The sequence below is a fragment of the Pseudomonas sp. yb_2 genome (assembly GCF_043103905.1).
GTDB lineage: Bacteria > Pseudomonadota > Gammaproteobacteria > Pseudomonadales > Pseudomonadaceae > Aquipseudomonas > Aquipseudomonas alloputida.
In genome coordinates this window covers 1-56,173 of the sequence record NZ_JBICKH010000006.1, presented here as the reverse complement: position 1 = coordinate 56,173, position 56,173 = coordinate 1, and the positions used below count along the sequence as shown (strand labels likewise).

Here is a 56,173-nt window from a genome sequence, read left to right as displayed (position 1 = left end):
AAGCACGGCAGGAGATGCTTGCCAAACAGTCCTTGAAAGTAGTCAGTACGATTGCCGCTGCGGTTAAAAATGGAAAGTTAGCGGGGCCCGCAGGAGAACGTTTTGTCCAAGGTGTAAATGAAGATCCAGTATTTCTTGGGATCACCGGAGAAGAGCTGGGTGCAACGATGGAAGAGTATTTGCGCGAAAGAGTTTCCCAGGCGTCAATGCACTTCCTTCTGACACCACTTTCCATATGTGTCTACAACCCTAGTGATGAATCCCAGCGGCCGTGCGCTCGCTTAGTAAACGCTCAGGTAACGACCCCGCAGATTCATATCCGCCACAACTCAGTTGACCAAGTGCCTGTTCTTGATATGACTGATGGTCTCCCTGTTGTAGATAAATGCGTAGGTGCCCAGTGCGGCTCGTGTCTAATCACCCATTGTGAGTCGCAGAAGCTTGAGCAATCGCTGAAGTTTTATGAGGATTTAATTGCTGGGGCAATACAAGATGACTACTCTAACAATATCTATCTGATGCGTGATGCCCAAGAATTTGTGAGGCTTTATGCGCCGATATTGGAGCAGATCAAATGACGAATAAGCGGGATCTTTATGAATTGGCGTCCGATTGTTTCGAGGCGGCGAAAGAGGCGCATGCCCGATCAGGAGAACCAGTTACTATCTCAGCTATTGCAAAAAGGTTGGGGATAGACCGTAAATATTTTTATGGTCAAATAAAAATGTCAGATGCTACCGTGCGTAGCAAATGGCTCAAGCTAGGGGAAAAAATTAACGATTTCAAGGCGCAGGTCAAAGCAAAGAAAGCTTTCCATGATGCTGAGGCACTCAGTGATGCAGATAAATTAAGGAACGCTCTAATTGAAAACTATTCGCTTGTCGAAAGTGTTGAGAATCTGAAGGCGACGTCGGAGCAACTCCAGAAAAATTTTTTGCTGGCTCAGCATAGAATTGCCGAGCTTGAAGCACAGATCCTAGGCCTCCAACGTCAAAGACCATTGCAAGGTTCATCAACCTCGACTTCGAAAATTCGACACCTGCGCACAGTGATAAGTCCGGACTCTTTTCGTAACAATACTGATCCTCTATCCATGAAGAGAGCGTGGCTTACAGCCATGGCAAGTTTGCGCTCAATCATCGATACACCAGGCGACAAAGATCTTTATATCACCGTTGGCCCCCCCGGCAGTGGTAAGAGCTCTTGGTGCCGGAAGTCGGTAAATTTTTACAGGCCTTCTATACTATTTGATGCATGTAATCTTACTCGGGCAGATAGGTATGATTTTTTTGATATGCTTAGTGAGCGTTCCGGGGTGCGGATCATAGCGGTAGTTTTTTGTGTCTCGATTGATCTGCTACGGGAGCGGAATCAGAGCCGGGTTGTCGGAGAACGGCTTCCTTTCAAAAAAATCAAAGAAATGTATGAGCTAATCGAGTATCCAAGTCTTTTTGATGAGATTGAGATGTTTGACGAGATAATAATGGTGCGTTGAAATATGGCTGACTACGTTGAGTTTACAAGAAATGTGGATCATACGCCTATACCTCATGTAGGCGGACGGCTTCACTATCCGCTTGCAAATTTCTTCATCTACCTTCGCAAAACTTCCATGAAAAGAGGGGGTAGTCGTGAGCCAACAACAATATCTAACTTTTCCAAATACTTGAAGATATGGTTTGACTATTGTGCTGATGTTGGTGTTGGTTTCCAAGAGTCGAATTATGATGTGCATCTTTCCGTCTTAAGAACGACATTGTTAGCACGAGGTTTGCAGCCACAGTCCTATAACGCCTATTATCAGGCGTGGAGAGTGTTTTATGAATGGTGTGATACCGTAGGCATAGCGCACCTTATGAAGTTTCCGGTCAAAATAGAAATGGATCGACCTTCCCATCAGCTGAAAGACTTGGGTTTCAATAAGACTGATAGTTTATCTAGGGGGTTGAAAGATCCAGGGTGTCTTCCAGTAACGAACATGCTGGATTTTAAGGATTGTGTTCTTAATCCCACGGAGTATGCCATCCTAGTAGAGCAGCTTCGGTTGAATGATATTGTCTTCGAGATGATTGCTTTTAGTATGTGCACCACAGGCCTTCGAATAGGTGGAGTAATGCAAATGCCTCTGGGGGCTGATGCAATGAATCCCAGATGGCTGCGTTATCCTGAATTGAACCAGACTGGTGCTGAGTTTCAAAGATTGAATTATTTACCCAAGGGAAAGAAAAGAATTCTCACATGCATGGTGTTGACCGAGGCTCTAAAGGTTATTCATGAGCAGTACATCAAGAAGGATCGAGTTGCGCGAGCGCGTATATACAACTCTAAAGATATCAGAGCAGTCGCTCCGCTCTGGCTGACTTCAACGGGGAAGCAAGTTTTCAATTACGATGTTTGGAGCGCGTTTAGGTTGGCGAGTTCGGTCATGGGCAGAGACGTCAAACCTCACCATCTCCGACATACCTACGCGACTTATGTGGTCTATAACTACTTCAAGGCGCATGGGCTCAAGCCCAATTTGGCTTATGCGCACGATATTCACGAACAGCTGAAGCTTCAGCTGGGCCACAGCGATGTAGAAATTACTAAAAAATACATCCGGACGGTCATTCGGATTGAAACAGAGGCATGGCTTCCTGTACTTACCCCACATGTCAAAGCTCAGGTCGATACGTGCTTGCCCGCACATGTCCTTGCGGCGGTCACCAAGTTTTTTGAGCCCAAATCAATGTAGATCAGAGTCAGTAATTCATCTGTCTGATAAGAAGAGATTTGAAGATTTAAGCGGGGATGGGCATATTTAGAGTGAGGTAGGAAAAGGGAGAGGCAGGGGCTAGCCCCTACCTCGAAGGGCTAGATCAATCGTCGTCGCTACCCAGGTTTCCCAGGAGCTTGTCGATAGTGGGATGTGGGCCAGACCGGTCTTCATTTGGGTCTTCCAAAGGCCTGACAGGAGGGAAGCTGGCGAGATGGCTTGTCTGACCACTAGCGCTAAGGTGCGCCATATTTTCCTGGATAACATCACGCATACCTTGCTTCGCAAGATACCGAGCCACCTCGCGAGTTTTCTCGCGATTGCCTCCGACACTAGAGATGAGGTCGTAGGAAGCGTCATATGCGTCAATAGCCGCTTCGGCATAGGCCATCACGCCGTTTGCCATGTTCTGGTCAGCGGCCTTGGCGGGTTCGGAGCTTTGTTTTCCGGGTTGCTGATCTGGGTCGTGCCGCATGGAATTCACCTCTAGGTCAGTGAGGTCTGTGGGAGAATTCGGACGGTAGGCGAGGCTCATAGGCCAGGGCGATCATCCGGGTGGCTATTTGTTATAGACCAGGACTTGGTAAGCCGCAATGTCGGATCTATTTTTCTGCATGTTTCGAGTGCCAAATCTTATTCACAGTCGATGCGGCCATTTCCAACTTATTGGACGTCTCTTTTTGCGTAAGACCTTCTGCTTTGCATTGGAGTACGGCTCTAATTCTTTCTGCAGAAATCGGCCGCTTACCTGATGTCGCAGTCCTAAGCTTCCCGTCATCAAACTGTGCGGGGATGTTATTCAGAACTCCTAGATCGCGAATCTTCGATATTTCACCCCAGAGAAAGGCCATGTAGTCCTCGAGGCTCTCCCCACGCTCATGACAGGATGCTACAGCTAGCAGGGCGACAGGATCGACGTCCATGGCATGGCAGATTCCTTCCAGTGTCTCGAGGGTTGTGCTCGATTTAGCATGCTCAAGATTGTGAAGATGGACAGCTTCTACAGCCTTTCCTAAACGTTCTTGGGACAGCCCTCGAGCGGCACGAGTGGTGCGGAGGGCTGCCGCCAGGGTGTATCGCGATGGCATGAGGGCTTCCCGCAAAGGGAAGGATAAGGCCATAGCTCTAAATTCACATACATAAAATATAGTGTATGATTGTGAATTGATGGTATGGTTGCTCTACCCGTTCCAGTAGACGGCGCAAGGGAGCAGGGACAATCGCGGGCTTCCGCTTTGCTGTCAATTTATGGCTTTTGTTACTTAAGCTTGCTAGTCGGTTTTCTGAAAGTTTGATCTAGGAAGGAAGGAAAGTTTTGTTGTTTACAAATCGAGCGGAGCTCCAAGGCCAGTTTGCCGCTGTCGACGATGTCCGATTTTTGTGGAGTTCAGCGAGCTTGAATCCGGACAATTACTACTTTGTCGTGGAGGGCTGTGGGCTGGTTGATGGACGCTTTGGGCCATGGGTGCGCATCGTGTCGAACGTTGAAGAGGTTGACTCGCTTTGTAAAGGAGGTACTGCTGAAACGCTGAGTGTTAATAAGATTCAGCTGATAGCTCCGCCTTCTATGACCCGCCGATCAGAGCTTTCAATGCAGCTCCTCTCAGAGATCCGGATCAAACCAGGCAGCCAGACCCGCCCGGTCTATGAATTCGTCACCCACGATGGGCAGGTCTATTCGAATCAGCGATGACTTGGGAGCGACCAGGGGGCGCCTATGATTTTCGAGATCTTGCGTCACCGTAGGGGCTCCGTTGGGCCTTGGAAACCGCCTCTGTGTTATCGGGAGGCGGGTTAAGAGAGCAGTACTGACACCAGCACTGTTTAATCGTTATTCGCGTAGCTGATCCAGCTCATCGACGCACACTGCTTTCGAGGCGGTGGGGATGCTTGCGCGCTTTAAAAATTGCAGGAGCAGATTTTGTTCAAATTTGATTGCAGGCAGGTCACTGGAGTGATCGAAACCCTCCATGTCTCGAGCACAGAGCAGGGCACAGTAACAGCCTACATGGTCATCGATGGGCAGGTGCTTCCCAAGGTGCTGCTGCCAGGGAAGATCTATGAGGAGCTCGACAAGGGGCAGCGAGTGACCCTGTACGGCATCTTCACCAAGAAGAAGGACAAGATGGAGAACAAAGCCGTCATATACGCCATGAAGGGCGAGAACGGCACGCTGGTCGCAGCGCGTGAGTATCAGGTGAAGGTGCCGATCCTCATCTTGGTGTCTGCGATTCCTGTGATGATTTTGACCTTCATCATCGGCTGCTTCGCATCTCCGTATTTCATCTACCTGGTTACGGGTAGCGAGAACCCGGATTACCTCGTGCCGACCACCTTCGTCTGGGCATTCTGGGAAGGCATCATTTCGGGTCTAGTCATGGTTGGTTTTGCGATCAACTTCATCCGGAAGAGCAACGATCCTGAGGGCTGGGCGCCGATCGGTATTGCTGAGCTTTCTCAGCGCTTCAGCAAAGCCTTCAAGTAATTGCTGGTAGCCAGGCCTCCACTCCGTTGGAGGCACTGGATGAGCGATTAGCCTGCCGATACGGAGACCAGGCAATACGATGAGAATCACGGTCTACTCAGATCTCCATCTGGAGTTCGTCGACTTCCAACCACCTGCGACAGAGGCTGATTTGGTCATCCTGGCCGGCGACATCTCTGTGCGTGGCCGGGGAGTGGTGTGGGCGAACGACACTTTCGAGTGCCCGGTACTCTACGTCTGCGGGAACCATGAGTTCTATAAGGGGCACATCGACCGGACACTCACCAAAATGCGCGGCGCGGCTGCTGAGCACGTGCACATCTTGGATAACCAGATCCTCATCATCGGTAACACGCGCTTCCTGGTCGCAACAGCCTGGACGGATTACACCGCCACGGGCGACTACAAAGCTGCGATGAGGATCTGTGCCGAGTGGATGACCGACTTCAAGAGGATCCGGATCGGGGAGGGGTACAGCAAGCTTCGGCCCGCAGATCTCATCGCTCGGAACATTGCTACTCGAGAATTCCTGGCGACAGAGCTGGCGAAGGATTACGACGGCAACACCGTGGTGATCACCCACCATTGCCCCATCCAGGATGTCGCCGGCGATGGTCATGAAGGCCATCTTGGCGCGGCGTACTTCAACCAGTGGCATGACCTGGTCGCTCAGGCTGATTTCTGGGTTTTTGGTCACACGCATCATGCGGTCGACACGGTCATTTCTGGCTGCCGACTCGTATCGAACCCTCGAGGCTATCCGGGCGAGCGCACCGGCTTCTCGCCGGATTTCACCATCGAGATTTAATCTGCCGTGGGTGTTGCTCGAGCATCCAGCACCAGGGTCAGAAGTAGGAGCAGGAATAACCAATGTCTGACGAAGTCGTCATCGAATATCACGTCAAAGAATTCTCGGATTTCCAGCTCAAGCGGATCGGTCGTGCAATGGCTCAGCAATACCCGGTACCGATCACTGCCTACCTGAGCGATGTGTTCATCTCCTCAGAACGTGCGATTGGGATCGTCTTTGGTCACAACGATCCGGGGCCTTACGAGCAGCATGCGGACGGGCACATTTTGCAGACCGCGCCGATCTACGAATTGCGAAGGTTTGGCAGATTCTGGGTGGCGTCTACGAACAGCGGCAACTACGTGCTGGCGACGTTCAAGCGAGATTTGGGGAGGAGAAGCCTGAGAGGGCTTATTGCAGTTGCCGACAAAGCAAATTTGCCAGCTGCTTGATCACGGTAGCCAGGCGCCTCCGTGCGCTGGAGCATCGAATCGAGGTGCAGTTCAACTGGTTCTTAAGACCATGCGCCTCCGATGAACGCTGCTGAGGATTTTGAAATCACGCAGCCGTTCGGTAGTGAGATGCCCCGCGTCTACCAGACCCTGGATGTAGCCTTTGGCTTTGCCGCGGGCTTCACGCAGGTCAGCTTCCGTGCTGCTGAGGTGGATGTCATCAACGATGAGTTGCCAGCACTGGTTCTGACGAACACAGGGGCGTTGAGGAGAGTTTCGTAGTAGCCAGGAACAGGATTGCTCAAGTAGGCGCTCCGCAGATTGAACCTGTGTGAAGGCTATCATGCTCGCGCCCAATCGCCTGTTACTGGCTGGCCCATTGGTTGGTGTCTCGTGTGTAGTGCTCCGAGATTGCCATACATAGGAGAGAAAAATGGTTAAACGGCGAGCGCCGCTTTCCACGTCCAAGATCGTCGATGTCACGCCATCAGCCATGCCCAGTACGGTAGCCAAGGCAATGCAGATCGATTTCGATTTGGAGGTCACGGCGTACCTGTCATCGGTTGAGTACGGGCCGCATGAGCTGTTTCTAAGAGGTGTTGTCTTCGGTGACCGCGAGCGGCGTTTTGATGATGGCGATCCCATACGCACCTCCAACATCGTCACGTATGAAGAGATCCAAGGCTACGTGGTAGCGCGCACCCTCAACAGTACATACGTCGTCTGCGACTGGGCGGCAGATGGTGCGAGAGGGGGCTCGAAGGCTCAGCACTAGCACCGCCAGCTGTTTTACATGACCCGCCACCCATCGTGTATCGTATCGGATATGGCTAGATGCAATGCTGGCAGTTGCAAGAGGCAAAGGAAAAGCTCGTGCGTGACGCTGCGGCCTGAAGTTCTAACTGGCTGCAGCAGAAGCGCCCACAAGCGATTCTCTTGCCAAAACAGCGTTATTGAGAAGACCGTCTGTCGAAAATTCCATTCTGATCGCAGTGGCAAGCTTGATAGCACTACATATTGAGCTACGGTTAGTCATGTGTGCCTACATATGGTGTTTGCGCATGAATCAGACGTACATTGAGCAACAGGCTAACGATCTCTTGAACGCCATCTATCGGGACAGGAAGGTTCATTGGCCCGATAAGACAGTTTCTCCCATTGAAGTCCGCGACCCAAGGGTGGCGGCCTTGGTATTGGGCTATGACTACCATGTGTTGCCCAACCTAGGTGACCCCAAGTTCAACCGGAACGGTGCTCGTATCGCCGGCATGATCGACCGCCAGTCGAGCCGGATTGCTGTTTCCATGGAGTTTGGGCTGGCTGTCCAGCAGTTCACTGGTGCGCACGAGATAGGCCATCTCCTCTTGCATGAAGAAGCGGTAATGCACCGGGACAGGGCGCTCGATGGCAGACCCCTGGAAGGGAAGCGTCCACCGCAGGAGCGTGAAGCGGATTACTTTGCAGCGTGTTTTTTGGTGCCGCAGAAACTGCTTCTGGAACGGTTCCAGGCTGTCTTCTACTGCAAGGGCCAGTTCTTTTTCAACGATACCTCGGCTTACCACCTTGATCCGACAGGATCGGGCCGCCTGCTCTATGCGGAAAGAGACTCGTTAGAGCGAGAGCTGGCTTTGGCTAGATGCGAAAGATTTAACGGGCGGTATTTCGTATCGTTAGCTCAGCAATTTGGCGTGTCAGATTCAGCCATGGCTCTGCGGATTAAAGAACTTGATCTTGTTAGGTGGCCTTAGGGTGCGGATCTAAGTTTCAGTGTTGTCGTGCAGGGCCAAATGTTATGGGGTTGGGCTTGCACGGCATTTTCAATTAAGTCAGTTTTTCAACTGACAGGGTGGATTGCCTCAGGTAGGCAATTCGGGCTGCAGTTACCCACCCGGCCAGATTGCCTCGTATTCGGTGATTTCCAAGCCCAGCACCTGATGCTGGGCCAGGATAGAGAAGGCTTCGTGAAGGTCGAGCTAACTCAGCCCCTTCTGCATCAGCACCTGTAGCGTTTACATAGGACTCTGTTTTGTAGGGGTTTTCTGCCGGTTGTCTGAATCAGGGCAGTCACTTTCCTGGAGGGTTGAAACGTCATCATCCCGCGCTATGGTTGATGGACTATAAGACTAAAGTCGTAGGAGAGTGGCATGCGTATACGCGGTGAAGTTTTTTGGGCTTGGGCCGATCCTGTGCTTCATCACCGGAGCCATGACGAGGAGCTGGATGACGGCACCTCGATTGATGTCCAGGTGAGGCTTTCCAGGACTGGCCAGACACAGATGTTCATCGGCGTGTATGCGGGATGTGGCATGGCTCTTCACGAAGAGGCATTCGACTCTCGGCCAGGTGAGTCGATGACTCGGGCCTTGGCCTGGGGAGTGGGGCGTGCAAGACGACTCGCGACCGATCAGCGGCCTACAGTAAGGCAAGTGGCCTAGACATCAAGATCAGCACTACGGTGGTCGCTGTGCACATGCCAGCGATCACAGATTCTTGGGGCTTTTGCGATGAGGATCGTTGCGGGCAAAAGAAAGCCCGCTGCTAGGCGCACACGGTCTAAAAGCTAGCAGTAGCCAGTAGTTTTCTTCGCTACTTTCGCATTAAATCGCTTGAGATCTACCACCGCTCGGTGATGCAGCCCCTTTCCAATAACGCCCAATTCGTCATTGCATTCGACATCGAATATCAGAGCGTTACCGTTAATGGCGGTCAGCTCCACCCTCGCGCTTACGACCATGCCTACGGGTGTCGCTGCAGTATGGCTCATGCTCACTTGCGTACCCACGGTGCGCTGATCACTCGTGAGATAGGGCCGTAGACCTTGAATACAGGTCTGTTCCATGAATCCAACCATAATTGCGGTTGCCAGCACCTCCGGCATGTCGCTGAAGCCAGGCCATTCAGCCTCTACATTCGGAACCAGGTGTTTTGGTGAGACTTGGAAGCTCTCTGTGTGAATGAGACCGACCTTGAGTCCATTGAGCGATGAGCTGTTCATATCCTTCCAGTCCTCATGTTGATGGGCCAAGTCACCCTATGGCGCTGGGCTGAGTCTCCCCAAAGCTCAGCCATTTCAGTGGCGAAGGTTTCCAGAAGATCGATCCGACCTGATTGCTTGGCGCTTCGCACTGCCGACCACGTCGAGATGTAGCCTAGAAACTCTGGGAGTGACCACTCAAGCCGAATGGATAAGTCTGGTGTGGTCATCTCAGTGAATGGAAAGGCTATGGTGGCGTAGCCACTGTCTACCAGTTTGCGTTCAGCCGGCCAGTACGACCCGATCTCGCGCCAGTAGAAATCCTTGAAGCGTTCGTTCAGTTGCCCCTCCAGCTTCAGCACCCCGTAGCTGATCAGAGCCAGGATCGCACCAGGTTCAGAAATTCGGCGTACCTCGCTATAAAACCTTGGCAAGTCAAACCAATGCGCGGCCTGGGCTGCAGTGATCAAACTGGCACTACGGCTGAGAAGAGGTAGGTCTTCAGCTAGAGCGCACCCATAGTGGATGTTGCTCAGGGGAGAGGCGTTGGCAATCTGATCCGCGCTTGGATCGAATCCAGCTACGGTCTGGAAATGGTCAGCCAAGAGCCTTGTCAGTTGTCCTGTCCCGCACCCGACATCGACTGCGAGGAAGTGTCCGGGCACCAGGGAGGCAAGATGTGCTGCCAGTTCAGATGGATACGGGTGAGCATCCGCACGGGCATGTTCAATCCGGACGAGGCGAAGTACGCCAACGGCGTCCTGGTCGAGCTGCCATATCCAACGGACGATACGCGTTTGCTGACAAAAGCGGCGCAGGAGGGTGTGGGGCGAGTATTTCGTGAAGGTTTCCGTTACAGCAAGGCGGAAGTGTTGCTGCTCGAGCTCAGCCAGCCAAACGAGATCACCGCTGACCTGTTCGCGGCGGCACAGCCGGCGGCGAGTGAAAAGCTCATGGGGGTGCTTGATGCGGTGAACGGAAGGTGGGGTAGAGGGACGATGCGGTTGGCAAGCGTGCCAGTGGATCCCAGCTGGGGCATGCGGCGGGAGTTGATGAGCCAGAGCTTCACCACGAGAATTGATGAGCTCTGGACGGTGTACTGTAAATAGGTGATCAGAAGCGGGGCAAAAGAATCCTGCTGCTAGGCGGCCAGGAGCCAGAAATTTTCGGGTTTCGATAGTTTCTGGCGGCGTCTGTGGGTAGTTTAAATTTTAAATCCGTATTTTAGCTCCCGTTCTTTAAAAGCCGTAACTCCACCTTCGAGGATCTCGCAAACATGCTGGCGAATACCTTGAGACCTCAGGGGGGAGTCTTTAGTCGGTGCCTCATAGGAACACTCCAAACTTCCGCTGAAGTACTCGAATCGATGGTTATCCATGCTGGAGTCGACTTGTTGCCCTATTTGATTAGCTACTATTACGCACTCTGCGTCTGCCGCTACTACAAGGTTTGCATTGTGAGTAACTATTATTATTTGTCGGGCGCGTTTTTTTTGCCTAACAAAATCTTTCAGTTGGTCATAGATGGTTCTGTTATCTAAGTTATCCTCAGGCTGGTCGATAAGGATCGGGTGTGAGGCATTGCTTAGGTGTAGGATTAGATTCAGTAATACCAGTCCGCGCTTGCCTGGTGACATCGTAGCAATGTCGTCGTTTTTATAGTGGACGACATAATTGACGTAGAAGCAGTCGCTGTAGAGCTTCTTGATTACATCTATATCTTCAATGCCTTTGCGAGTGGTAGGAATGTTGGTTTTCTTTATGTAGTTTGAATGTGTTTGTGTAACGCGCTCTGCATGAGAGTCAATGTCAAAGTTGATGTCGCCATTTGGCAGTAAGAGGTCGCCGAGCAACGTGCTCATATTTCCGCGTCTATCGAATAACAAAGAGAATTCATTAAACTTATCCTCGTTCAATACGACCTCAGCTGAAACTGCGATGTCATCTTCGAACTGATAGTCGGATTTTGAAGTTTCTTGTGCGTAGTCGCGGTAAGTAGTTATGAGCTCGCTGTACAGGTCGCTTAGTTCCCGCTTGCAGTCTAAACCCTGGATTTTAATTGAAGCCTGTTTCTCGCCTATATCATCTAATTGTTTTAGTTTGTTTTCTTCTTTTTGCAGCTTTTTTGTGGCTAGGTCAAGAGATGCTTGATCGGTAATCTTAATCAGGAGGGGCTTGAGATCGTTGTCAATGGTGCTGGATTCAGTTGAGATTCTTGTTTTTAGTGGTGAGATGTTTCGTGTGCGGTACGACAGCTGTTGTTTGAATTTGTCTATAGCGGTTGAGAGGTCTCGCTCTAGCAAATCAAGTGCTTTAATGGTAAAGGCAGAGTCGCTTGGTAAGCCAATGTCTGCCAGGATTAATTCTTTGAATTGCTCAACTTGGTTAGGGAATCTGTTTGTGATAGAGGTCGCTATCTGTTCAGTGCCAGTCTTTATTTTTGAAAGGATCGCGTCACGGTTTTCGATGCTTGTTTTTCGTATTGACAGGTACTTGTATTTTTGCTCCTCTAAGTCGGTAAATCCCGATATCTCACGTAACGTCTGAATCTCATTTTTTAATCTGTCTATTTCTGATGTGATGGCCGAACGGGTTCCAATTGCTTCCGCGTCCTTGTTAAGGGTGCTGTACTTGGTTCTGAGCTCAAAAAAAGAGTCAATTTTTTGATTTATAACTTTGCTCGTGGTGGTTATTTTTTTTTCTTGGTCTTCAGAGAATTGTTGGAAGCTAGAATTTTGTAGGAGTATGTCTCGTATCAAGGTGTTGAGTTGAGATCTGCCTGCTTCTTCGGCTAAGTGGTTAATATAAAGCTGTGGTATGTACGTGATTGGCTTTGAGTTATTACTCTCAGAAAGTCGACTAACGTCACCATTAGACCAGACCACTTCGAAATCTACTGGCGGTAAGCCCGTATAGTTAGAGGCTTTCGCTAGCTGGGTTTTGCTGTCAACCTCTTCTTTATTTACAGCTTTAGCAATGTGGTAGAGGAGTAACGACTTTCCAGAGGATTTGCCACCTATGATCGTATTGAGATCTGGGTTGAGTTCCTGCCAGTTATCACTGAAAAGTTTATGCTGTTCTGGATCAAGAAAGCGTACTTTATCTATGATCTGATAAGGGCTTTTTTGTTGCGGCGATAGCTCTTGAATAGCAACCCTTGAGCATGGATCATAAATGACTTGTTTTAAACCTGAGAAAGTCAGATCTCCTTTAATCCAAGTGTGTCTGTTTTTATCAGGTTTGAATAGCTCAGCCCATGTGTGAGCATCGGATCCCCATAAGCACGCTTTGATTGAACCAAATTCCTTGACGAAGGAGTCCTTGTTTCTCCCGCCCAAGAAGAATGCTGTAGTTTTAGGGTTTGATGAAAAAATGAAATGCGCTTGCTTTATGAGATTTTTTCGCAGGTTGTGACCTTGAGAGTTCCAGTTCACAACGCTCAAGTCCTCATCGCACGGAAGTGCCGTTAGATGCTTGTCTCTGAAGTACGCATTTTGATTTAAAAGCCTTGAGATTTCGTCTTCGTCTACAGACGCACACATCATGCCAATAAATAGTGCGCTTCCGTTCGATGCGAATGGTTGGTGTTCTGCTATCAGGCGCTGGCCTAGCTCTTCCAGATTTGACTTTGTTAAAGGGCGGCGCTCGGCTTGTTGGCCGGTGGAGGCATTAACGCAAATTTGAATCTGTGAAATGAAGTCGCTTTCAATTTTTTCAATGGGGATTTCATCAGAAAGCAGAACGTGGTAATTTACTTTTCTGTTCCAAGAGAGATCATTTTCTTTTCCAATGACTAGCTTGCTGAGCCGGAATTCGATATTTGGAAATATTTTAATTCTGTCGATTTGTTCAAGTGTTTTGGCGTCAAAAAGATTCTGCATTTTATCGGGGTTGTCTAAATACTCCCGGCGAAGAATTTTGTAGCCCTCTGGAAGGTAGTAATCAGTTATGCCAATGGCGCTAACTCCGGCTGAGATAGCCCGCGTAAAAAGTTCAGTTACATATCTGTCCCAGTCTTGGCCAAACTCATTTCTGAGGACTGATGCTGGAGTGTGTACATGGAGATCCCACTTGCGCCATTCCGATCCTTTGGGGTAAGTCTTAGTCACTTTATTTATTCCATTTTGATTATGTGAAATTTTGCGCCACAGAACGTTTGCGACTAGACTTGGGCGGTAGCGTCAGTGTAGTAGCTTTCGTTCTTAATTTTCTGTTGTTGGGCAGGACTGAGCGGTTTGCTTCTTTGGATCTCTGTTAGTGCCCGCCAGAGCAATATTGCGTCGATGATTCCTTGCCATTGCTTCTTCCAGCCCATGAATCATATCTAGAGTAATTGCGGGTTGTTTGCTAATGTAGTTGACCATCGCTGAGCTTGTGTAAAACTTATTAAGTTCTTGAATGTCTTTAAGCGATAAGTTTTTGCGTAGCGCTTCGACCAATATATCAATGAGCTGGTTATTTTGAAGGCCGACGTCTGCAATGCAGTTAAGCTCTTCTTGGGATGCCTTGTACTTTGCTTTATATTGTTCTAGTCGGTTTTTTTCGATGGCCTCTAGCGAGGCGCGCATCCCGGAGGTTTCAATAAGCTGTCGCAGCTGAATATTTATGTCGCCATTCACAACTTCCGAGTTATAGTTGCTTTGGGTTGTCGTTCCCGTGAATATTTTGTCGTAGTTTGATAAGAGTGCCGTTAAAACCACGCCGGCGAAGCCAATGAGTGCAATGGTGATTTCTTTTCTAGTCGGACTTGTCATGTTATGGGCGAGTAAATGAGAATGGTAGGTAGCACTATGCCATGCTTCTGCTGCTGGTAACCATAGTCAGATTCGATTCCGGAGGCTAGAAGCTTTACTGCAATGCTAGGAAAAGCTAGCCTAGATTAGATTTTTTGCCTGTCCATATGGGAGTTTCAATGTCACGTCTAGCAGAATTTCGTCACCTTGAGCAGCAACTGGCTGTACAGCTCGCAGAGCTCGAAGCCCTGAAGGGCTCTTCTGAGCTGCAGAAAGAAATCGAATTTGAGACCAAATTGCGTGACCTGCTGGCCGAATACGGCTTTAGCCTGCGCGATGTCATAAATCTGCTGGATCCGCAGACTGGTCGCCGCGCAGCACCAGCTGCCGTAGAGAAGACGCCGCGTCGTGCTCGCCAGGTGAAGCAGTACAAAAACCCGCACAACGGCGAGATCATCGAAACCAAAGGCGGCAATCACAAGCTGCTGAAAGAGTGGAAGGCTCAGTACGGTGCTGATGAAGTGGAGTCTTGGTTGGTCTAATCAGCTTTCCTGAGCGTGCATGAAACCGCCTACGGGCGGTTTTTGCATATATGGTGGGCATTCCATGCAAGATGCAGTTTGCCAACGTTGGCACTTCAACGAGGACTCGTTATGCAGGACGACCTAAAAGCGCAGCAGCTGGTAGCCCTGAGGGGATTTCACTACTGCGACCTTCAGAAGAGGCTGCAGCGTTGAAGAGGCTCGTGCAAGACCTGCAAGCGGCAGGTGAGCATCCATTGCTGGCGGATGTGTTCAAAAGCGTTCTGGAGGATAGGTGGTGCAGTGATGAGCCGGACACTGGGGCGCCGGCCTGATTGTGTGGGGCTAGATTGCACCAATCTCTTCAGCAAACCATGCTGGCAGACCTGGCTCAACCCAGCCATCTCGCCTTGAAGACACCTCTACTAGGTCTAAGCCTTTCAGCCGCGTTAGTTCTTTTTCGGCCTCTCTAGTCTCCAGCCCCGTAAAAGTCTTAAATTCGCTACTGGGCTGTGAACCCAGGATCAGCAAGTTCAAGACCGCCGGGCCTGTGGTTGCCCTAACACCAGCATCCAATATGAGCTTGCTGCTATTGAAGACGTGGAGAACTCGTTCGCGAAGTTTTTTGCGGTTGAATGCCTCAAGGGTGTAGTCGACCCCTTCGAGGCAAGTCATGAGCTTGAATTCCAGCAGCTCGATTTCACTTGCGTGCATCTGGTTCCAGCGGCTGATTGCCCTGGGCAAGCGCCACAGGTGGGGATTAAGGCCAAGCAGCGCGAAGCTGTGCCTAATGTTTGTCCACGCGGCGCCGTACCCTATTGGTTCGCTGATAAGCATCTGATCGTGATGGCCCAATACCGCGACGATGCGACGGCGAGGATCGATAGCTGGATCAGGACGAAGGTTCTTTTGGTCAGATCCGAGCTTCGTGGCATCCCATACCTGAGTCAGCGACGCATCTGCCACCTCAATGAGCTTCGCTAGACAGCTGGCGGTTTGGGGCGCAATAAGGCCATTCAACTCCGCTGCCTTCCTTGCCAGCTCTTCGGCACTGGCCAAGATGGAAGGCGGGATGAACAGTGAGGGAGGTGCTCCCCAGTAGTTGCCGCCCGTACTTGAAGATGGATGCTGGCTCATCGACCCAACTCCCTAGGTGCGTTCCGCGTGAATGAGCCTGGCGACTGACTTCGCTCAGTGGACTGCGCGACAACCAGCTCAGCGAACTGCACGAGGTTTCGGATGGCTCCGGTACCAGATCGATCAAGATGAAAGCCTTTGATGCCAACAGCTCGAGGGCCATCTCGGTCGCAGCGCGGTGAATCGCCCATCATGGCTACCTGAGCGGAATCCCCGAACAAGTGTCCAGGGACAACTCCAAGATCACGGCATACGGCGCGGTAGATTACAGGGTCAGGCTTGGTGACCCCGAGCTCGTAGCTGAACGAGTAGGCATTGAGGTCTGGCAGGAGCCTCTTTACTGCCGGCCCATAGGGAGCAGCTAGGTTGCTGCAGGCAGCGGTGGCGATCCCGTGCTCACGGAGAAGGGTGATCGCATCGTACGCATCCTGGAGCACCTCGATTGATTCGATTTCGCGCTGTAGGGCTGACTCGATTTCAGCCATGCGCATCGCTGCGACTTGGATGCCGAGGAGGTCAGCAGCTTCTCGAATCCCTGCATTGAGGGTCATCAGTTTGTGGGCATCGCCTGGACTAGGGCGACGACCATGTCTGGCACCCTCTCGCAGTAACTGGCGATACGGATGCGAGGGGGCGGTGATCCTGAGGGTTGTGCCGAAGGCGTCGAAGATAACTGCTGTGATTGCCATGCCTATCTCCATATCGACTGCCGGTTTCGCGGATTTCTCAGAACTCTGAAGGCCCTGGTGTGCCTGGGCTGTAGCGAAGAAACTGCCGAAATTTTGCAGATTTTTTTGCGGATATTCTTCAGCGGCATCTGGGCTTGGGTGTGAACGATTCCTCGGTACATGAGTACCCTTAGCACCAGCACTAGGATGCCACATCACTGAGGCTCAAGAAGTGAAGAGAACGCTGTTGGGTATGGCTGAAGTCGGCGAGCCACTGTTGAGGCAGGCGCTAGAAGCAATTCGAGCCCACAACGAAGCACAGGCTCAAGCGCGGCCAGCTGCAGAAATCGAACGCCTTCGCCTCGAGGCTGACCACCTGTACCAGACCGTGATCGACTACCAGCTGCACCAGGCAGGCACCTTAGGTGAGCCGATTCATTAGGGAGAGGGCTCTGCTGTGGAGATTCGCCAAATCCGTAACGAAGATGAGTACCGAGCAGCCCTGAAAGAGGTCTCGCCACTTTTCGACAGTGAGCCAGAACCTGGTACCGAACAGGCTAAGGCTTTCGAAGCGATGGTTTTGCTAATCGAAGCATACGAGGCCGAGCATTATCCTGTTGTTACCAACACCGAGCCACCTAGGCACAGGTCATCGGAGTAACCATGATGAAGAAGAATCTCAGCAAGGTTTTGCTTCCAGGCCATCCGATGTACAACGATGCAGTAGATGCTTTTAAACGGTACCACCAGGCTCAAGCAGAAAGTGTGATGGGTGCTGAACTGGAGCGCCTTCGTCTGATGGCGATGCATCGGTTTCAAGCGGTCACCGACTATCAGTTGCGTGTGCTCGCTGGGCCTGCAGAGCCCAGCCACTAGATGACTTTGCTACATGCTGCACTGAGTAGTGAACGCATTAGGGTTCTTGACTTATGGAAAACCTCACGACGGTGCTTTCTGCCCTGTAACCAAGAAACGTGCTGATATGTTGAGGTGATTGGGGTTGGCCGGACTTTGTGGTAGATTTTGCTTAGTTGACTCTGTGGAAGAAGTAAGTTGAGGGATTATGATTAAAGATATGCCAATACCGGACGAGTTTTTTGAGGCTGGTAGAGAGCTGTTGGATTTTGCTTGGGGTACGGTCTTCGATCTTTTTACAAATTTGGATCAGGCAGAATATTTTGGATATGACAAAGCTGAGGTTACTGAACCGTACTGGGAGGCTGCAAAGCGACGGTTAAGCACGGCCCTCGCAATTGCACAGCAAGGTGTTGAGTTGCTGTTGAAAGGTAAGATTTGTCAAATATCGCCGTATCTTCTTATTGGTGACGAGTCCACGAAATGGCCTTCACCTTATAAGGGGAAAGATATTAGTTTTAACGACTTTCGGATGCCCGATGCTCAAGAGTTAATCCGGATCTATGATACCTGTGCTGGTATGCCTTTATCTGATGAGTTCAGAGCTAAGTATCACACGCAGCGAGAAAGGCGAAACGTCATCATGCATTCAACAGGTAAAAATTTTGTGGTGCATGCCATTGAGGTTGTTGAAGCTGTTCTATTCCCCTATCGTGAGCTATTTCCAGACGATAGTTGGCTTGTTCATCGCAAGCGTTTTTTGCAAACGGCGCCAGACTCAGAGCTTGGGAGTGGTGACTTTGCAAGTAATAGGGTTTGCTTAGAGGCTCATATAGTTGTTGAGCAGCTTTCGCCTTCGTTGGTTCACAAATATTTCAATATTGATAAAAAGCAGCACCGATTTTATTGTCCGCATTGCCTGCAGGACGCTAGTACTGATGAACCGTTCGAGCATCGCCTTGCAGTATTGGCTCCAAAGAATAATAAGTCTAAGCGAGTGTACTGCTTTGTGTGCAACAAGAGGCACAAGGTCGTTAGGAGTGCTTGTAGCGCAGAGTGTGGCAGTAGCGTTTTAGATGAAGATGGCACTTGTCTTTTATGTGGTGAAAGTGATTACTGAAAAATTCGTAAGTGGTGCACTCAGTCGTCGCAGATGAAAGCCTCCAGGGCCGGGAAATCGGCTCTGCCGAAGGCTCAGTTAAGTGCTACATGCACCAGTAAGCGCAACTAAAGTTGTACTACAACGCTTTCAGCATTCGCATCAGGCCATGATGCTCCCATACAGACAACAGAGCAATCGGGTCTACCCGATCCCCTTGATCGAAATCCCAACACCGGCCATCCGGGCTCACGCACCGCTCGCAGTAGTCCAGCTCATCGCAGTCGTTGTAGATCGTGATCCGCCACCCCTCTACATCGATCTCGAAATGACAGGCGTAGAGCTGCTCCCAGGACTGGCTACCGACCTTGGTCATTGTCCGGCGTCCGAGCACCACCTCTCGCAGCACCTGGCAGACTTCCCGGGCCGTCAGCGCGCCAGGGGAAGTGTCATCGCAGTCGTCTAGAGTCATACGCAGCTGTTCTCGATCATTGGATCGAGGATATTACCTTTCCCATAGAGGAGCGAGGTCGTGGCTTCAATCGACGAAAGCTTGGATGAGGCTCGCATCATTGAAAGGGCCCTAGTGCGTATCAAAGCCATCGGCTTAGCGAAGGGCGTAGACGAGGTCACGTACAGGTTTGGCATTGCTACCGGATATATCGCGGCAGCCCTAGATTGCGGAATCTTGAGCAACGATCAGTGGGAGCGGCTTCTGATCCTTACTGAAGAGGCCCAGGAATCACACCCGCGCTCGAACGGTAGCTCAGGTAGGTTTGATTGACGGTCGGATGCAGAGAGAAACCGTCGGATTGCAGCTGGGATTTTGAGTGGCCCCATTACGGGTAATCGTACTCGAGATGGGATTCTCAGCTACCGCTATGCGAGCCTTTCGGTAGGGCGGGTCGCTTTTACCTGTCTGTGGCCGTCTGATTTCTCAGAAAAGGTGGGGCCGGGACGAAGATCCCTGTTTTCTTATCCGAAGGCATGACCAGCATTGGAAGAGCTACTCCGCACAGAGAGAACTACTTACGTATCGTTTTCCAATGTTGGTAATGGAGTGGTTCTTCTTTTCCAGTTCAATTCTGACATCATCCCACTCAAGAAGAAGCATTATTGGTTTTTGACCGGAGGCGTGAAGTGCTGAGCTGTACGCACCGACAACAGATGCCTTTCCGTCATTTTGTTCTGCATACTTCGCAAGATATAGCTCTACTGTTGCTCTGGCCTGATCAATAGTAGGCTTTGTCAGCTTTCTTACCTCCTCATGGATGTTACTGATGGCACCCATGTATGACCTTACGGCTTTTTTGATGTCAATATCATTTGGGAGTTCATCGAGCACGTTTTTCTTGAATTTGCTATTTTCCGCCAGTCGAGACTTTAGGGCGTAAATGCCAATATTAAATACTAAGTTTTTTGCTTGTTTTTGGTCGTCCAAAATCCAGCGATCAGGATTTGTAACTTTGTGGATGGCGACGCCGCTGTGGCTTACGTGATTTCTCAAGGCCTCCATCAAGCGATAGTCTAGAGATGCTTCATACTCCTTGTTAGTCAGTAGCTTAACCGTTTCTTCGATCTGCTGATTACTTCCTAAACATTTCGAAGCTTTGGATGCTATCAGTTCTGTGTAGTTCTTGCCTGAGAGAATGAAGTTTACAGTGCGCCTGTTGAGTGTTGATGTCAATTCATAAGCTCTCTGGTAGTCGAATCTGTGGTCTACCACTTTTTCGGCTGTTAGCAGTAGAAGCTCTTTTTCAAGGTCAAGAAAGTTTCCGATGGCAAGGTCGTAGCTCTCCTCCATGTTCAAGGCTGCTGACAGGGTTTGGCGAGAGCTTGCAATTTGTGAATACTCACCTTCGGTTATTTTTAAGATGGGAAATTGTCCGAGTGCGGCTACTTTAAGGAAATAATCATACTCGAAGATGTTTTTCGTACTAGGCATTATTACCTATCTCTATGGACTTGATGGGGGCGCTAAGGCTTTACGCTGGCTGCGACCAGTTCTGCGATTCCCTGGCGCACGACGTCGATGTTGTCATCCAAGGTAGTTAAAGCACCATTTACGTTCCCAACCACAGTACTAGCTCCTCGATCACCGACCCATTTGGCGAGCTCTTCAACTGCAGCTCTGAGTGCATCCTGGTTGTGACTGAGGCGTTCTAGTACTTCTGCTGCTGTTCGGAGCTCTTTCATGCGGGCACGCTAGGGCTATGAGGTAGAGCAACGGTAGCTCACAACCTACCTTCCGTACAACGTTGTGTCGCTTCCCTTAGCCTCATTACTGTGCCCTGCTCGTCTGCGACTCGAGCCAGCAGCGAAGTCTTTCCCTCGGAAAGTCAGGCATAGCATTGAGCGCGCCAAGCAGCATATCGACAACATATTGAAAGTCATGGGCATTAGGAAACCAGTCTTCGAGTTCGATATTACAGTATTTTGATTCCCCCAGAGACCAAGCTATAACCATGTCAGATGCAGCGCGGAAGTGACTTGCCATGTAAACCTCGCGCTCTGAAGGCCAACCACGGCGCTGCAGTTCCAGACGGGCATCTGAAATACCCTCGGTGCCTAAGAATTTGATGGTCTCCGGGTAGTGGATACCTGCAAGCGAGATCCTGACACTCCCAGTCCCCTTGTCCCAGTAGGATAAGTAGTGCCATCCACCAGTGGTTTCGCCAGCCCAAGGAAAATTAATAGCAGCTTGACCAGTGATGTAGTGCTCATGAGTTACTCTGCTGAAATTCGTGTCGGAGCTTTTCATGTCCCTGATTACCATGCTTGGAGGGGCGGAGGAGCCCAACAGGAATATCTTAGCACGTAGGGCGATTGAGCTCTTTAGCTAGGTAGTAAGTGATGTCGAAGGCTGGCCATTTCACTGTGATCACTTGCCCAACTATGGGAAACTCGATGCCCTTTCCGAACAGCTGGAGCAAGAAATTGGGGGTCAGAAGCCGCTACTTCAGCGTCCTCAATTCGTCCTCTCCTGATGCAGAGCCGTCATTCGCGGGGAGAGTTTGGGGGGGATTACATCACAGCGAGACCTGAAGAGATCGAGGATTAGTCACTGTTGACTATGCTCGTGTGCTTTCCGGTGTTAAGACCCAGTCCGGTAGTGGCACTGCGCTACATCTCATTGTAGTATCTGCCCAACTACCGCCATGGATAAATCCTGTGACTCGAAAATCCTATCTCCTCGAAAGTGCGTACTTTGATTTCGGCAGTGGTTCACGGAACTGTGTGCGATTCATTGGTGAAAGCGCTAACGTTAAGAAAACTCATATTACTTTTCTAGTCGGGGCCAATGGCACTGGTAAAAGTCGGATGCTCGCAAGCGTAGTAGATGCATTTAATGATCTGCATGAGCGATATTCAACTGTTGGGAAGCGTCATCGCTACATTTCTTCAAATGCTCATAATTTGCCTTGTTCGGATATTGTCGCTCGACATGGCGGTGATGTGAGTGAAACTACATTCGAAACAGCTCAGGGTGAACTGTTTAGCTATCCTGCATTCCCCTCCAAGGTACTTGCAATATCAAATCTAGTAATCGATAAGTTCCCTTTTCGCCGTGATACCACGAATGAGGATCAATTCTATCACTATCTGGGCGTGAGGCAGGCAACCAATTTGACGACAACCGGCTCTGCAGATAGAGCGGTGGCCGAAGCTGTGATACGGATGCTCTCGGATGACAAAAGATTAAAGGCCTTCAATTCGTGGGTGGACATAGTATTCGGAGGAGAGAGGGAGATAGGGTTTGGGTTTACATTGTTTAAGTTAAGGGAGATTCAAAAATTTCTTAAGTCAGATGATAGGCTTGAATACGTCAAAGTTCGCCTCGGTCGCCGCTTGGGAGCCCAAAGAATGGAGTCTACAACTGATGAGGAAATAGTTCTTCTAGCTAGGAACATTGAAGAGCTATTTGTATTGCTCGCGAAATATACCAAAGGTGAAGCGGAAGATAAAAGAAAAATAGGGTGGGTCGTTAGGCTGGCCTCGATTAGTAAAGAAGATAGGCAGAACATCAGTCGCTTGATCGTTGGCTTCTTAGCTGCAAGTCGCATCGGTATTTCGGTTTGGCCTAGTCTGTTATTCGAATCTTCCACATGGCTCAATTTCGAAGGGCTGAGTTCGGGGCAGCAAAACTTATTATCCGTTGGCGCTAAAGTTATCGCATTTTCAGCGCCAGGGTGTTTGGTCGTCATTGATGAGCCGGAAGTCAGCTTGAATGTTGTATGGCAGCAAAGATATATTGAATTGCTGCAAAAAACGTTGGTCGGCGCGCCTGGGAGTCATGTGATAATAGCAACGCATTCACCCCACATGCTTTCTAGTGCATCACTGGGGACTTCCAGTATTGTTACGATTGGAAAGAGCAATGGGGAGATGACGTTTGACGTTCAGGATGGGGTTTTCGAGGGCTGGGGCTCCGAATCGATCTTGTACAATGTTTTGCAAATCCCATCTGCTTCAAACTATCACCTCACCAGAGAGTTAGGGGCTGTCCTAAGGCACATACAAGAAGGCGGTAGAGATAAGGAGTTCCTTACGAGCTTTATGCATAAAGTCTCCAGGATTGATTATGCTGGTGTCGAGCCCTTGGAGTTAATTGTGCAAGAGGTTCGAGCTTATTTGGAGCGGCTGGCTTGAAAAAGTTGAAAGTTCCTGCCTATAACTGGAGAGTCGTTAAAGAGTTAAAGCGTTATGCGCTTACCACTAAGGCGAAAGACCCTTGGGGGCATGGTAAGAAATCCTCAAAAGATTTTAAACGGGAAATGACCGGTCTCATGCTCGTGGAGCAGTCGAAACGATGCGGTTATTGTGGATGTCGTTTGTTCGAAAAAAGACCACATAGAGATCACATTGCTCCGAAAGAAGATTATCAGCAATGGATGTTTTGGCCTGAGAATTTAGTGCTGACATGCTTTACCTGTAACACTGACCTGAAAAAGTCATTCGACCCAGTAGTCACAGTAGGGCATACCTACCGGCTAACTGAATTTTCATTTGTCCATCCTTACCTTGATACTCCCGCTGATCATATAGTTTTTACCTCTGCTGGTCTTGACCTTATTATTCAAGAAAAAGATGGGTCGTTGAAAGGTAAGAAAACAATTGAGATTTTTGATTTGGCTAGCGTTGAGCGTTCGAAGCAGCGTGCGAAAGATATAATGCATGATGAGGATGTAGAACATTTACATGGTAATTATCGTGATCTGTTAGAAAGTGCTATTGAGGCGCTACAGGCAAAATTAGTCACAGTAAAAGCGCGTTTTCCACGGGCAGGAGATTGATTGCAAACTTCGATTTTTCAGGCGTTGGCCCTGTGAGCGCTCTGTTGAGGGCAGTAACGCTGAAGAGCCCAGGAAGGACTTTCGATCGTCAATAACTCTCTGCCCAGCCCTCCAAAAACTCGGCGAGGCAGTTGCCGATGGCTTGGGACTGCACGAATGAGTCGGGTCGAAGGTGGCACGTGGCGTCTCAGGTAATTGAGTAAAAAATAGGGGATGTCATGGATGAAGCCCTGAGGGCATCTGGAGCTAGGGTCAACAAAGCGGTGATGTGGGATGCGCCGAGGTGTTGACCCCGTAAAACTGACTGAAAGGCCTGCAGGTTGAGGCGGACAAGGCGTTCCGGGGTAGTGTTATGCAAAAAAAATGTGGTCAACAGCTTGACTAGATAAGTTTATGCGCATCTTGATCTCGATCATGCGCACCTGAGGGCTGCGCGCCTGGGCGGCGAAGCGTTCGGGATCGAAGCGCCCATCTGGCGTGCGGCACCCGAAGTAGCCGCTGCCCAGTTCCCACACCAGGTCACCACCGTGCTCGCGATGGTAGGGGCTGATGCTGCCCTCGCCGGTGTCATGGTGGAAATTGCCCAGCTTGGCGCCCTGGTTGAGCGCACGGATGGCATTGGCGCTGAGCGAGCCGAAACTCATGGCCGAAATGTTGAAGATCGACGCGGAATACGGCTGGCCGCACTGCGGCCCACCGACGATGACACGGAAGCTGGTCGGGTCAGCCAGCGGTGCCGGGCGCATGGAGTGGCCGATAAACTCGAAACCGGATTCATATACGTCGATCAGGGTGCCGAAAGGTTTGTCCGAGGCTTCGTTCTTCGCCCGGGCATACACCAGCGAGCGCTGGGCGCGGGAGAAGGGCAGGGCATCGCTGTCGGACTCCAGCAGGTACTGGCGGATTTCCGGGCGAATGGCCTCGACCAGATAGCGGATGTTGCCGAGAATCGGGTAGTTGCGGCGTACGGCGTGGCGCTGCTGCAGCAGGTCGAACAGGCCGATCAGGCTGAGAATGCCTGTGGTCAGGGTGAACGGCCACAGCCATTCGTGGTGGCTGAAGGGGAGGCTCGCCAGGGTGAACAGCACACAGGCGGCGAAGAAGGCATAGCGACTGAGAAGTGACAGGCTCATACAGGGTCCTTGCGATGGCGCGGTCAGGCTCAGGGCCTGGGGGCAAACCCCGACCATAGCCAAGTTGCCGGGCGCTGCAAAATAAAATCGGGGTAGCGAAAATCATTCTCGAGCGTAGGAGCGGGTTCACCCGCGAAAGGGCCGGGCCTGCTGGCCAATTTCAACCGCCGTTCACCGTTGCCGCCGCTACCGTATTCGCGGGTAAACCCGCTCCTACAGGGGGGCGCGCAGCAGTTTCTGCCGCCAGCTTTCCTGCTCCTGTGCGCACGCCTCGACCAGATACGCGTAACGCCCGGCCATCCGCACCGCCACCGGTATCCCGTCGCGATACAGAAGCCGGTTGCCAATCACTGCCGGCACTTTCGCCCCGGGCAGCAACGAGCCGATCAGGTTCAGCGGGTCACCGGCGCTCACCACCTGCAGCGTTCCGTCCGGTTCACGTCGTCTCACTTGCCGCAGCAATACTACCGCCTCAGGCAAGGCGAACTGTTCACCGGCCAGCCCGGCAATGAAGCGCCCGCCCCGGATCTCGCCACGCGCTTCCAATCGGTGATAGCAGCGCAGCAGCTCACGCCAGGGCGGCAGTACATCACTCTCGCGCGCCAACAGCCGCCAGCAGATCACGCCATAGCGGCGCAGCAGCGTGCGGGCAATGTGCTCCAGGCCCTGGTCGTGATCCAGGGGCGCATCGCTGCGGCGCAGCAGGGCCCAACGTCCGGCATGCGCCATGCTGCTGGAAAGCGGCGGGTGGCCTCGGCGGCTGTTACGTGAGCTGCGCTTGGTTGCAGGCGTGATCAGGCTGCGCAAGCCAGTGAAACTGTCCGCCCCGGCCAGGCCCGAGCCCACCAGCTCCTGCAGTGCAGTTTCCAGTTCACTGGGCAGCAGGTGTGCCTCATGTGCCAGTTCATCGAAGAACAGCGCACCCTGGGTTTTCAGCGCTTCGTGCACACGTTGCGCACGTAGGCCAAGGGCGTCGACAGCAGGTGCGGGCGCCAGGCTGCGCCACGTGTTCAACTGGTCCCGCGGCAGCAACACCAGTGGGGTACTGGTCAACGTGCTGCTCGCCACTGTTGCCGCCAGCCGGCTCCAGGCAAACTGGCCGCTTCGGCAGGCTTCGTCGAGCCAGTGCGGACTGTAGTCTTTGATACGCGCCGGCAGCAGTTCCGCCTCCCAGGCCGCTGCGGCGCTGGGGAACCCTTGTAACTGGCCGAGCACTTCGGCCACCGCCTGCGGACCACGCAGGCGCTCGTCAGGCGCCAGGTGCTGCCAATCGAACAGAAAGCGCATGAAGTCTTGCAGGCTGACCGGTTCGATCTCGCGGCGCAGGCGTTTGACCGTGTAGCGGTGGATGCGTGCCAGCAAGTGGCGTTCGCACCATTGCAGGTCAGTTGCACCTGGGCTGAAATGCCCGCGCAGCACATAGCCTTCGGCTTCCAGGCGGGCCAGAGCCTGCTCGATATCGGTTACCGGTTTGCCCAATGGCGCAGCGATCTGCGCCAGGGTCTGGGGGCCATGGCCGCTCAGGCGGGCGCGCAGCAGTTCGCTCAGTGCGTGGTCGGGCTCGATGGGCTGGTCGAAGCCAGCGAGCCGTTCGAGCGCTGGCTCCCTGTGCGCTGTGGGGTACAGTGCCAGCAGCAGGTTCAGGCGTTCGCGGGCCAACCAGAGCTTGTCATCGGGCAGGCGCAAGGCACGCCCGGCCTTGGCCAGCTGCCTTAGCAGCACATCCCAGCAGGGGTTGGCATCTACCTCGACCTGACCGATGGCCCCCAGGCTCATCAATGCTTCGTGCATTTCGTCGGGATTGGCCGGCTGTGGCCAGGCCTCGGCCGCGACGGCAGCAATGGCATCAGCGTCCAGCGCGCCCAGGTCGTCGCTACTGTGCACGTCGTTCCAGCGCCGGTTGAGTACCGCCTGGGTACGTCGTTCTTCCAGTGGCGCATCGTCCAGAAAGGCATAAGGCCGGGCATTGAGAATCGCTGAAGCCAGCGGCGAGGGGGCGGGCAAATCCCTGCACAGCAAGCGCACTGCACCGCTTTCCATGCGCCGCAGCAGGGCCAGCCAGCCTTCGCTGTCCATTGCCTCATGCAGGCAATCGTCAAGGGTTTGCTCGACCAGCGGATGGTCGGGAATCTGCCGCTCGCCGACGATGTTTTCCAGGCAGGCGATCTGGTCGGGGAACACGGCGGCAACCAGGTCCTCACTCTTCATGCGCTGGATTTGTGGCGCCACCTTGCGTCCGCCCACAAAGCGCGGCAGTGCCATGGCCACGCCTGCATTCCAGCGCCAGCGCACGCCAAACAGCGGTGCATCGAGCAGGGCCTGGATGAGAATAGGCTCGGCGCTGCGGCTGTTCAGGTAACGCCACACTTCGTCCAGCTCGAAACTGTGGCTGGTCGACAGAGACAGCACGATGGCGTCCTCGCTGGCGGCAGCCTGCAGTTCGAAGTTGAAGGTGCGGCAGAAGCGCTTGCGCAGGGCCAGGCCCCAGGCGCGGTTGATGCGGCTACCGTAGGGTGAATGAATGATCAGTTGGGTCCCGCCGGACTCATCGAAAAAACGTTCCATCACCAGCGTATCCTGCGAGGGCAGGGCGCCAAGCACTTCACGGGTGCGGGCCAGGTAGTCGAGCAACTGGCCCGCACAAGCTTCGTCCAGTTCGAAGGTCGCCTGCAACCAGGCCAGTACCTCCACCGTGTCGCCGCCTGCCTGCGCCAGTTGCTGGTCGATTCGCGCCTGCAGCCGGGCCACGGCGGCAGACAGCTCGTCACTGCGCCCCGGCGCTTCACCCAGCCAGAACGGAATGGTCGGTGGCAGGCCATGAGCATCCTCTACCCGCACCCGGCCCGGCTCGACGCGCAGAATGCGATAGGAGGCGTTGCCCAGCTGGAAAATATCGCCGGCAATGCTTTCCACGGCAAAGTCTTCATTGATGCTGCCGATGTTCAGCGCCTGCGGTCCCAGCAACACGGCGTAGTCGGCGTTGTCGGGGATGGTGCCGCCGCTGGTCAGCGCGGTCAGTTGGCTGCCACGTCGGCCACGCAGCGTGCCGCTCACTGCGTCACGGTGCAAGTAGGCACTGCGCACACCCTGGCGGCCGTTGTAGCCCTCGGCGAGCATGCGCAGCAGGGCCTGGTAGTGGTGCTGGTCAAGCTCGGCGTAAGGTGTGGCCTGGCGCAGGCAATCCAGCAGATCCTGTTCGTGCCAGGCCTGGTTGCTGGCTTCTGCGACGATCTGCTGGGCCAGCACATCCAGCGGTGCCCGGGGGATGTGCAGTGCGTCCAGTTCGCCCTGTCGAACGCAGTCAAGCAAGGCAACGCATTCGATCAGGTCATCGCGTGAGGTAGGGAACAGGCGCCCCTTCGGCACACCATCGACCTGGTGTCCAGCGCGGCCAACCCGTTGCAGGAAGGCGGCAATCGAGCCCGGCGAGGCGACCTGGCAGACCAGGTCGATATCGCCGATATCAATGCCAAGCTCCAGCGATGCGGTCGCTACCAGCACCTGGAGCTGGCCGCTCTTGAGCCGCTGCTCCGCATCCAGGCGCAGCGCTTTGGACAGGCTGCCATGGTGTGCGGCAACCGCCTCCTTGCCCAGCCGGTCGCTGAGGTGGCGGGTGATACGTTCGGCCAGGCGCCGGGTGTTGACGAATACCAGCGTGGTGCGGTGTTCACGGGCAAGGGTGGCCAAGCAGTCATACACCAGGCCCCAGACATCAGTGGCCATCACCGCCCCCAGCGGTACCGGCGGCACTTCGATGGCCAGGTCACGCTTGCGGGCATGGCCGATATCGACAATGGCGCAGGGGCGCCCGCTACCCACCAGAAACTGTGCCACCCGTTCGACCGGGCGTTGGGTAGCGGACAGGCCGATCCGCCGCAGTGGTTTTTTGCACAAGGCTTGCAGGCGTTCCAAGGTCAGTGCCAGATGGGCGCCACGCTTGTTACCGGCCAAGGCATGGATTTCGTCGACGATTACCGTGTGCACATGGGCCAGGCCTTCACGGCCAGAAGCCGAGCCCATCAGCACGTAAAGCGATTCGGGGGTTGTCACCAGAATGTGCGGGGCCAGCTTGCGCATGGCGGCGCGTTCCTTCTGCGGTGTATCGCCGGTGCGTACCGCCGTGGTGATGCGTGGGGCGTTCAGGCCTTGCTCTGCAATGGCTTGGCTGATGCCTTCGAGCGGGGCCTGCAGGTTCAGACGAATGTCATTGGACAGGGCCTTCAGAGGTGAAACGTAGATCACCAGGGTCTGTGCGGGCAGTTCGCCCTGGTGCTTCATGCCTTCACGCAGCAGCTCATCAAGCACGGCCAGAAAAGCGCTCAGGGTCTTGCCTGAGCCGGTCGGCGCGGCCAGCAGCATGGATTGCCCGGCGTGGATCAACGGCCAGGCCTGTGCCTGGGCATCGGTGACCGTGGCGAAGTGGCGGCGGAACCAGGTGCTGACGGCAGGATGGAACAGCTCGAGCACCGGGTGGTGTTTGGCGGGCAGGTTCATGTGTTGTTTATGGAGGGTGTGCAACAGGTTGGCAAGGGGCCGCTCGTCTACCAGGCCGACACAGGAATGACCGGCCTTGTCAGGCCAATGACCCCATGGGATCCTCGCGGGTCATTTTATTCAGCGAGCCCACTTCATGCCCAACATCATCCGCATCGCCGCCGCCCTGCTGATCGACCCTCAGGGCCGCACGCTGCTGGTGCGCAAGCGTGGCACCGAGGCTTTCATGCAGCCAGGCGGCAAGATCGATGCCGGTGAAACGCCGGTACAGGCGCTGGTGCGCGAGTTGCAGGAGGAACTGGGCCTGCGCATCGACCCGGCTCAGGCCATGCACCTGGGCCAGTTCAGTGCCCCCGCCGCCAACGAACCAGGCTTCGAAGTGCAAGCCGAGCTGTTCCGTGTCGACAGCGCCGCTGCCGTGGTGCCGGCCGCAGAGATCGAGGAGGTGGTCTGGCTGGCAGCAGATCAGGCGCCCGTCATGCCACTGGCTCCCCTGACCCGCGACTTGATCCTGCCGCTGTATCGCCAGGCGCTCAACGCACCGCGCTGACGCCGTCGAGGGTGGCGAACGAGGTGTCCTTGGCCGTCAGCAAAAAGTCGCGCATGTAAGGGGCATCGAGCATGTCGGTGCGTACGGCGGCATAAAGCGTGGCAAACAGGCCTTTCTCGCCCAGGCGTTTGCCCTTCACATAGCCGCGCGAGCTGTACTCGTGCAGTGCCCAATGCGGCATGCCGCATACGCCACGGCCGCTGGCCACCAGTTGCATCATCATCACCGTCAGCTCCGAGGTACGCACGGCGGCTGGCTCGATATCGGCGGGCTCCAGGAAGCGGGTGAAGATGTCCAGGCGATCGCGCTCCACCGGGTAGGTGATCAGCGTCTGGTCGAGCAAGTCTTGCGGCACGATGTAAGGCTTGCTGGCCAGCGGGTGCTGGTTGGCCACTGCCAGCATCGCCTCGTAGGTGAACAGCGGCACATAAGTGATGCCTGCCAGGTCCACTGGGTCGGAGGTCACCACCAGGTCAAGGTCGCCGCGGGCCAGGGCCGGCAGCGGGGCGAAGGCAAAGCCCGAGGCCAGGTCCAGTTCCACTTCCGGCCAGGCATCACGGAACTGGTCGATGGTCGGCATCAGCCACTGGAAGCAACTGTGGCATTCGATTGCCATGTGCAGGCGTCCGGCCGTGCCTCCGGCCAGGCGTGCGATGTCACGTTCGGCACTGCGCAGCAACGGCAGGGTGGCATCAGCCAGTTGCAGCAGACGCAGCCCGGCGCTGGTGAAGCGGATTGGCTTGGTCTTGCGCACGAAAATCGGGAGGCCCAGGCGCTCTTCCAGCTCCTTGAACTGGTGCGACAACGCCGACTGGGTCAGGTGCAGGCGTTCGGCGGCCTCCACCAGGCTGTCGGCTTCGCGCAGGGCATGAAGGGTTTTCAGGTGACGGATCTCCAGCACAGATGACTCCGGGGTGTGGAATTGAAGAAACAGGGAATGAATTGAGTTTCTCTCATGATGCGGCATCTGTCGACTGGGCGATCGTCGCACCGCCTGGCGGGAGTCATAAAACTGTCACCGAACTGTGGCAGCGCGCCCGAACAGAATTCATCAGACTCGCGCTCTACTGGGGATCTGCATTCTGGTGTTTCTTTCATGCGGGCTTTTTGGTTTTTTCTTTTCTTTCTGTTCAGCGCACCGGCGAGTTTCGCCGAACAGCGCTGTGACGCCCATGTGCCGGTGCAGCGTGCCGAACTCGGTGCCGTCAGCCTGGTGTACCAGAGCGTCGGTGCGCCACGCGACCCGGCCTTGCTGCTGGTCATGGGCTTGGGCGGGCAGCTGATTCATTGGCCAGACGACGTGGTCGAGGCATTGTGCCGCCAAGGTTTTCGGGTGATCCGCTATGACAACCGCGATGTCGGCCTGTCACGCTGGAACCAGGTGCCACCGCACGCCAACCTGACGCTCGAACTGTTGCGTTACAAGCTGGGCCTGCCCGTGTCGGCGCCCTACACGCTGACTGATATGGCCGATGACGGCTTGCACCTGATGGACGCGTTGGGCGTGCGCCAGTTTCATGTATTGGGTGTGAGCATGGGCGGCATGATTGCCCAGCACCTGGCGGCGATGGCGCCCGAGCGTGTGCGCAGCCTGACGCTGGTCATGTCCAGTTCAGGGGCGGCGGGGCTCCCGGCGCCGGACCCGGCGCTGGTGCAGTTGCTGGCCCGGCGCAGCGCACCGAACCGTGAAGTGGCAATCGAGCAGCAGGCCGACCTGCTGGCGGCCTTGGGCAGCCCTGAGGTACGGGACGACCGCGAGGTGTTGCTGCACCAGGCGGCGCAGGCCTACGACCGGGCGTTCAACCCTGACGGGGCCAAGCGCCAGATCATGGCGATACTGGCCGAGCCGAGCCGCGTCGAGTTGCTCAACCAGTTGCGAGTGCCGACCCTGGTGGTACACGGCACGGCTGATCCGTTATTGCCGGTGATGCATGGCGTGCACTTGGCGGCGCATATCCGGGGCAGCCAGTTGCGCTTGATCCCGGGGCTGGCGCACCGTTTCCAGGAGCCGTTCAAGGCGCCGTTACTGGGGGCGGTGTTGCCTTATTTGCAGGCGCACAGGCAAGAGGTCACGCACATCGCAGGGCTCTGAATCGGCGTCGATTTCGCTTAGTGCATCCGCACCCACACAGTCACCAGCACGGTCGCGGCGATCAGCCAGGCCACTGTGGCCAGCGCCATCGAAGCCTCGAGGCGCAAGCGGTCGACCAGTACATACAGGGTTGCCAGGTACACGAAATACGGAATGATCGACCACATGCCAAACAGGATGGTGGTCTTGAGGTCGGCAATGCTGCGCCCCTTGCCGACGATGTAGTGGGCAATCAGGGCGAAGGTGGGGAACAGCGGCACCAGCCCTGCGATGTAGTAGTTGCGCGTTTTCGACAGCACTGCCAGCAACAGCACCACGCCTGCGCCCAGGGCCGCTTTGAATACCAGGTCCACGTTGTTTTCCAGTTTGGGTTCAGTCAGGCGAGGCCGTATTTTTTCACTTTGTCGAACAGCGTGGTCTTGGCCATGCCCAGCTCCTGGCTGGCCTGGCTCAGGTTGCCACCCGTGCGTTGCAGGGCATCAGTGAGCAGGTTGCGTTCGAATGCTTCCACCGCCTCGGCAAAAAGCAGGCCTTGGTTGGCACCACCGCTGGGGCCTTTCTTGAACGCTGGCAGGCCGAGGGCATAGCGTTCGGCCACGTTGCGCAACTCGCGCACGTTGCCTGGCCAGTCGTGGGCCATCAGGCGCGACAGGGTCTGGCTGTCCAGTGTCGGTGTTTCCCGATCAAAGCGCAGGGCCGACTGCTGCAGGAAATGTTCGAACAACTGCAGGATGTCTTCACGGCGCTCACGCAGCGGCGGCAGCTCCAGGGTGACCACGTTCAGCCGGTAATACAGGTCGCTGCGGAACTGGCCGCTCTGGCCCAGGGCATCAAGGTCCGCCTTTGTCGCGGCGATCACCCGGCAATCCACCGGGATGCTCTGGTTCGAGCCCAATCGTTCCAGGGTGCGCTCCTGCAGCACGCGCAGCAGCTTGATCTGCAGGTTGATCGGCATGCTCTCCACTTCATCGAGGAACAGCGTGCCGCCGTTGGCGTGTTCGATCTTGCCGATGCGGCGTTTGCCGGCACCGGTGAAGGCGTTGGCCTCGTGGCCGAATATCTCGCTTTCAAACAGGTTTTCCGGCAGGCCGCCACAGTTCAGCGCCACGAACGGGTGGCTCTGGCGGCGGCTGAAGTCGTGCAGGCAGCGTGCGACCAGCTCTTTGCCGGTGCCGGTCTCGCCTTCGATCAGCACGTTGGCTGAGGTGTCGGCGACGTTGGCGATCAGTTCGCGCAAGTGCTCCATGGCCGGTGAGCGACCAATGATGCGTCCCTCCAGGCTGCTCTGTTCGGCCAGCTGGCGGCGCAGGGCCACCACTTCGCGTGACAGCCCGCGCTGTTCCAGCGCGCGGCGTACCACTTCGACCAGGCGCTCGGGGGAGAACGGTTTTTCCATGAAGTCGTAGGCGCCGTTACGCATGGCGCCAACGGCCATGTCGATATCGCCATGGCCAGTGATCAGCACCACCGGCAGGCTGCGGTCACGGACCTTGAGGCGATTGAGCAGCTCCAGGCCATCAATACCCGGCAGGCGGATATCGCTGACGACAATGCCGGCAAAATCGTCGCCGATGCGTTCCAGCGCCTGTTCGGCGCTGCCTACGCCCTCGCAGGCGATATCCTCCAGGGCCAGCGCCTGCTGGCAGCCGAGCAGCACATGCGGGTCGTCTTCGACGATCAGGACGGTAAGAGGCGCTTGGTTCATGGATGCTCTGCCGATTCGCTAGGGGGTGAAACCAGGGGCAGGGCCAGGACGAAGGCCGTGCCGCCGGTGACGGGATGCTCGACGTTCAGGCTTCCCTTGGCGGCGGCGGCAAGGCTCGCCGACAGGGTCAGGCCCAGGCCCAGGCCATGCTCGCCCGGTTTGGTGGTAAAGAAAGGTTCGAACAGGTGCTTGCGCGCTTCGGGGTCGATACCGTGGCCGTTGTCGCGCACCTGCAAACGGTACTTGTCACCCTGCAACTCGCCTTCCAGCCATAGCTCAGGCTGCGGTTGCGCGGCCATGGCGTCAAGGGCATTCCCGATCAGGTTGACCAGAATCTGCTCCAGGCGGGTCTGGTCGATGGCCAGTTGCTGGTCCTCGAACTGGTGGTGCAATTGCAAATGACAGGCACTGATGCGGTTGGCCAGCACCTGCAGGGTGGCCTCTACTGCCTTGGCCAGTGAAGCCTGGCCGCTGTCATCGCCGCGCCGGGCGAACGAGCGAAGGCTGGCGGTGATGCGGCCCATGCGGTCGATCAGGTCATTCATGGTGCGCAGGTTGGTGCTGGCGGTTTCCAGCGCCCCGCGCTCGAGGAAGCGCACTGTATTGCCAGAAAGGGTGCGCAGCGCAGCCAGTGGCTGGTTCAGCTCGTGGGCAATGCTGGTGGACATCTGCCCGATGGCGGCCAGCTTACCTGCCTGCACCAGCTCATCCTGGGCGTGGCGCAAGGTCTGCTCGGCATGCCGGCGCTCGCGAATCTGGCCCTTGAGGCGTTCGTTGCTGGCGCGCAGGTCGGCGGTGCGTTCGGCAATCCGCCGCTCCAGCTGGCTGTTGGCCTCTTCAAGGGCTTCGCGGGCCGCCAGGCGGGTGGCGATCACTTTGCGCCGCTCGTTCCAGGCAATGCCGAGGATCGCCAGCAAGGCAAAGGCCACGCCCACCAGAATGCCCTGCACCATGGATTCGCGACGCAGGTCCTGCAGTGGGGTCAGCAGGGTGAAATGCCAGGGGGTGTCGACCAGGCGCCTGGTTTGCGCCAGATAGGCCACTTCGTGCGGTTTGCCATGAGCGGTTTCGGTGTTGGCCGGGAAGGTCAGTTTTTCCACACCATCGGCCAGGGTTTCCCGGGCCAGGGGCTGCAATTCGTTCAGCGGCCACCAGTAGTACTGCAGGCTTCGCGCCAGTCGCTCCTTGATTTGCGGGGTCAGCGGGCGCACCGACTTGAGGCGCCGGGCCGGGTCGCTGGAGAGAATGATGATGCCATTCTCGTCGCTGACGAACGCCTCCAGGCGGGCACGCTGCCAGCGCTCCTCGAGGGTGTCCAGGCGCACCTTGATCACCGCAACGCCTATGATCTTGCCGTGCTCCTCAAGCCCATGGGCCAGGTAATAGCCAGCCTCGCCCGTGGTACTGCCGATGCCGTAGAACCGCCCTGGCTCGCCGCGCACGGCAGTCTGGAAGTAGGCGCGGAACGACAGGTCTTCACCCAGGAACGAGTCGGCATCGCGCCAGTTGCTGGTGGCCTGTACCCGGCCATTGGTGTCGAGGACGAAGATGGCCCGACTGCGACTGCGACGGTTCAGGCCTTCAAGGTATTCGTTGACCGTCTGGCGTGAGGCGCCGTCCGGGTCGGTGAGCAGGTGCGAGACGCTGTCTTCCAGCTCCAGCAGGCTCGGCAAGTAGGTGTACTTGCTGATTTCGCTTTCGACCGTGCGTGCGTGCAGCTCCAGCTGGCGTTCCCCGTTTTCGCTGAGGGTGCGGATACCATTGCTCTCGCTGATCAGGTAGCCAGCCATTCCCAGGCCGACCATCAGCAGGATGATCAGTGGTGGTAACAGCAATTGACGGATCAGGCGGGAATTCACGGCAGGCTTGGCAGGGCGAAGTAGCGAGGGATCGCATTTCATCACAGTGGCCTTGTTACGACCAGCTTCCGCTGCCTGGTGGGTCCCTGGCAGCGGAAGCTGTGGCCGGGTCAGTGCTGCAGGATCTTGCTGAGGAAGTGCTGGGTGCGCTGGTCGCGGGCGCTCTGGTCACCGAAGAACTCTTCCTTGGTGCAGTCTTCGATGATGCTGCCCTTGTCCATGAAGATGACCCGGTTGGCGACTTTGCGGGCAAAGCCCATCTCGTGGGTTACGCACATCATGGTCATGCCTTCTTGGGCCAGTTGCACCATCACGTCCAGTACCTCGCTGACCATTTCCGGGTCCAGTGCGGAGGTAGGTTCGTCGAACAGCATGACGATCGGGTCCATCGCCAGGGCGCGGGCGATTGCCACGCGCTGCTGCTGGCCACCGGAGAGCTGGCCGGGGTGTTTCTTGGCATGGGCACTGAGGCCTACACGGTCGAGCAGCGCCAGGCCCTTCTTGGTGGCTTCCGCCTCGCTGCGGCCCAGTACCTTGCGCTGGGCAATGGTCAGGTTCTCGGTGATGGTCAGGTGCGGGAACAGCTCGAAGTGCTGGAACACCATGCCCACGCGCGAGCGCAGCTTGGGCAGGTTGGTCTTCGGGTCGGCAATCGAAGTGCCATCGACCACGATGTCGCCCTTCTGGAACGGCTCCAGCGCGTTGACGCACTTGATCAGGGTGGACTTGCCCGAGCCCGACGGGCCACAGACCACCACCACCTCACCTTTCTTGACCTCGGTGCTGCAGTCGGTCAGTACCTGGAAGTCGCCGTACCACTTGTTGACGTTCTTGATGGAAATCATACGGAGATCCTTTTTTGCAGGCGCTTGACCAGCCACGAAGCGGAGAAGCTGATGAGGAAGTAGACGACGCCGGCGAAGATCAGGAACTCATGGGAGCGCCCGATGATGTCGCCGTTGGAGCGTGCCGAGTTGAGGAAGTCGACCAGGCCCACGGTGTATACCAGCGAGGTGTCCTGGAACAGGATGATGCTCTGCTGCAGCAGCAGCGGGGTCATCTTGCGGAAGGCCTGGGGCAGGATGATCAGACGCATGGTCTGCGCGTAGTTCATGCCCAGCGCTTGTGCGGCGCCCATCTGGCCCTTGGAGATCGACTGCACACCGGCGCGGACGATTTCGCAGAAATACGCGGCCTCGAACATCATGAAGGCGACCACGCAGGAGGTGAAGGCACCCACCGGGGTATCTTCGCCGGTGATCCAGCGCAGCACGAACGGTACCGCCAGGTAGAACCAGGTGATCACCAGCAGCAGCGGAATCGAGCGGAAGTAGTTGACGTAGGCGCCGGCCAGGTTCGACAGCAGTTTGCTTGACGACAGGCGCATCAGTGCCAGGATGGTGCCCAGCACGATACCGCCGATGACTCCCATGACCATCAGTTTGAGGGTCATGACCATGCCCTCCCAGAGGGCAGGCAGGGCGGGGATGATTTCGCTGAAATCCATTTCCATTTACTTGCCCCCCACGGAAATCAGGCCAGGCACGGCGACTTTCTTCTCGACCATGCGCATGAGCAGCATCAGGCCCATGTTCAGGGTGAAGTAGATCAGCGTGGCCAAAGTGAACGCCTCGAACAGGTTGGCGGAAAACTCTGCGGTCTGTTTGGTCTGCGCCAGCAGCTCCATCAGGCCGATCAGCGACGCCACCGAGGAGTTCTTGAATACGTTGAGGAACTCGGAGGTGAGCGGCGGAATGATGATCCGGTAGGCTTGCGGCAGCAGCACATTGTTGTAGATCTGCGGGAGGCTGAAGCCCATGGCGCGGGCGGCAGCTTCCTGGCCTTTGGGCAGCGCCTGGATACCGGTACGCACTTGCTCACAGACGCGCGCGGCGGTGAACAGGCCCAGGCAGATGACCACGCTGATCAGCGCCGAAGTGGTCGGGTTGAGGTCCTGCTTGAACCATTCCTGCAAGCCTTCTGGCAGCAGGTCCGGTACCAGGAAGTACCAGATGAACAGTTGCACCAGCAGTGGCACGTTGCGGAACAGTTCCACGTAGGCGGTGGCGATACCCGATACCAGGCGGTTCGGTACGGTACGCATGACACCGAGGAGCGACCCCAGCAGCAGCGCGATGATCCAGGCGGTGATGGCGATGGCGATGGTCCAGCCCAGGCCGGTGATGTACCAGTCCAGATAGGTTTCGCTGCCCACGCCGGTGGACTTGAAGAACACGCCCCAGTCCCAGTTGTAATTCATCGGGATTTCCCCTCAGACGGTTGTTTCACGGGCACCTTCGAGCATCCGGGGGCGCAAGGCGCCCACGGATGAAAGGTTAGACACTAATGAGTGGCCTGCAGAATTGATTCGTGCTCGTGAGCACCAGGCCACTATTTACTGAGGATCAGGACTTCTTCTCGTCCGCAGCCTTGTCGGTCGGCTCGGCGATCAGTTTTTTCAGCTCTTCGCTCATCTGGAAGTTGAGGTTCAGACCTTTAGGCGGGATCGGCTGCATGAACCACTTCTCGTAGCTCTTGTTGACTTCGCCCGACTTGAAGTAGGCAACGATGGCGTCGTCGACCGCTTTCTTGAACGCAGCGTCATCCTTGCGCACCATGCAGCCGTAGATTTCGTACGACTGAGGGGTACCGGTGATGACCCAGTCCGCTGGCTTGCGCGCCTTGGCCATTTCACCGGCGAGCAGGGCGTCGTCCATCATGAAGGCCACGGCGCGGCCGCTTTCGAGCATGTTGAAGGCTTCACCGTGGTCCTTGGCGGAAATCACGTTCATCTTCATCTGCTTGTCGGCGTTCATCGCCTTGAGGATGCGCTCGGAGGTGGTACCGGCGGTGGTCACCACGTTCTTGCCGGCCAGGTCCGGGAAGTCTTTGTATGCAGGCTGACCGTCCTTGACCTTGGTCAACAGGCGGGTACCGACTTCGAAGATGCCGACCGAGAAGCCAACCTGTTGCTGGCGCTCGACGTTGTTGGTGGTGGAGCCACACTCCAGGTCGACGGTGCCGTTCTGCACCAGCGGAATACGGGTTTGCGAGGTGACCAGGTTGTAACGGACCTTGATGTCCGTGCCCAGTTGCTTTTTCAGCGCGTCGACGACGGCCAGCTGGATGTCATGCGAATAACCGACGGGCTCGGGTTTGCCGGCCAGGTAGGAAAATGGAATGGAGGAGTCGCGGTGCCCCAGTGTGATGGTGCCCGATTCCTTGATCTTCTTCAGGGTGCCGGTGAGCTCCTCGGCCATGGCCGGCGAAGCGATGACTGCAGCCGCGATGGCTGCGCCCAGCAATTGACGAACGATACGCATCAAATTTTCCTCGACGTGTTTGTTTTTTTTATGGAGCCGTTGGCGGACTCTTCGTTCAACGAATACAGCAAGAAGCGGGTGCATTCGGCTACCAAGTGTAGAGCATGACTCGTGCCAAGCCCTGCTGTCGACCTTAAACCACTGGTATTGCTCGTGCTTGACAGTCTCGACCTCTCTCCGGGGTTCGCCAGGCCGAATAAACAGCGATTGCTCGTTCGGTTATCCGAACGCATGGGCTGCCAACCTATCCCGGTATCGCTTGCGGTAACTATGCAGTGCGCGGCAAGGGCTCAGACGTAGTGAGCTTTGCTCTTTGCCTGGAGAGTTCCACAGATGTCACCGCACCGGCTCCCGAACGATTCCATCGATAGCCTGATCGCCCAGAATTTGCCTGGATGGCTAGTCGACCACGCCCAACCGGAAAGGCTCGATGCGTTACGTAATGCCCTGAGTCGCCAGGCGCACTGCAATGCGCGGCTTGGCCCGATCCTCCAGGCCATCCCTTCTTTGCAGGCCTACGCAGCAGCGTTGCTCAAAACGAAACTGCGCAAGAGCGGCTTCAGCAACCCGGACGTGACGGGCTGGAGGGTACGGGTCTCGCAGCGGCTGTTGCTGCCCAGCGCTTCGCCTGTGCTGCTGCGGCCCACCTATGTTCGCCGCTCCAGGCGGTCATTGCTGGAGGCGGCGCTGCATAACTATCATCGCAGGGAGACACGCCCCGGGCTCACGCTCAAAGGTGAACTGGTCGATGGCAACGGTAACCGCCTGCCGATGAGCTTCCACGCGTTTGCCTCCGCATGTCGCGAGGTCGACGCAGGGGGCAAGTACCAGGCGTTGCTCACCCACCATCTACAGCCTGAAGATGGCCCGGAGGATGAGCCGGGCCAGGCCGTTTCCCGCTTGCACGGGCTTTTCGAGGCGAGTTTCAAGGCCCATTTCGAGGTGGCGATGCGGGTCGCTGCGTTGAAACAGGACATTGACGAGCGCACATATTTTTTTCTGTTGCCACTTATTGCTGAAAAGCCGGTGGTGCCTGCGCTGGTGGGCACAGTGGTGCCCCGGCAGTTGTACCTGCTGGGCCGCCCGGTTCAGGGCGTGCTGACGCTGGAAGTGCGTCCGTCAGCTGACGCAGTGGAGTCGGTGGTGCTCTGGATACCCGATGACCCTCATCAGCCCGTCTCCCGTCATGCCAGCTGGGATGCACTCGACAAGTACCTCGGTAAGCGCTTCCGTGCGCCAGCCTATCGGCGCTTTTTCGCGCGCTTCATTACCGAGCGTGAGCGCATCAATTTCTATCGGGTATTAAACGAGCGGGTCGCGCAGGCATCGACAGCCGGGGTGGAACTCGACGCCCGTTCTGCACCGATCACTGACGCACCGTTCGTACACCTGCGTCGGCAATGCCTCGCCAAGATCAGGGATGACGCCAGGGTGCTCGCCGTGCCCACCGATGTCGAAGATGACGAAGACCGTGAAGCGCGCATGCAGGGCTACAAAGAGCTGGGTTTGAATGTGCTGAACGTGGCGGGGGCGTTCGTGCCTGTGCTTGGCGAAGTGCTGCTGGTGGCAAACGCGGTTCAGATTGCTGACGAAGTTTATGAAGGGTATGAGGATTGGCGCATGGGTGACCGCGAAGAGGCGTTGAACCACCTGTTCAACGTTGCCGAGAACGTCGTGCTCGGCGGGATGATCGCAGCCGGCAGCAAAGTGGCCGTGCGTGCCCTTGAGCGTCTGGCCTGCGTCGATGACTTGGTACCGGTGTGCACCTCCGCCGGCAAGGTCAAGCTCATGGCCACGGATCTACCCGGTTACGATGCCCAACCTTTGCGTGGTGCTGGCGCACAGGAATGGTTATGGCACCTTGATGAGGGCTGTTATCGGGTGTTGGAGGATCCACAGGATGGTCGCTCCAGGATCCTGCACCCTGGTCGTCCCAGTGCCTATCAGCCTGTGATCGAGCAGAATGGCGCCGGCGGCTGGCGCCACGAACTGGAAGCTCCCCAATACTGGGAAGGGCGGGCCAATCTGATACGCCGTTTGAGTACGCCCCTGGCAGAGCTACCGGAACCGACATGTGACTACCTGCTCCAGGTGACAGGGCTGAGTGAAGCGCAGATTCGCCGTTTGCACGTCGAGCACATGGGCGCACCTGCACGGTTGCTCGATGCCCTGGAGCTTTATCAGGCACATGAATTACACCCGGACTTCAGCGCGCCGCGACTGGCGCAGTACGTTGCTGATCGGCAAGTGCAGCCCAATGGCATCGAGCGGATACTGCGGCGCACTTTCCCCGGCCTGTCGGCTCGCTGTACCCGTGAGCTGCTTCAGCAATGCAGCGGTGCGCAGCTCGATACGCTCAGCAACGCGCAGCGGATCCCTTTGGCAGTGGCCGAGCGTGCACGATGGTCGCTGCGCGAAAGCCGTCTGGACAGGGCCTGTGCCGGTTTGCGCCTGCCGCGTTGCGTCAATCCGGACACCGAACGCCTGGCTTTGGGCTTGCTCGAGCGTCAGCTGAAATGGCCGGACACCCTGCGCATCGAACTGCGCGAAGGTAGCCCGAGTGGCCGGTATCTGGCCGGTATCGGCGCAGAGTCTGCGCAGGATGTACGGTGTATCGTGCGCCGCGGCGACGGCTATCGCTACGCCGGTCAAGGTACATCCGGCCCCTACCTGGCGGCACTGTTGGCTGCGCTGGACGAGACGCAGACAGCCGATCTCGGCGATGCCGCTGTCAGTCCAGGCGCCCTGGGCTCGTTGCTGATCGAGGCCGCTGCCGGTGATCGTACCCAAGCGGCTGAGCTCTGTGGCATGCCGCGTCTGGGCGTTGGCCTGCGACCCCCGACCCGTTTCGGGGATGGGCGTATCGGGTATGCCTTGAGTGGGCGAGGCGAGAGCAGTCGGCGTGCCATAGGGCGTGGTATTCACCAAGTGTTTCCGACGATGACAGACGGGGAGCTACAAGCCTATCTGCTTGACCTCATGGAGCGGCGAGTAGGGTTGTGGGAGCACTACAGCCAGCTGACGGGGCAGTTGGCGCGCCCGCGTCAGAGCCTGCGCCAGTGGCGCAGGGATGCCAGTAACCCACTGGACGCTTTACGCCGCCGTCGGGTCGCTACTGCCGTACGGCGAAGCTGGCGGCGCAAGATAACCGACGAGGCCGGGGACTACGCGCTGATCATCAGCGGAGAGCGTATCGGTAGTCTGCCCGAATTGCCGGAGGGGGTGAGCTTTGATCATGTGCGACGGCTGATCCTCAGTGATCTGGGCCTTGGTGAAATCAATGCGGACTTTCTTCGCCGTTTTCCCAACCTGATTGAACTCGACCTGTCCGGCAATCGCCTGACTGCGATCCCTCACGGCATTGAACATATGCCCCGCCTGCGGCAGCTGAACCTGCGCCGTAACAGCGTGATAATGGATGAGGCCGGTGAATTGCGTCTTGCCGGGATGAGTGCGCTGCGGTACCTGGACCTCAGCCACAACCCGTTGGGAAGGGCGCCGGTACTGACGCGCCTGGGCAATTTGCGTGAAGTCAACCTGCGCTCTGCTGGCCTTGAGGCGTTGCCTGAGCAGATCTCATTTCGTGCCCATGTGGACGTGCGTAACAACAACATTCGCACACTGCGCCGAGAGTTGCAGCAGCTGCGCCGGCAGGTGCACCAGTTGTCCTTGCACGATAATCCACTTGGCGAAGCTGACGCATTGCTGCTCGATGAGGCACGAGGTGTGGCCCCGGGCCAGTGGGGGTCAGCGTCCGCACGCCATCGCGCCATTGACAGTGACCTGTTCAATACCTGGGCCAACAGCACAGCCGACGCTGAACGTGATCGCCAGCAGGCCATATGGACAGCGCTGCTTGAGGAACCGCACTCAGATGGAATGTTCCGCTTTCTGGCAGACTTCGTCCACGGCGAGGACTTTGAACAGCACCCTGGGCATTACCGCAGCCGAATCTGGCGAATTCTGGAAACGTGTGAGCAGCACGAGCAGTTGCGTCACCAGTTGTTTCTCGAGGCGTCTGGTCCACGCAGTTGTGAAGACCGCCTGCTGCTGTTGCTGGAGCAGATGGAGCTTGGGGTTCTGGTGTTGCGCGCCGTCGAAGACGCGCATGGCAGTCGGATGGAAGCTCGCTTGCTAAGCCTGGCGCGTGGTTTGTTTCGCCTGGACGAGGTTGACCGCCACGCGACGTTGCACGTGCAACGCATGCATGCCGAGCACGCCCCACATATCGATGAAATTGAGACAAGGCTGTTTTACCGACAGCGGCTTGCGCGTCCATTGGGCTTGCCGATCGAGCTCGACGAAATGCACTACCCAGGTTTTGCAAACGTGACCACCAGCAACCTGCTGCGGGTCCAGGACGCGGTTTTACAAAATGAGTCGACGGATGCCCTGATTGCCTCGCTGGCACAGCGGCCTTTCTGGGAGCAATACGCGCGCGAGTTTCATGCGCAGCGTTGAAGACCTGGTACAGCCACTGCACCAGCGTATGGAGGCCCTGCAGGCTCAGGTAGATGAGCAAGTGATCAGCGAAAACGAGTTTCTGCAACGCTGTGAAGCACTGAAGGCTGATTTCGATCGCAGCGAGCGGGCATTGCTGGCGCGGTTGGCGCGTGAAGCCTACGAGCGCTGGGCGAATACGCCCCCTTGACGGATCAAGAGGGCTTCACCGTAGGTATCAGGCTGCGCGGCTATTCGCCCGCACCTTGCGGGCTTGCTGCAGATACGCCTCCAGGGCCATCTGCTCCTGTGCGGTCAGCGACAGGCCCAGCTTGGTGCGGCGCCAGATAATGTCAGCGGTTTGCTCAGCCCATTCCTCCTCCAGCAGGTAGTCCACCTCACGGGTGAACAGCCCGGCCCCGATAGCCTGCCCGAGGTCTTCGGGGCCGTGAACGCCATCGAGCAGTCGCCACACACGGCTGCCATAGGTGAGCACCCAGCGTTTGGCCAGGTCGACAGGCAACCAGCCGCAACGTGCCAGTACGGCATCGATCAGCGCCTGTACCGTTGTCATGCCCTCTGCGCCCGGTAGTGGCGCACTGGCGGTCCAGGGGGCGCGCATCTGAGTGAAGAAGGGCTTGAGTTCAGCCATGGCCGATTCGGCCAGCTTGCGGTAGGTGGTGAGCTTGCCGCCGAACACCGACAGCAGCGGTGCCTGGCCAACCTCTGCCGAAAGGGCGAGTGTGTAGTCCCGGGTCACCGCCGAAGGGTTGTCCGACTCGTCGTTGCACAGCGGCCGAACGCCGGAGTAGGTATGCAGGATGTCGGCTTGGCTCAGTTGGTGGTTGAAGTGCTCGTTGACGACCTTCAACAGGTAATGTGTTTCCTGCTCGGTAATGGCGACCGCGGCCGGGTCGCCGCTGTATTCCCGGTCAGTGGTGCCGATCAGGGTAAAGCGGTCCAGATACGGGATGCAGAAGACGATGCGCTGGTCTTCATTCTGCAGAATGTAGGCATGTTCGCCTTCATACAGGCGCGGCACGATAATGTGGCTGCCCTGGATCAGGCGGATGCCGTAAGGCGCATCGAGCTTGAGGTCGTCCTTGATGAAGCTGGCCACCCACGGGCCGGCGGCGTTGACCAGCGCGCGGGCATGGATCGTCTGGAGGCTGCCATCGGCGTGCTGTAGCTCTACCTGCCACAAGCCCTCTACACGTTCGGCGCGCAAGCAGCGGGTGCGGGTGCGGATATGGGCGCCAAGCTCACGGGCCGCCATGGCGTTGAGTACTACCAGGCGGGCGTCATCGACAGCGCAGTCGGCGTATTCGAAGCCGCGGGTGATTGCCGGCTTCAGCGGGTAGCCCGGGCCAAAGCGCAGGCTGCGCGAGGCGCCAAGGCGCTTGCGCTTGCCCAGGTGGTCGTAGAGGAACAGGCCGGCGCGGATCATCCATGCAGGGCGCAGGTGCGGGCGGTGCGGAAGCACGAAGCGCATAGGTTTGACGATGTGGGGCGCCTTGGCCAGCAGCACTTCGCGTTCAGCCAGGGCCTCGCGTACAAGACGAAATTCGTAGTGCTCCAGGTAGCGCAGGCCACCGTGAATCAGTTTGCTGCTGGCTGACGACGTGTGTTGGGCCAGGTCGTCTTTTTCGCAAAGGAAGACCTTCAAGCCGCGACCAGCGGCGTCGGCAGCGATGCCCACGCCATTGATGCCACCGCCGATTACGGCAAGGTCATAGCAGTTGGCTGTTGGGGGCTGGGACGAAACTGGCTGGGACACGGGCAAGGCCTCCTGAGGCTGTTCACATCGAATGTGAACATTGATGTTCGTTTGCGAAAATATTAGCGCAACAGAACGCCGGTCGCCAGTCAGTCTCTATAGAAAAAACTGATCAAATGACAATGAAGTGAACATTTACGAAAATTCAGGGGGTACGGCTTGGGTGAGGGGGCGCTTGCTCACGCAGACACCAAAAGTCTGGCGGCATGCACCCACCAGCCCTCAGACCACCTCAAGCCTGATCTTGTTCTGGTTCAACAATTGGGTAAGGGCCGGGGTTGGTGTCCGGTCGGTCACCAGGCAGTCGACCAGGTCGATCGAGCCCAGGCGCACCATGGCATTGCGCCCGAACTTGCTGGAGTCGGCGGCGAGGATCACTTGCCGGGCATTGGCAATGATGGCTTGCGACACCCGCACTTCCTGATAGTCGAAATCGAGCAGGCTGCCATCCTCGTCGATACCGCTGATGCCCACCAGGGCGAAGTCGACCTTGAACTGGTTGATGAAATCGACACTGGCCTGGCCGACGACACCACCATCTCGGCGCACCGTGCCACCTGCCACCAGCACTTCGAAATCGTCCTTGGCGGCCAGGATCGCCGCCACATGCAAGTTATTGGTGATGACTTTCAGGTGGCTGTGGTTGAGCAGCGCCCGTGCGATCGATTCGGTGGTGGTGCCGATGTTGATGAACAGCGACGCATGGTCGGGAATCTGCCGGGCTACGGCGTCGGCAATGCGCTGCTTTTCGTCACGCATCTGGTCGGCACGCATGGCGTAGGCGGTGTTCTCGATGCTCGAGTCGTAAGCTGCGCCGCCGTGGTAACGGCGCAGCAGGTTGAGCTCGGCAAGCTGATTGATGTCGCGTCGGATGGTCTGGGGAGTGACAACGAACAGCTGCGCCATTTCCTCGATACTGACATAGCCGCGTTCGCGTACCAGTTCGAGGATTTGTTGTTGGCGGGGGGGCAGATTCATGGGCGGTCCTTTGGGGCTGCCGGACAAATTCTGCAATGATGCCGTAGGAAGGGGATGACGGCCAGTAGACGATTGGGGCCGCATGGCGGCCCCAACAGCTATCATGCCTCGTGATCTTCCCAGTCACGGGTACGCTCGACCGCCTTCTTCCAGCCGGCATACAGCTTTTCTTTCTGCGTTTCGTCCAGTTGCGGGCTGAACTCACGCTCGATGATCGCCTTGTCGCGCAGCTCGTCCAGGCCACTCCAGAAGCCACAGGCCAGGCCTGCCAGATAGGCGGCGCCCAGCGCCGTGGTTTCGCGCATCTGCGGCCGCTCCACGCAGGTGCCGAGGATGTCGGCCTGGAACTGCATGAGGAAGTTGTTGGCCACGGCACCACCGTCCACGCGCAGCTCGGACAGGCGCTGGCCACAGTCCTGCTGCATGGCGTCGAGGACATCGCGGGTCTGGTAGGCGATGGACTCCAGTGCGGCGCGGATGATGTGGTCTACCTTCACGCCACGTGTCAGGCCGAACAACGCACCACGGGCATACGGGTCCCAGTACGGGGCACCCAGGCCGGTAAAGGCTGGCACCAGGTACACGCCATTGCTGTCCTTGACCTTGCTGGCGAAATACTCGGTATCCAGGGCGTCGTTGACGATCTTCAGTTCGTCACGCAGCCATTGCACGGTAGAGCCACCATTGAATACCGCGCCTTCCAGTGCATAGGCCACCTCACCACGCGGGCCGCAGGCAATGGTCGTGAGCAGGCCGTGGGACGACTTCACCGCCTGGTCGCCCGTGTTCATCAACAGGAAGCAGCCAGTGCCGTAGGTATTCTTGGCTTGGCCCGGCTCCACGCACATCTGGCCGAACAGTGCCGATTGCTGGTCGCCGGCGATACCGGCGATGGCTATGCCGCTCTTGGTGTGGCCGTACACTTCCGAGGATGGGCGCACCTCAGGCAGCATCTGCCGCGGGATGCCCAGGATTTCCAGCAGCTTGTCGTCCCACTGCAGGCTGTGGATGTTGAACATCAGCGTGCGCGAGGCATTGGTGTAGTCGGTGACGTGAACCTTCCCACCCGTAAACTTCCAGATCAGCCAGGTGTCGATGGTGCCGAACAGCAGTTCGCCACGCTCGGCGCGTTCACGGGCGCCGTCGACATTGTCGAGGATCCATTTCAGCTTGGTGCCGGAGAAATACGGGTCGGTGACCAGGCCGGTGGTTTCACGAATGTAGTCTTCATGGCCGTCACGCTTGAGCTGAGCACAGATCTCGGTGCTGCGGCGGCACTGCCAGACAATGGCGTTGTACACCGGGCGCCCGGTTTCCTTGTCCCATACCACCGTGGTTTCGCGCTGGTTGGTAATGCCCAGCGCGGCGACCTGGGCGTGGCTGATACCCGCCTGGGCCAGGGCCTCGACCATGGTCGCGCTTTGTGTGGCGAAAATCTCCATCGGGTCATGCTCGACCCAGCCCGCCTGCGGGTAATGCTGTGCGAACTCGCGCTGGGAGGTACCTACAACATTGGCGTCACGGTCGAAAATGATCGCCCGCGAACTGGTGGTACCCTGGTCCAGGGCGATGATGTAGTTCTTATCCTGGGTGTCTGTCATGGTCGTAGGCCTTGCAAGAATAGGGGGTCAGGGCTGTGCGTGATGGTGGCATCAATTGGCTTGAGTATCGCCCTGGCGAATGTCATTTGTCTCAGGGGTCGCGGCGGGCGCCATTGGCAGGTTGCGTGCAATCAGGCCGCGATAGCTCGCTGCACCCAAGTAGGCGCCAAGGATCGGTGCAAATACCGGAACCAGGAAATAGGGAACATCCCGCCCGCCAGTGAAGGCGATTTCGCCCCAACCGGCCAGGAAGGTCATGAGTTTTGGCCCGAAATCGCGGGCCGGGTTCATCGCAAAGCCAGTCAATGGGCCCATGGCGCTGCCAATCACTGCAATCAGCAGGCCGATCAGCAGCGGGGCCATGGCGCCGCGCGGCAGGCCGTTGTTGTCGTCGGTCAGGGCCATGATCACGGCCATCAGAATGGCAGTGATCACCACTTCAACCAGAAACGCCTGGCTGGTGGACAGCGACGGGTGCGGGTAGGTGGAGAACACCGAGGCCAGCTCCAGGCTGCCTTCGCTACCGCGCAGCATGGCGTGGGCTTGTTCGAAATCGAAGAACAGATTGCTGTACAGCGTGTAGACCAGTGCTGCGCCACAGAATGCGCCGCATACCTGGGCCAGCATGTAGAAGGGCAGCTTGCGCTTGTCGAACCCTGCGAACAGTGTGAGGGCGATACTCACGGCTGGGTTCAGGTGCGCACCGGAAATACCGGCGGTGAGGTAGATGGCCATGCTGACGCCCACGCCCCAGATGATACTGATTTCCCAAAGCCCGAAGCTGGCGCCGGCCACCTTGAGCGCGGCGACGCAGCCGGTACCGAAGAAGATGAGCAGGGCGGTGCCGAGAAACTCGGCCAGGCATTGGCTGGACAGTGTGGGTTGGCGCAGAGCAGTCGTCATGTATGACCTCGTTTTTTTTGTTGTGAGGCGCGTGGCGCTCGACAGCAAAACCCGGTGTCTATCCCCATTGACCCCGGGTGATGTAGGAAATGCACCTTATAAGTGCACCGCTTATTCAGAAACGAAAAAATATAGACAAGAAACGCTGATGTCAAAGGTCGAAAGTGAACGGTCAGTCACGATATGGTCGCTAGAATCAGCTGCTGATCCCTGTACTAGACGCGCGCGATTGCGGTGCGGTGGCTGGGATGTGGGAATTGTCCTAAAGTAGCCGCCGAGTCGTCCCTGACTGGAGCCCTTGCATGACCCCCGCCCTAGACCTGTTGAAGAAGCACCGTGCCGAGCATCGTGTGCACAGTTATGAACATGACCCGAAGTCGGCGTCGTATGGCCTGGAGGCGGCAGAAAAGCTCGGGCTCGACCCGCAACAGGTGTTCAAGACGTTGCTGGCAAGCAGCGAGAAAGGGGAATTGCTGGTAGCGGTTGTGCCTGTGGTGGGGACCTTGGACCTCAAGGCCCTGGCCCATGCTGCCGGGGTAAAAAAGTGCGAGATGGCCGACCCGGCAGCGGCGCAGCGGGCGACCGGTTACCTGGTGGGCGGCATCAGCCCGCTGGGGCAGAAGAAGCGCCTGCGGACCTTTATTGATGACTCGGCGCAGAATTTTGCAACTATCCATGTCAGCGCCGGCAGGCGTGGCCTGGAAGTGGAGTTGGCCGCGGCGGTGCTGGCGGAGTATACGCAGGGCACGTTTGCCGGGATTGGTCGAGGCTGAGAACAGGGGGCCGCCAAGCGGCCCTCTGGTTCTGAAGTCAAGTCGCCGAACTGTATCGACGCACGCCATTCTCCTGGCGTGGCAACTGTGCCGCAACGCTACCCGGTACCGGGAATAGCACGAGGTGATCGGCCTTCACTGCAATCTCCACATTCTCACCGATCTCGTGGTCGTTATGGCTAGGGAAGATCGCTTCGAGCTGGCTACCGGTGGGCAACTGCAGGCGGTAGAGCGTGGATGCCCCAAGGAAACTCTTGCCCACGATGTTCGCCATGAGCGCGCTGCCAGGTGCATGCACGATATCATCCGGGCGCAGCAGTACATCCACCGAGCTGCCCGGCGCCATGATGTAGGCGCGGTTACCGCGCAGCTCACCCACTTCGGTATTGACCGCCTCGTGGCTGCTCATTTGCCCACGGATGAAGTACCCCTGGCCGATGAAACTCGCCACGAATGGCGTCTGCGGTTCGTGGTAAAGGTTGTAGGGCGTGTCCCACTGTTCCAGGCGGCCTTCCTTGAAGACGCCGACCTGGTCGCTGACGGCAAAGGCTTCTTCCTGGTCATGGGTGACCAGAATGGCGCTGGTACCGCGGCTTTTGAGAATGTCGCGAACCTCATGGCTCAGGCGCCGGCGCAGCTCCACGTCGAGGTTGGAGAATGGCTCGTCAAGCAGCAGCAGTTGCGGCTCGGGCGCCAGCGCCCGGGCCAGGGCGACACGTTGCTGCTGGCCGCCGGACAGCTCATGCGGGTAACGCCCGCCCAGCCCGCCGAGTTTGACCAGCTCCAGCATCTCTTCGATGACGGCCGCCTGGCGTGGGTGTTTGGCGATACCAAAGGCAATGTTCTGCGCCACGGTCAGGTGCGGGAACAGTGCGTAGTCCTGAAATACCATGCCGATGCGGCGCTTTTCCGGGGCCAGGGTGAAGCCAGCCCGGGAAATGACCTCACCGGCCAGGTGGATTTCACCTTCGTGCACCGGCTCGAAACCGGCGATGGCGCGCAGGGTGGTGGTCTTGCCACAACCGGATGAACCCAGCAGGCAACCGATGTCGCCTGCGTTCAGGTGCAGGTTGAGGTTCTGGACGATGCGCTGGTCGCCATAGCCGCAGGCGAGGTTGCGCAGGTTGAGCAGTAGGGGTTGACTCATGCGTGGTGGTAAGCCGGTTCTACAAGGAATTCGAGAAGCGCCTTCTGTGCATGCAGGCGGTTTTCAGCCTCGTCCCAGGCGACCGAACGTGGGTCGTCGAGCAGGTCCTGGCTGATTTCCTCGCCACGGTGGGCGGGCAGGCAGTGCATGAAGAGGACATCGGGTGCAGCCAGGTCGAGCAGTTCGCGGGTGACCTGGTAAGGCGCGAAATGCGCCAGGCGCCGTGCAGTTTCCTCCTCCTGACCCATGGAAGTCCAGACATCGGTGACCACCAGGTGTGCATCACGCACAGCTTCCCTGGCATCCCGGATGATCTGCACGCGGTCGCCGCCCAGTGCCATGAAGCGTTGATCCGGCTCATAGCCTTCGGGGCAGGCGATGCGCAGCTGGAAATCGAACTGCCTGGCGGCTTCGATATAGGAGTTGCACATGTTGAAGCCATCGCCGATCCAGGTCACGGTCTTGCCCTGAATCGAGCCGCGGTGTTCAACGAAGGTCTGCATGTCGGCCAGCAGTTGGCACGGGTGCGATTCGTCGGACAGGCCGTTGATCACGGGCACACGCGACTTGGCGGCGAACTCGGTCAGGGTGCTGTGGGCGTGGGTCCGGATCATCACCACATCAACCATGCTCGACAGCACGATGGCGCTGTCACCAATTGGCTCGCCGCGGCCCAGCTGGGTGTCGCGGGGCGACAGGAAGATGGCCTGGCCGCCGAGCTGGATCATGCCGGCCTCGAACGACACACGGGTACGGGTCGAGGACTTTTCGAAGATCATGCCTAGCACACGGTTCTTCAGCGGTTCGAACAGCACGCCTCGCTTGCGCAGGTCCTTCAGCTCGATGCCGCGGCGGATCACCCCGAGCAATTCGTCGGTGGTGAAGTCCAGCAGGGAGAGAAAGTGCCTAGCGCTCATGAGTGACTACCTTATCTGCAACGGTATGCAGGTCGACCGTATGGTTTTTTTTGACAACGGGGGTGACCTGCGGCGTAAGCCGCACGGGGCGGACGAAATAGGGAAAGGCGCAATACTATAAGTAAATGTCGCCTGAAGCCAAGGGGGGAAAAGCGGGGTGATCGCAAAGGGTATTGCAAAGGGTGTCTTTACCCGTTGGCCCGTGCTGTTCTTTATTTGCTACAGACGGTTGTACACGGCTTGCTGGCAATTTGGCAAATGGCTGTCGTAAATCGTGCGCCTGATGTCGGTGGATTCACGCGGCGAAGCGCACTGGCCGCAGGGCGGGGGCGGGCGCATAGTCACTGTTCGACAACAACAAGGCAGAGGCGGCCATGACCAAGACCCTGCATCACCGTGCCTGTCACCTGTGCGAAGCGATCTGCGGGCTCAACATCGAAGTCAGCCATGAGGAGGACGGGCGGGCGCTGATCAGCTCGATCAAGGGCGACCCCCTGGACCCGTTCAGCCGTGGCCATGTCTGCCCCAAGGCCGTGGCGTTGCAGGACATCCAGAACGACCCGGATCGCCTGCGTCAGCCCCACAAGCGAGTCGGCGAGCATTGGCAGGCCATTGGCTGGGATGAGGCTTTCGCACTGGCAGCCGAAAAATTGTGGGCGGTCCAGCAAGCCCATGGGCGCAATGCCGTGGCGGTCTACCAAGGCAACCCGAGCGTGCACAATTACGGCTTGATGACCCACAGCAACTACTTTCTAGGCCTGCTCAAGACCCGTAACCGTTTCTCAGCCACTTCAGTGGACCAGTTGCCCCAACACCTGGTCAGCCACTTGATGTATGGGCATGGGCTGCTGCTGCCGATTCCGGACATCGACCACACGGGGTTCATGCTGATTCTTGGCGGCAACCCGCTGGCCTCCAATGGCAGCATCATGACCGTCCCGGACGTGGAGAAGCGCCTTAAGGCCCTGCGGGCGCGTGGTGGGCGCCTGGTGGTGGTTGACCCGCGGCGTAGCGAAACGGCGGCAATGGCTGACAGCCATTTGTTCATACGCCCCGGTGGTGATGCAGCCCTGTTGTGCGGCTTGCTCAACACATTGTTCGAAGAGGGCCTGGCACGGGGCTCGCACTTGCCGGTCAACGGCCTGCAGCAGGTGCGCGAGGCCATTGCGCCGTTCAGTGCCGAGGCCGTGAGCGCCCAATGTGGTATTGCTGCAGCGGATATTCGCCAGCTGGCACGCGACTTCGCTGCTGCCGGGCAGGCCGTGTGCTACGGCCGCATGGGCGTCTCGACCCAGGCATTCGGTACCCTTTGCCACTGGCTGGTGCAACTTGTGAACCTGGTGACCGGCAACCTCGACCGCACAGGCGGCGCGTTGTGCACGGAGCCTGCCGTCGACCTGGTGGCAACCACCTCGGGCGGCCATTTCAACGCCTGGCAGAGCCGTGTGTCGGGTTTGCCCGAGTATGGCGGCGAGCTGCCGGTGGCTGCCCTGGCCGAGGAAATGCAAACACCGGGCGAAGGGCAGGTGCGCGCCCTGGTGACCGTTGCCGGTAACCCTGTGTTGTCCACGCCTAACGGCCGCCAGCTGGATACGGCGCTGGAGGGTCTGGAGTTCATGCTCAGTATCGATCTCTACATCAACGAAACCACCCGCCATGCCGACTTGATCCTGCCCTCCACCTCAGCGCTGGAGAACGACCATTACGACAGCACCTTCAACTTGCTGGCAGTGCGCAATGTCACGCGCTTCAACCGGGCGATCCTGGCCAAGCCGGAGGGGGCACTGCATGACTGGGAGATCTTCGTCGGCCTGGCCCAGGCGTTTGCCAAGCGTGCCGAGTTGGCGTTGAAGCCGACCTGGTCGCCTGCGCAGATGATTGATCAAGCCCTGCGCAAAGGGCGCTATGGTGAAGCAACGCCCTGGCGGCTCTCCCTGGCAACACTGGACGATCACCCGCACGGGCTTGACCTGGGGCCGTTACGCAGCAACCTCGCTGGGCGCCTGGCGACCGCCAGCAAGGCTGTCGAAGCAGCCCCTCAGGTCTTGCTGGACGACTTGCACCGCCTGGCGCAAATGACGCCCCCAGTGCCGGGCGAGCTGCTGCTGATCGGGCGCCGTCATGTGCGCAGCAACAACTCGTGGATGCACAACTTCCATCGCCTGGTGAAAGGCAAGCCACGGCATCAGTTGTTGATGCACCCGCAAGATTTGCAGCAGCGGCAACTGCAGGATGGCCAGCGCGTGCGCATCCGTTCGCGTACTGGCTCACTGGAGGTCGAGGTGCAGGCCTGCGAGGACATGATGCCCGGTGTGGTCAGCTTGCCCCATGGTTATGGTCATGGTCGTCACGGCGTGCACCTGCAGATCGCCCTGGCGCAACCCGGCGTGAGTGCCAATGACCTGACCGATGAGCGCTTTCGGGACCAGGTTTCCGGAAACGCTGCGCTCAATGGCGTACCCGTGCAGGTCGAGGCCGCTTGAGGAACGGCAAGGCCGAGCACGGCGCTCGGCTTTCCGATACAATGCGACACCGTGCCGACGACTGTGTCGGATAGTTCAGCCGAGGTGCTACATGGATATCATCGAAACGATCAAAGAGCAGATTGCCAACAACACCATTCTGCTTTACATGAAAGGCTCGCCGAATGCCCCGCAGTGCGGCTTCTCTGCGCGTGCATCGCAGGCCGTGATGGGTTGTGGCGAAAAGTTCGCCTACGTCGACATCCTGCAGAACCCGGAAATTCGCGCCAACCTGCCAAAATACGCCAACTGGCCGACCTTCCCGCAACTGTGGGTAGCCGGTGAGCTGGTTGGCGGCAGCGACATCATGCTGGAAATGTTCGAGAAGGGTGAGCTGCAAACCCTGATCAAGGACGCGGCTGCCAAGGCCAAGGCTTCTGAAGCCTGATCTTCCGGCAAGCATAAAAAAACCCGCGATCAGCGGGTTTTTTTTTATGGGGCGAATAGTTACTCTTCGCCCATCTGCGACTGCAGGTAGTTCTCGATACCGATCTTGTCGATCAGCCCCAGTTGGGTTTCCAGCCAGTCGATGTGTTCTTCCTCGGACTCGAGGATATCTTCGAGCACGTCACGCGAGCCGAAGTCGCCAGCGGTTTCACAATGGGCGATGGCGGCCTTCAGGTCGACCAGGCCTTGCTGTTCAATCTTCAGGTCACACTCGAGCATTTCCTTGGTGTGCTCGCCGATCAGCAGTTTGCCCAGGTCCTGAACGTTAGGAATACCTTCGAGGAACAAAATACGCTTGATCAGTTTGTCAGCGTGCTTCATTTCATCGATGGATTCTTTGTACTCGTGCTTGCCGAGTTTGTTCAGCCCCCAATCTTCGTACATGCGTGCGTGCAGGAAGTACTGGTTGATCGCGACCAGCTCGTTTCCGAGGATCTTGTTGAGATGCTGGATGACGCTTACGTCGCCTTTCATGTCGGGTTCCTGCCCTGTAGAAGTGTGTCAATCCACTGAAGTTTGAGCCCGATACTTAGGTGTGTCAAACCTAAGTTCTTGAATACTAAGTGAAAATTAATAGGAATAAGAATGTTTGTGAACCGCGTTGCAACGCTAACTTGTTGAATTGCGGGCATAAAAAAACCGGACACCAGGTCCGGTTCTTGAAATTCTGCGTTCAGGCAGCGGTAAATTCGACGGGGTAGGGCAAGGCCGCCTGGCTGACCTGAAGCTCGGTCAGGGTCTCGCGGACCACCTGCTTGGCCACGCAGGCGCATTTCCCACACTGGCTGGCGACATTGGTGGCGGCTCGCACTTCCTTGTAACTGCAGCATCCTTCATAGATCGCATCGCGGATCTGTCCGTCGGTAACGCCGACACAAAGACACACATACATAAGGGCTGACCATCGCTGGTTGGGTCGATGGGTTGGAGCTTAATGTTAATGAGAATGCTTGTCAAAGATCTTTCTGAGGGTGCTGTGCTTGAGCGACCGGTGGTCGCTTTGTCGACGGAGTCGGCCTGTCATGAGAAGCCGTGTATGATGGTCGGCCTTTGTTGGATGTCGGGCAAGCCCGTCTGGCCCGGCAAACGGTTTTTCACCCTCATCAGGAGATTACAATGAGCGTACTCGTTGGTAAGAAAGCCCCCGATTTCACCGTTCCGGCCGTGCTGGGCAATGGCGAGATCGTCGATAGCTTCAACCTGGCCTCGGCCATCAAGGGCAAGTACGGCCTGGTGTTCTTCTACCCGCTGGACTTCACCTTCGTCTGCCCGTCCGAGCTGATCGCCCTGGACAACCGCATCCCTGACTTCCAGGCGCGCAACGTGGAAGTGATCGGTGTGTCGATCGACTCGCACTTCACCCACAACGCCTGGCGTAACACCCCGGTCAACAACGGCGGCATCGGTCAGGTGAAGTACACCCTGGCTGCCGACATGACCCACGAAATCTGCAAAGCCTACGACGTCGAGTCCGAAGGCGGCGTGGCCTTCCGTGGTGCCTTCCTGATCGATACCAACGGTGTTGTCCGTTCGCAGATCGTCAACGACCTGCCCCTGGGCCGTAACATGGACGAGCTGCTGCGCCTGGTTGACGCTCTGCAGTTCCACGAAGAGCACGGCGAAGTGTGCCCTGCCAACTGGAAAAAAGGCGACAAGGGCATGAACGCTTCGCCTGAAGGCGTTGCTGCCTACCTGAGCGAGAACGCTGGCAAGCTGTAATTGCTGCGTGCATGAAAAAACCGGCCTTCGT

At 56.8% G+C, this 56,173-nt stretch carries 51 protein-coding genes and 4 pseudogenes (1 of these 55 cut by a window edge); 26 read left to right on the top strand and 29 right to left on the bottom strand.

The window, feature by feature from the left end:
• The 3 genes in view from ACF8FB_RS01415 to ACF8FB_RS01405 are tightly spaced (at most 3 nt apart) and all read left to right on the top strand, a layout consistent with a single transcriptional unit that may run on beyond the window.
• Positions 1–578, top strand: the end of a protein-coding gene (locus ACF8FB_RS01415) for a tyrosine-type recombinase/integrase (RefSeq protein WP_392510911.1). 1,489 nt of this gene lie to the left of the window's left edge; 578 of the gene's 2,067 nt are visible here — the last part of the coding sequence; its start codon lies off the left edge, out of view; it ends in the stop codon at positions 576–578.
• Positions 575–1,495 carry a hypothetical protein gene (locus ACF8FB_RS01410; RefSeq protein WP_392510909.1) on the top strand — a complete coding sequence of 307 codons (921 nt, stop codon included), beginning with the start codon at positions 575–577 and terminating at the stop codon, positions 1,493–1,495. The genes ACF8FB_RS01415 and ACF8FB_RS01410 overlap by 4 nt, the downstream gene beginning before the upstream one ends.
• A 3-nt stretch (positions 1,496–1,498) precedes the next feature.
• A complete protein-coding gene (locus tag ACF8FB_RS01405) occupies positions 1,499–2,734 on the top strand; it encodes a hypothetical protein (RefSeq protein ID WP_392510908.1) in 1,236 nt (411 codons plus the stop codon).
• A gap of 124 nt (positions 2,735–2,858) precedes the next feature.
• Here the strand turns inward: ACF8FB_RS01405 and ACF8FB_RS01400 are convergent, their stop codons facing one another.
• Positions 2,859–3,230 carry a hypothetical protein gene (locus ACF8FB_RS01400; protein ID WP_392510907.1) on the bottom strand — a complete coding sequence of 124 codons (372 nt, stop codon included), beginning with the start codon at positions 3,228–3,230 and terminating at the stop codon, positions 2,859–2,861.
• A 127-nt stretch (positions 3,231–3,357) separates the two neighbouring features.
• A complete protein-coding gene (locus ACF8FB_RS01395; protein ID WP_392510906.1) occupies positions 3,358–3,843 on the bottom strand; it encodes an XRE family transcriptional regulator in 486 nt (161 codons plus the stop codon).
• Positions 3,844–4,151: 308 nt separating this feature from the next.
• On the opposite strand from ACF8FB_RS01395, the gene ACF8FB_RS01390 reads away from it, so the two are divergent.
• The 8 genes from ACF8FB_RS01390 to ACF8FB_RS01355 all read left to right on the top strand — a co-directional run bounded on the left by ACF8FB_RS01390 (position 4,152) and on the right by ACF8FB_RS01355 (position 8,917).
• Positions 4,152–4,448, top strand: coding sequence for a hypothetical protein (locus tag ACF8FB_RS01390; RefSeq protein ID WP_392510904.1), 297 nt, complete (start codon positions 4,152–4,154; stop codon positions 4,446–4,448).
• A gap of 228 nt (positions 4,449–4,676) precedes the next feature.
• A complete protein-coding gene (locus tag ACF8FB_RS01385; RefSeq protein ID WP_392510902.1) occupies positions 4,677–5,240 on the top strand; it encodes a hypothetical protein in 564 nt (187 codons plus the stop codon).
• Positions 5,241–5,319: 79 nt separating this feature from the next.
• Positions 5,320–6,048 carry a metallophosphoesterase family protein gene (locus ACF8FB_RS01380; protein ID WP_392510900.1) on the top strand — a complete coding sequence of 243 codons (729 nt, stop codon included), beginning with the start codon at positions 5,320–5,322 and terminating at the stop codon, positions 6,046–6,048.
• 62 nt (positions 6,049–6,110) lie between these two features.
• Complete coding sequence (locus ACF8FB_RS01375; RefSeq protein ID WP_392510899.1) at positions 6,111–6,482, top strand: hypothetical protein; 372 nt, start codon at positions 6,111–6,113, stop codon at positions 6,480–6,482.
• A gap of 81 nt (positions 6,483–6,563) precedes the next feature.
• The gene (locus ACF8FB_RS01370) at positions 6,564–6,764 is read left to right on the top strand and encodes a hypothetical protein (protein WP_392510897.1); all 201 of its coding nucleotides are present in this window, start codon (positions 6,564–6,566) and stop codon (positions 6,762–6,764) included.
• A gap of 151 nt (positions 6,765–6,915) precedes the next feature.
• A complete protein-coding gene (locus tag ACF8FB_RS01365; RefSeq protein ID WP_392510895.1) occupies positions 6,916–7,257 on the top strand; it encodes a hypothetical protein in 342 nt (113 codons plus the stop codon).
• 286 nt (positions 7,258–7,543) lie between these two features.
• Entirely contained in the window at positions 7,544–8,230 is a 687-nt protein-coding gene (locus ACF8FB_RS01360) for an ImmA/IrrE family metallo-endopeptidase (RefSeq protein ID WP_392510893.1), read from the top strand.
• A gap of 396 nt (positions 8,231–8,626) precedes the next feature.
• The gene (locus ACF8FB_RS01355; protein WP_392510891.1) at positions 8,627–8,917 is read left to right on the top strand and encodes a hypothetical protein; all 291 of its coding nucleotides are present in this window, start codon (positions 8,627–8,629) and stop codon (positions 8,915–8,917) included.
• 125 nt (positions 8,918–9,042) lie between these two features.
• On the opposite strand, the gene ACF8FB_RS01350 is transcribed toward ACF8FB_RS01355, so the two are convergent.
• Together ACF8FB_RS01350 and ACF8FB_RS01345 are read right to left on the bottom strand one after the other, a co-directional pair.
• Positions 9,043–9,477 (bottom strand): thioesterase family protein, encoded by a 435-nt coding sequence (locus ACF8FB_RS01350; RefSeq protein ID WP_392510889.1) that lies wholly within the window; start codon positions 9,475–9,477, stop codon positions 9,043–9,045.
• A complete protein-coding gene (locus ACF8FB_RS01345; RefSeq protein ID WP_392510967.1) occupies positions 9,474–10,187 on the bottom strand; it encodes a class I SAM-dependent methyltransferase in 714 nt (237 codons plus the stop codon). Before ACF8FB_RS01345 ends, ACF8FB_RS01350 begins: the two co-directional genes overlap by 4 nt.
• On the opposite strand from ACF8FB_RS01345, the pseudogene ACF8FB_RS01340 reads away from it, so the two are divergent.
• Positions 10,155–10,565, top strand: a pseudogene (locus ACF8FB_RS01340) (DUF4113 domain-containing protein); the annotation flags it as partial. The gene ACF8FB_RS01345 and the pseudogene ACF8FB_RS01340 sit on opposite strands and share 33 nt — an antisense overlap.
• A gap of 95 nt (positions 10,566–10,660) precedes the next feature.
• On the opposite strand, the gene ACF8FB_RS01335 reads toward ACF8FB_RS01340, so the two are convergent.
• Both ACF8FB_RS01335 and ACF8FB_RS01330 read right to left on the bottom strand, forming a co-directional pair.
• A complete protein-coding gene (locus ACF8FB_RS01335; RefSeq protein WP_392510887.1) occupies positions 10,661–13,564 on the bottom strand; it encodes a TrlF family AAA-like ATPase in 2,904 nt (967 codons plus the stop codon).
• A 93-nt stretch (positions 13,565–13,657) separates the two neighbouring features.
• On the bottom strand, positions 13,658–14,209 hold the full coding sequence (locus ACF8FB_RS01330; RefSeq protein ID WP_392510885.1) for a DUF2059 domain-containing protein: 552 nt from the start codon (positions 14,207–14,209) through the stop codon (positions 13,658–13,660).
• A gap of 158 nt (positions 14,210–14,367) precedes the next feature.
• On the opposite strand from ACF8FB_RS01330, the gene ACF8FB_RS01325 reads away from it, so the two are divergent.
• Positions 14,368–14,730, top strand: coding sequence for a histone-like nucleoid-structuring protein, MvaT/MvaU family (locus tag ACF8FB_RS01325; RefSeq protein ID WP_392510883.1), 363 nt, complete (start codon positions 14,368–14,370; stop codon positions 14,728–14,730).
• Positions 14,731–15,054: 324 nt separating this feature from the next.
• Here the strand turns inward: ACF8FB_RS01325 and ACF8FB_RS01320 are convergent, their stop codons facing one another.
• Positions 15,055–15,846 carry a hypothetical protein gene (locus tag ACF8FB_RS01320; RefSeq protein ID WP_392510881.1) on the bottom strand — a complete coding sequence of 264 codons (792 nt, stop codon included), beginning with the start codon at positions 15,844–15,846 and terminating at the stop codon, positions 15,055–15,057.
• Positions 15,843–16,535: an HAD family hydrolase gene (locus ACF8FB_RS01315; protein WP_392510880.1), complete on the bottom strand. Its 693-nt coding sequence runs from the start codon at positions 16,533–16,535 to the stop codon at positions 15,843–15,845. The genes ACF8FB_RS01320 and ACF8FB_RS01315 overlap by 4 nt, the downstream gene beginning before the upstream one ends.
• Positions 16,536–16,746: 211 nt before the next feature.
• Between ACF8FB_RS01315 and ACF8FB_RS01310 the strand changes: the two genes are divergently transcribed.
• From ACF8FB_RS01310 to ACF8FB_RS01295, 4 genes and pseudogenes are all read left to right on the top strand, one after another.
• Entirely contained in the window at positions 16,747–16,956 is a 210-nt protein-coding gene (locus tag ACF8FB_RS01310; protein ID WP_392510878.1) for a hypothetical protein, read from the top strand.
• A gap of 15 nt (positions 16,957–16,971) precedes the next feature.
• Positions 16,972–17,133, top strand: a pseudogene (locus ACF8FB_RS01305) (transcriptional regulator); the annotation flags it as partial.
• A gap of 47 nt (positions 17,134–17,180) precedes the next feature.
• Positions 17,181–17,390 (top strand): hypothetical protein, encoded by a 210-nt coding sequence (locus ACF8FB_RS01300; protein ID WP_392510966.1) that lies wholly within the window; start codon positions 17,181–17,183, stop codon positions 17,388–17,390.
• A 187-nt stretch (positions 17,391–17,577) separates the two neighbouring features.
• Positions 17,578–18,489 carry a hypothetical protein gene (locus tag ACF8FB_RS01295; RefSeq protein ID WP_392510876.1) on the top strand — a complete coding sequence of 304 codons (912 nt, stop codon included), beginning with the start codon at positions 17,578–17,580 and terminating at the stop codon, positions 18,487–18,489.
• A gap of 118 nt (positions 18,490–18,607) precedes the next feature.
• On the opposite strand, the gene ACF8FB_RS01290 is transcribed toward ACF8FB_RS01295, so the two are convergent.
• The 3 genes from ACF8FB_RS01290 to ACF8FB_RS01280 all read right to left on the bottom strand — a co-directional run bounded on the left by ACF8FB_RS01290 (position 18,608) and on the right by ACF8FB_RS01280 (position 21,229).
• Positions 18,608–18,940 (bottom strand): hypothetical protein, encoded by a 333-nt coding sequence (locus ACF8FB_RS01290; protein ID WP_392510874.1) that lies wholly within the window; start codon positions 18,938–18,940, stop codon positions 18,608–18,610.
• A gap of 534 nt (positions 18,941–19,474) precedes the next feature.
• Positions 19,475–20,413, bottom strand: a complete 939-nt coding sequence (locus ACF8FB_RS01285; RefSeq protein WP_392510873.1) for a hypothetical protein — start codon at positions 20,411–20,413, stop codon at positions 19,475–19,477.
• Between the two features lie 336 nt (positions 20,414–20,749).
• Positions 20,750–21,229, bottom strand: a complete 480-nt coding sequence (locus tag ACF8FB_RS01280; RefSeq protein WP_392510871.1) for a hypothetical protein — start codon at positions 21,227–21,229, stop codon at positions 20,750–20,752.
• 410 nt (positions 21,230–21,639) lie between these two features.
• Here ACF8FB_RS01280 and ACF8FB_RS01275 point away from each other — a divergent pair, with 410 nt between their 5' ends.
• Positions 21,640–23,118: an AAA family ATPase gene (locus ACF8FB_RS01275; protein ID WP_392510869.1), complete on the top strand. Its 1,479-nt coding sequence runs from the start codon at positions 21,640–21,642 to the stop codon at positions 23,116–23,118.
• Positions 23,115–23,762 carry an HNH endonuclease gene (locus ACF8FB_RS01270; protein WP_392510867.1) on the top strand — a complete coding sequence of 216 codons (648 nt, stop codon included), beginning with the start codon at positions 23,115–23,117 and terminating at the stop codon, positions 23,760–23,762. Before ACF8FB_RS01275 ends, ACF8FB_RS01270 begins: the two co-directional genes overlap by 4 nt.
• 398 nt (positions 23,763–24,160) lie before the next feature.
• Here the strand turns inward: ACF8FB_RS01270 and ACF8FB_RS01265 are convergent.
• Positions 24,161–24,895, bottom strand: a pseudogene (locus tag ACF8FB_RS01265) (glutamate synthase-related protein); the annotation flags it as partial.
• 213 nt (positions 24,896–25,108) lie between these two features.
• Positions 25,109–29,389, bottom strand: coding sequence for a DEAD/DEAH box helicase (locus ACF8FB_RS01260; protein ID WP_392510865.1), 4,281 nt, complete (start codon positions 29,387–29,389; stop codon positions 25,109–25,111).
• Between the two features lie 136 nt (positions 29,390–29,525).
• Here ACF8FB_RS01260 and ACF8FB_RS01255 point away from each other — a divergent pair, with 136 nt between their 5' ends.
• Complete coding sequence (locus ACF8FB_RS01255) at positions 29,526–29,939, top strand: NUDIX domain-containing protein (RefSeq protein WP_003254983.1); 414 nt, start codon at positions 29,526–29,528, stop codon at positions 29,937–29,939.
• On the opposite strand, the gene metR is transcribed toward ACF8FB_RS01255, so the two are convergent.
• Complete coding sequence (gene metR, locus ACF8FB_RS01250; RefSeq protein WP_003254981.1) at positions 29,923–30,840, bottom strand: transcriptional regulator MetR; 918 nt, start codon at positions 30,838–30,840, stop codon at positions 29,923–29,925. The two genes, ACF8FB_RS01255 and metR, sit on opposite strands and share 17 nt — an antisense overlap.
• Positions 30,841–31,035: 195 nt before the next feature.
• On the opposite strand from metR, the gene ACF8FB_RS01245 reads away from it, so the two are divergent.
• Positions 31,036–32,031, top strand: a complete 996-nt coding sequence (locus ACF8FB_RS01245; RefSeq protein ID WP_064492334.1) for an alpha/beta fold hydrolase — start codon at positions 31,036–31,038, stop codon at positions 32,029–32,031.
• 17 nt (positions 32,032–32,048) lie between these two features.
• On the opposite strand, the gene ACF8FB_RS01240 is transcribed toward ACF8FB_RS01245, so the two are convergent.
• From ACF8FB_RS01240 to ACF8FB_RS01210, 7 genes are all read right to left on the bottom strand, one after another.
• Positions 32,049–32,384, bottom strand: coding sequence for a GlpM family protein (locus tag ACF8FB_RS01240; protein ID WP_010952237.1), 336 nt, complete (start codon positions 32,382–32,384; stop codon positions 32,049–32,051).
• Positions 32,385–32,407: 23 nt separating this feature from the next.
• Complete coding sequence (locus tag ACF8FB_RS01235) at positions 32,408–33,736, bottom strand: sigma-54-dependent transcriptional regulator (RefSeq protein ID WP_392510862.1); 1,329 nt, start codon at positions 33,734–33,736, stop codon at positions 32,408–32,410.
• A complete protein-coding gene (locus ACF8FB_RS01230) occupies positions 33,733–35,637 on the bottom strand; it encodes an ATP-binding protein (RefSeq protein WP_019438135.1) in 1,905 nt (634 codons plus the stop codon). The genes ACF8FB_RS01235 and ACF8FB_RS01230 overlap by 4 nt, the downstream gene beginning before the upstream one ends.
• 68 nt (positions 35,638–35,705) lie before the next feature.
• Entirely contained in the window at positions 35,706–36,440 is a 735-nt protein-coding gene (locus ACF8FB_RS01225; protein WP_021781956.1) for an amino acid ABC transporter ATP-binding protein, read from the bottom strand.
• Positions 36,437–37,108: an amino acid ABC transporter permease gene (locus ACF8FB_RS01220; protein ID WP_010952241.1), complete on the bottom strand. Its 672-nt coding sequence runs from the start codon at positions 37,106–37,108 to the stop codon at positions 36,437–36,439. Before ACF8FB_RS01220 ends, ACF8FB_RS01225 begins: the two co-directional genes overlap by 4 nt.
• Positions 37,109–37,855: an amino acid ABC transporter permease gene (locus ACF8FB_RS01215; protein WP_010952242.1), complete on the bottom strand. Its 747-nt coding sequence runs from the start codon at positions 37,853–37,855 to the stop codon at positions 37,109–37,111.
• Between the two features lie 145 nt (positions 37,856–38,000).
• Positions 38,001–38,918: a glutamate/aspartate ABC transporter substrate-binding protein gene (locus tag ACF8FB_RS01210; RefSeq protein WP_049588510.1), complete on the bottom strand. Its 918-nt coding sequence runs from the start codon at positions 38,916–38,918 to the stop codon at positions 38,001–38,003.
• Positions 38,919–39,251: 333 nt separating this feature from the next.
• Here ACF8FB_RS01210 and ACF8FB_RS01205 point away from each other — a divergent pair.
• A pseudogene (locus ACF8FB_RS01205) lies at positions 39,252–43,569 on the top strand (NEL-type E3 ubiquitin ligase domain-containing protein).
• A 27-nt stretch (positions 43,570–43,596) separates the two neighbouring features.
• Here ACF8FB_RS01205 and glpD read toward each other — a convergent pair.
• The 4 genes from glpD to ACF8FB_RS01185 all read right to left on the bottom strand — a co-directional run bounded on the left by glpD (position 43,597) and on the right by ACF8FB_RS01185 (position 48,617).
• Positions 43,597–45,135, bottom strand: a complete 1,539-nt coding sequence (gene glpD, locus ACF8FB_RS01200) for a glycerol-3-phosphate dehydrogenase (RefSeq protein ID WP_020190708.1) — start codon at positions 45,133–45,135, stop codon at positions 43,597–43,599.
• A 222-nt stretch (positions 45,136–45,357) separates the two neighbouring features.
• On the bottom strand, positions 45,358–46,113 hold the full coding sequence (glpR, locus tag ACF8FB_RS01195) for a DNA-binding transcriptional repressor GlpR (RefSeq protein ID WP_010952246.1): 756 nt from the start codon (positions 46,111–46,113) through the stop codon (positions 45,358–45,360).
• A gap of 101 nt (positions 46,114–46,214) precedes the next feature.
• On the bottom strand, positions 46,215–47,714 hold the full coding sequence (gene glpK / locus ACF8FB_RS01190) for a glycerol kinase GlpK (RefSeq protein WP_060495345.1): 1,500 nt from the start codon (positions 47,712–47,714) through the stop codon (positions 46,215–46,217).
• A gap of 51 nt (positions 47,715–47,765) precedes the next feature.
• Positions 47,766–48,617 carry an MIP/aquaporin family protein gene (locus ACF8FB_RS01185; protein ID WP_392510859.1) on the bottom strand — a complete coding sequence of 284 codons (852 nt, stop codon included), beginning with the start codon at positions 48,615–48,617 and terminating at the stop codon, positions 47,766–47,768.
• A gap of 302 nt (positions 48,618–48,919) precedes the next feature.
• Here ACF8FB_RS01185 and ybaK point away from each other — a divergent pair, with 302 nt between their 5' ends.
• The gene (gene ybaK, locus ACF8FB_RS01180) at positions 48,920–49,390 is read left to right on the top strand and encodes a Cys-tRNA(Pro) deacylase (protein ID WP_003254957.1); all 471 of its coding nucleotides are present in this window, start codon (positions 48,920–48,922) and stop codon (positions 49,388–49,390) included.
• A 37-nt stretch (positions 49,391–49,427) separates the two neighbouring features.
• On the opposite strand, the gene ACF8FB_RS01175 is transcribed toward ybaK, so the two are convergent.
• Both ACF8FB_RS01175 and argF read right to left on the bottom strand, forming a co-directional pair.
• The gene (locus ACF8FB_RS01175; protein ID WP_010952248.1) at positions 49,428–50,537 is read right to left on the bottom strand and encodes an ABC transporter ATP-binding protein; all 1,110 of its coding nucleotides are present in this window, start codon (positions 50,535–50,537) and stop codon (positions 49,428–49,430) included.
• Complete coding sequence (gene argF / locus ACF8FB_RS01170; protein WP_003254953.1) at positions 50,534–51,454, bottom strand: ornithine carbamoyltransferase; 921 nt, start codon at positions 51,452–51,454, stop codon at positions 50,534–50,536. Before argF ends, ACF8FB_RS01175 begins: the two co-directional genes overlap by 4 nt.
• Before the next feature lie 374 nt (positions 51,455–51,828).
• On the opposite strand from argF, the gene ACF8FB_RS01165 reads away from it, so the two are divergent.
• Both ACF8FB_RS01165 and grxD read left to right on the top strand, forming a co-directional pair.
• Complete coding sequence (locus ACF8FB_RS01165; RefSeq protein ID WP_010952250.1) at positions 51,829–53,937, top strand: molybdopterin-dependent oxidoreductase; 2,109 nt, start codon at positions 51,829–51,831, stop codon at positions 53,935–53,937.
• Between the two features lie 91 nt (positions 53,938–54,028).
• Complete coding sequence (gene grxD, locus ACF8FB_RS01160) at positions 54,029–54,364, top strand: Grx4 family monothiol glutaredoxin (RefSeq protein WP_010952251.1); 336 nt, start codon at positions 54,029–54,031, stop codon at positions 54,362–54,364.
• Between the two features lie 59 nt (positions 54,365–54,423).
• Here the strand turns inward: grxD and bfr are convergent, their stop codons facing one another.
• The gene (gene bfr, locus ACF8FB_RS01155) at positions 54,424–54,897 is read right to left on the bottom strand and encodes a bacterioferritin (RefSeq protein ID WP_003254948.1); all 474 of its coding nucleotides are present in this window, start codon (positions 54,895–54,897) and stop codon (positions 54,424–54,426) included.
• 199 nt (positions 54,898–55,096) lie between these two features.
• Positions 55,097–55,315 (bottom strand): bacterioferritin-associated ferredoxin, encoded by a 219-nt coding sequence (locus ACF8FB_RS01150; RefSeq protein WP_003254947.1) that lies wholly within the window; start codon positions 55,313–55,315, stop codon positions 55,097–55,099.
• A 224-nt stretch (positions 55,316–55,539) separates the two neighbouring features.
• Here ACF8FB_RS01150 and ACF8FB_RS01145 point away from each other — a divergent pair, with 224 nt between their 5' ends.
• Positions 55,540–56,142, top strand: a complete 603-nt coding sequence (locus tag ACF8FB_RS01145) for a peroxiredoxin (RefSeq protein WP_003254945.1) — start codon at positions 55,540–55,542, stop codon at positions 56,140–56,142.
• The last annotated feature ends 31 nt before the right edge of the window (positions 56,143–56,173 follow it).

What these genes read in the sequence shown, in the direction of transcription:
- ACF8FB_RS01410 (WP_392510909.1), top strand. Translation starts at nt 575, where the DNA reads ATGACGAATAAGCGGGATCTTTATGAATTGGCGTCCGATTGTTTCGAG.
- ACF8FB_RS01405 (WP_392510908.1), top strand. Translation starts at nt 1,499, where the DNA reads ATGGCTGACTACGTTGAGTTTACAAGAAATGTGGATCATACGCCTATA.
- ACF8FB_RS01400 (WP_392510907.1), bottom strand. Translation starts at nt 3,230, where the DNA reads ATGCGGCACGACCCAGATCAGCAACCCGGAAAACAAAGCTCCGAACCC.
- ACF8FB_RS01395 (WP_392510906.1), bottom strand. Translation starts at nt 3,843, where the DNA reads ATGCCATCGCGATACACCCTGGCGGCAGCCCTCCGCACCACTCGTGCC.
- ACF8FB_RS01380 (WP_392510900.1), top strand. Translation starts at nt 5,320, where the DNA reads ATGAGAATCACGGTCTACTCAGATCTCCATCTGGAGTTCGTCGACTTC.
- ACF8FB_RS01375 (WP_392510899.1), top strand. Translation starts at nt 6,111, where the DNA reads ATGTCTGACGAAGTCGTCATCGAATATCACGTCAAAGAATTCTCGGAT.
- ACF8FB_RS01370 (WP_392510897.1), top strand. Translation starts at nt 6,564, where the DNA reads ATGAACGCTGCTGAGGATTTTGAAATCACGCAGCCGTTCGGTAGTGAG.
- ACF8FB_RS01365 (WP_392510895.1), top strand. Translation starts at nt 6,916, where the DNA reads ATGGTTAAACGGCGAGCGCCGCTTTCCACGTCCAAGATCGTCGATGTC.
- ACF8FB_RS01360 (WP_392510893.1), top strand. Translation starts at nt 7,544, where the DNA reads ATGAATCAGACGTACATTGAGCAACAGGCTAACGATCTCTTGAACGCC.
- ACF8FB_RS01355 (WP_392510891.1), top strand. Translation starts at nt 8,627, where the DNA reads ATGCGTATACGCGGTGAAGTTTTTTGGGCTTGGGCCGATCCTGTGCTT.
- ACF8FB_RS01350 (WP_392510889.1), bottom strand. Translation starts at nt 9,477, where the DNA reads ATGAACAGCTCATCGCTCAATGGACTCAAGGTCGGTCTCATTCACACA.
- ACF8FB_RS01330 (WP_392510885.1), bottom strand. Translation starts at nt 14,209, where the DNA reads ATGACAAGTCCGACTAGAAAAGAAATCACCATTGCACTCATTGGCTTC.
- ACF8FB_RS01325 (WP_392510883.1), top strand. Translation starts at nt 14,368, where the DNA reads ATGTCACGTCTAGCAGAATTTCGTCACCTTGAGCAGCAACTGGCTGTA.
- ACF8FB_RS01320 (WP_392510881.1), bottom strand. Translation starts at nt 15,846, where the DNA reads ATGAGCCAGCATCCATCTTCAAGTACGGGCGGCAACTACTGGGGAGCA.
- ACF8FB_RS01315 (WP_392510880.1), bottom strand. Translation starts at nt 16,535, where the DNA reads ATGGCAATCACAGCAGTTATCTTCGACGCCTTCGGCACAACCCTCAGG.
- ACF8FB_RS01300 (WP_392510966.1), top strand. Translation starts at nt 17,181, where the DNA reads ATGAAGAAGAATCTCAGCAAGGTTTTGCTTCCAGGCCATCCGATGTAC.
- ACF8FB_RS01295 (WP_392510876.1), top strand. Translation starts at nt 17,578, where the DNA reads ATGATTAAAGATATGCCAATACCGGACGAGTTTTTTGAGGCTGGTAGA.
- ACF8FB_RS01290 (WP_392510874.1), bottom strand. Translation starts at nt 18,940, where the DNA reads ATGACTCTAGACGACTGCGATGACACTTCCCCTGGCGCGCTGACGGCC.
- ACF8FB_RS01285 (WP_392510873.1), bottom strand. Translation starts at nt 20,413, where the DNA reads ATGCCTAGTACGAAAAACATCTTCGAGTATGATTATTTCCTTAAAGTA.
- ACF8FB_RS01280 (WP_392510871.1), bottom strand. Translation starts at nt 21,229, where the DNA reads ATGAAAAGCTCCGACACGAATTTCAGCAGAGTAACTCATGAGCACTAC.
- ACF8FB_RS01260 (WP_392510865.1), bottom strand. Translation starts at nt 29,389, where the DNA reads ATGAACCTGCCCGCCAAACACCACCCGGTGCTCGAGCTGTTCCATCCT.
- ACF8FB_RS01255 (WP_003254983.1), top strand. Translation starts at nt 29,526, where the DNA reads ATGCCCAACATCATCCGCATCGCCGCCGCCCTGCTGATCGACCCTCAG.
- ACF8FB_RS01245 (WP_064492334.1), top strand. Translation starts at nt 31,036, where the DNA reads ATGCGGGCTTTTTGGTTTTTTCTTTTCTTTCTGTTCAGCGCACCGGCG.
- ACF8FB_RS01235 (WP_392510862.1), bottom strand. Translation starts at nt 33,736, where the DNA reads ATGAACCAAGCGCCTCTTACCGTCCTGATCGTCGAAGACGACCCGCAT.
- ACF8FB_RS01230 (WP_019438135.1), bottom strand. Translation starts at nt 35,637, where the DNA reads ATGAAATGCGATCCCTCGCTACTTCGCCCTGCCAAGCCTGCCGTGAAT.
- ACF8FB_RS01225 (WP_021781956.1), bottom strand. Translation starts at nt 36,440, where the DNA reads ATGATTTCCATCAAGAACGTCAACAAGTGGTACGGCGACTTCCAGGTA.
- ACF8FB_RS01220 (WP_010952241.1), bottom strand. Translation starts at nt 37,108, where the DNA reads ATGGAAATGGATTTCAGCGAAATCATCCCCGCCCTGCCTGCCCTCTGG.
- ACF8FB_RS01215 (WP_010952242.1), bottom strand. Translation starts at nt 37,855, where the DNA reads ATGAATTACAACTGGGACTGGGGCGTGTTCTTCAAGTCCACCGGCGTG.
- ACF8FB_RS01210 (WP_049588510.1), bottom strand. Translation starts at nt 38,918, where the DNA reads ATGCGTATCGTTCGTCAATTGCTGGGCGCAGCCATCGCGGCTGCAGTC.
- glpR (WP_010952246.1), bottom strand. Translation starts at nt 46,113, where the DNA reads ATGAATCTGCCCCCCCGCCAACAACAAATCCTCGAACTGGTACGCGAA.
- glpK (WP_060495345.1), bottom strand. Translation starts at nt 47,714, where the DNA reads ATGACAGACACCCAGGATAAGAACTACATCATCGCCCTGGACCAGGGT.
- ACF8FB_RS01185 (WP_392510859.1), bottom strand. Translation starts at nt 48,617, where the DNA reads ATGACGACTGCTCTGCGCCAACCCACACTGTCCAGCCAATGCCTGGCC.
- ybaK (WP_003254957.1), top strand. Translation starts at nt 48,920, where the DNA reads ATGACCCCCGCCCTAGACCTGTTGAAGAAGCACCGTGCCGAGCATCGT.
- ACF8FB_RS01175 (WP_010952248.1), bottom strand. Translation starts at nt 50,537, where the DNA reads ATGAGTCAACCCCTACTGCTCAACCTGCGCAACCTCGCCTGCGGCTAT.
- argF (WP_003254953.1), bottom strand. Translation starts at nt 51,454, where the DNA reads ATGAGCGCTAGGCACTTTCTCTCCCTGCTGGACTTCACCACCGACGAA.
- ACF8FB_RS01165 (WP_010952250.1), top strand. Translation starts at nt 51,829, where the DNA reads ATGACCAAGACCCTGCATCACCGTGCCTGTCACCTGTGCGAAGCGATC.
- grxD (WP_010952251.1), top strand. Translation starts at nt 54,029, where the DNA reads ATGGATATCATCGAAACGATCAAAGAGCAGATTGCCAACAACACCATT.
- bfr (WP_003254948.1), bottom strand. Translation starts at nt 54,897, where the DNA reads ATGAAAGGCGACGTAAGCGTCATCCAGCATCTCAACAAGATCCTCGGA.
- ACF8FB_RS01150 (WP_003254947.1), bottom strand. Translation starts at nt 55,315, where the DNA reads ATGTATGTGTGTCTTTGTGTCGGCGTTACCGACGGACAGATCCGCGAT.
- ACF8FB_RS01145 (WP_003254945.1), top strand. Translation starts at nt 55,540, where the DNA reads ATGAGCGTACTCGTTGGTAAGAAAGCCCCCGATTTCACCGTTCCGGCC.